Below are 44274 nucleotides of genomic sequence, written 5' to 3'. Positions count from 1 at the left end.
GTAAATAAAGTATCCGCGTCGGTCCTCGTGGTAAACCGCAACAGAAGCAGTAATATAAAAGTAACGCGGACCTCTGTTAAACGATAAACAGCGGCTTCGCGATGGGCTTTGTCTTGGCGGCTCGCCAATCCAGACCGTCAACGAGCAGCGACATCTGGGCACGGCTGATCGTCACGACGCCATCCGCCGGGCTCGGCCAGATGAACTTTCCCTCGGTCAGACGCTTTTGCATCAGCAGAAAGCCGGTGGTGTCGTACATCAAAACCTTGATCATGTGCGCCGAACGCCCCCGGAAAACGAAAAGATGGCCACTGAAGGGATCCTGGAGCAGTACCGTCTGGATCTGCGCGGCCAGGCCGTCGATGCCGCGGCGCAGATCGGTCCGGCCCGCTGCCAGGTAAACACGCACGCCATCCGGCAGCCCGATCACGACCGCCTCTCGACGACATCGATCAGCCGGTTCAAGGTCACGGCGTCGAAGCCGCGCCCAACCCGGAGGACGCTGCCCCCCTTCAGTACCAGTTCGATCCGGTCATCCCGCGGTTCCGAAACACTCCCCGCCGGTTCGGCGACATGGACCGCCAGAAACGTCGCCTCCGATCCGGCCGATGATGTCAGGGCATCGGCGGCCTGTGCCTTGAGCCGGGAGTTCCAGTAGCCCAGCGTGCCCGCCTTCAGCCCATGACGCTCGCTGTACAGCCGCAGCGACAGGCCGCTGCTCTTCCAGCCCGCCACGTGATCCCGCCAGAACTGCTGCCGGTCTTCGAAAACTCCGCCATCAGCCATCCAAGCCTCCATTGTATTCCCGTCTTCAGGAATACTCGACCTCAACAGTCCTGCGGAAAAGATGCCTTCGTCGCTGGTTTACGTAGTTGATGCGAAAAGTTGGTCAGGGTTTCCGTGGTGATTAGTCCCTTTCCTTAGAGAGGTTCATGAGAAAAGGAGAGTTATTCTGGGCGAATACCTGGTCGACAGCGGCCTAGACGCCCGCGTTTCAAAGCCCGAGCTTTCCGGCGGAGCTGCGCCGGAAGATATTGGCCTCACGGATGTAGCGGCGGGTCATTTCGGCGCTGGCATGGCCAAGCTGGGCCTGGATGGTGCGTTCGTCGCCGTCGTTCATCGCGACGGTGGTGGCGTGACCGCTGCGCAGGCTGTGGCCGGCGTAAGCAGCGGGGTCCAGTCCGGCGGCTTCGGCGGCACGCTTGACGATCAATGCTACCGAGCGGTCGGTCAGGCGGTCCAGCCGAATGGTGCCGGCCCGACCGATCGGGCGGAACAGCGGGCCGTGGACGATACCAGCGTGGTCAAGCCAGGCCCGGACCGCGGCTACCGGGCAGGTGTCGGGATGAACGCCGAATGGCACCCCGACCGAACGGCCCTCGCCCTGCTGGTCGGTCTTGGAGCGGGCGAGCCGGACCCGGATGCCCTCGTCGCAGAACTCAATCCAGCCGTAACCGGCAGGGTCGCCTGGCGTCTGGCCCGGCCCGGCATCGAGCCCGACCAGCTCCGAGCGGCGCAGCGCCGAGGCGAAGCCGAGCAGCAGCAGGGCGCGGTCGCGCCGGCCGGCGGTGTTATCGCCCAGAGTAGCGAGCATGGTCAGGATGTCGGTCCCGACTGCCGGGGCCTTCGGCGTCTTGGCCGTACCGATGACGCCGCGGATGCCGCGCCAGACCTCGCGGACGGCGGGGTGGCCGGTGTCCAGGGAATGCTGGGCGATCCGGTGGGCTTCCCGGATGGCGGAGAGGCGCCGCTGGAGGGTGGACGCCTTGTAGCCGGTCTCGGCCAGCTCGGTCAGGTAGAGGCCGAGGGTTTCCGGTGCTGCCGGCAGCGCGGTGAGGCCATGGCCGTCGCAGAAGGCGGCGAAGTGGCTCCAGTCCGCCTTGTAGGCCCGCCGGGTGTTGGTCGAGCGGGCGCGCTCGGCATACTGCTTCGCCTTCTCCGCTGTCGCGGTGAGACGATCGACAGCTCCACCGGTCCGGAGTGTAATGGGCTGCAGCGACAATTCCGAGAGGGGAGCGCTGTTCATGGTGCCGCTTCCACTCCCCAGTTGCTCCGGAAACATGGTTCATCGGCCAGGAGATCGGGGTTCAAGACCATCAGGTCGTACAGGTCCATGGTCCGTCTCCCCGGCGCTGTCGTGCGGGCGCTGCTTCCGGTCGAAGCAGGCTCGCCTGAGACGCCCACGATAGCAGCTTGTTTGGAACAGGGCAATTAACTTCCGATAAAGGGGGCGTTATCGGAAGTTATGGCGGACGATAGCGAAAATAAAGGCCTATCATTATAAGTGCATTTTAAGTTGATAAAACGGTTCAAAACATTGTATTTAAAAAGGAAGTGCTTGATCAAGGGGAGGTCTGACGGTGACGGCATGCCGGTGCGGAGTGAGCGATGGCTGACCTGTTCGTCGCCGGCGGGATCGTCACGGCGCTGGAAGATGCTGCCATCGCTGTCGGCCGCCTCGACGCTAGCCTGGCCGGCAATCCGCTCCGGCGCGCCTGGACTTTCTGGAGTGAGCTCGACACCGCCCGCCGCCATGCCGAGGCTGACGGCAGGAAGGTCGACCTGTTCCGTCTCGCCGCTCACCTCCACGGCCTGCCGCTCCGGCTCGGCGACACCGCTTCCGCGCCCGAGCGCGGCCGCGAAATCGCCGGCCTGAACTACGCGGTCTGGCTGCGCTCCTGGATGGCGGCCCCCGACCCCGAACAGCAACACCTGCGCGACATCGCCCTCGACAGCCTGCGGAACTGCGGCGGTGGCCAGTCGGCGCTGGTCGCCACCGCCCAGGGCATGCTCGCTTGGCTGGCGGGACAGGGCAGCCGGCCCGCCATCCGCGCCGCCGTGCCGCTCTACCTGCGCGACCGCGCGATTACGATCCACACCCTGGCCGCCATCACCGGCGGCGATGCCCTGCGGGCCGGACCGGACGATCCCGACGGCTTCACGGTGCGCTTCCTCGACGCTGTCCAGCGCGAGGCTGCCGATGGCCGCGACCTGCTGCTGACAATGGAGCGGGAGTGGCGCGGGGCCCGGCTCCGGGTCGATCATCGCGCCGGCGCCCGGTCGAACAGCCGGCTGCCGGCGGCGGTCGACCTCCTGGCAGCCTCGCCGCTGCTGTCGATCTCCGCCCTGGCCGAGGCGCTGAACTGCTCGGTCGAGGGTGCGTCGCGGATGCTGGAAACCCTGGTTCAGCTTGAGGTCGCCGCCGAGATTACCGGCCGGACCGGGCGGGGCGCCCGGCGGCTCTACGGCCTCAGGCGCCTGCTGCCGATCCGGGCCGAGACGACCGCTGTCCGGCGCCGGGCCAGGGGAGGCCAGCGGGGACGGCCGAAGCGGGTGCTGATCCCGCCCTTCGCTGGACTGGTCGACGAGCCCAGGGCGGCAGAAGTGACGCCGGATGCGGAACCGGCCGAGCCGGCGCGCCTGGCGGCGGTGAGTTTCGACTTCGACGCGCTCGACCGGCTGGTCGCGGCGGCCGACGAGCGGACCCGCGGCGTCCGCCGGCTGCTCGACCGAATCGCCCGCGGCGAAAAGCCTTTCCTGCCGGACGACGGGACAGACGAGCCGTGACCCGCCCGATCCCGGTCACAGCATCGGATCATGCCGGAATTTCCGATCCGGAACTGGCTGTCAAACCGATGCAGCGTCGGATGGCGGAGGCGTATCCGGTATTGCCTGCCGGCTCCAACGCCGTGATCATCGGTTCACGCGCTAATCAGGAAAGACGGAAACCGTGACGGCAGACCTTCCAGAACTTCCCCTGACAGTCGAGCATCTCCATCTGACCGAGCCGGAAGCGACACGGCTGCTCGAGGGGCACCGCCTCCGGCGCGGCGATCGGGTGATGGATCCCAAGGCCCAGATCGTGGGCGAGGTGATCAGGCAGCTGCGCCCTTCCGACAGTGTGCCGACGCCCGAGGAGGCACGCGGCCAGTTCCGGAAAATGGTCGAGCTGCTCGACGAGCCGCCGCCGGTATCCGTCCGGATTTCCGACCTGACCTGCCCCGGTCCGGCCGGACCGATCCCGCTGCGGCTCTACACGCCTGACGGCGGGGGCTCGCAGTCTCTGCTACTGTACTTCCACGGCGGCGGCTGGATGCAGGGCGGGCTGGAGACCCATCACGGCGCCTGCGGCAAGCTCGCCGCCTGGTCTAATTGCCTGGTTCTCGCCGTCGATTACCGTCTGGCGCCCGAGCACAAGTTTCCAGCCGGGCTCGAGGACTGCCTGGCCGCCTGGCGCTGGCTCGCGGCCAACGCCGCCACGCTCGGCGCCGACTCGGCGCGGCTGGCGGTCGGCGGCGACTCCGCAGGCGGCAATCTCGCCGCGGCGGTCTGCCAGGCTCTCGTGGCATGCGGCGAGCCGGCACCGGCGGCCCAGTTGCTGATCTACCCCTCGCTCGATCTGAGCTGGCAGCTGCCCTCGCACCGCGACCTGGCGGATGCTTACATCCTGCCGCGCGTCCGGGTCCAGTGGTACACCGACCTCTACCTGTCATCGCCGGAGCAGGCGGCCGATGTCCGCGCCTCACCGCTGTGGGCCGGTGACCTGCACGGCCAGCCCGCCGCGATGATCGTCACCGCCGGCTTCGATCCGCTGCTCGACGATGGCCGTCACTATGCCGAGCGCCTCGAGGCCGCGGGGACGCCGGTGGTCTACCGCGAGTTTCCCGGCCAGATCCACGCCTTCATTTCCCTCACGCGCGTCATCCCGCAGGGCAACCAGTGCCTGCGCGAGGCGGCGGGCTGGCTGCGATCGAGGCTCGGCTGACAGGGCGATCGGGCGCCATGACCACAGCCAGATCAGCCGGGCGGCGCCCCAGTCGCCACCGTAACGACAAACTACCCTGAGCGCGAGATCCACCCGGCTCGTCGTCCCGCAAAAACCTTGCTCGCTTTGATTTCTCTGACGCCTTTGTCGGGCGGCTTCGGGTTCGCTACTGTTTTACCCCATGACCAATCGGGAGGACGAGACATGCGGGTTTCCGCTCACGACAAGGCAATCGCCGCCATCATGAAGTGGGCGCAGCGGGAGGAATGGCGTGACCGTCTCGATGCCATCATCGCCGACCACCTCGAGCCGGCTTTCGAAGAGTTCGACCTCGAGCCGGACGAACTGCCGAACCTGCTCGGACCGGGCGGTTATACCCAGCTGATCGGCTGCGCCTTCGAGGACTTCGTGACCTGCGACTTCGAGCCCGACGGCCAAAACGTCATCGACGACTACCTCAAGCGCCGCAGCTGGAAGGAGCCGGCGCTGGTCAGGCACTACCTGGAAGCCCTGCGCCGCTCGGTCATGAGCATCTACGAAGTCGTCGGCACAACACCAGGCCGCCACTTCATGGCCCGGGATCTGATCCGCGGCGGCGAGCCGATCCAGGTCAGGGACAAGCTGGCCTCCCAGGGCCTCGCCCAGTGGGACCGCATCGCCGCCCGAATGCTGCCGGTCGGCTCCGAGATCCATATGGCCGGCGGCGTCGTGCCGCTGACGTTCGAGAACAGCGACACCCTGCTCGACGAGTTCACCCAGGCCCGGCAAAGCTTCGCCCGCAGCGTCAAACGGCAGGCCAGGCAGCAGGGCGTCCCGATCGGCGACATCGATCAGTATCCGGTGGCGGACGCCATTCTCGGCGAGATGGCGCCGCTGTTCACCCAGGCGTGGCTGACCCGTTCCCTGCGCAGCGTCCTGGGTCAGTCGATGCCCAACCTTGTCAACTTCGACGGTGACAAGCTGATCTTCTCGGAAACGCGGTTTCCGATCCAGGATCCCGCCCGGTCCGGCGAGATCGAGAGCCATCTCGACAGCCTGCCGGGTCTGGTCCGGGACGAGCCCGGTCAGCCGGCCTGGACATGGCTGACCGACGCGCCTCCGGGCGGCGCTGTGCCGGGCGCCTCATCCGGTGCGGTGATGATCAAGACCTACGATGACCAGGGCGGGCGGGTTCTCGGCTCGGTCCGGCTGGATCCGACCGCCGTGGTGCTGCAGACGAACTCGGTAGAGCGCGCCGAGCGCGGCCGAGGCTGGCTGGCCGGGGTACTCGGCTCCTTGGTGAAGGCGCCGCTGACCGCGCTGCAGACGCCCGAGCAGGCGTTGGCGGAGCACGCGGCCGTGGGAGATGATCTCGCTCCGCCGGAGCCGCCGCTGCCGCCGGAGGAAATGGCGGCGCTGCTGCACGAGGTCGAGGACCGTCACTACCGCGAGATCCTGTCCCAGCCGATCCCGATGCTGGACGGCAAGAGCCCGAAGCAGGCGGCCCGGTCGAAGGCAGGGCGCCGCAAGGTGGTGGAGTGGCTGAAATACCTGGAAAACGGTGCCGCGCGCCGCAGCCTGGCTCAGGGCCATCCAGCCTATGATTTCGGCTGGATGTGGGAAGCGCTCAAGGTCACCGACCTGCGCCACTGACGACGGCAATGTCCCGGTCATCACCGGTGCGTGAAGCCGAGGTGCGAAGGATCAGGTCGTCGCTTTTGGACGGCCGCGCTTTTTCGGGACGGGAACCGGTTCGGGTTCCGGTCGGCGCCTGCCCAGGCCGCTTGCCTTGGCAAGGTCGCTGCGCCTCCCGGCATAAGCGGGTGCCACCATCGGGTAGTCCACCGGCAGGTTCCATCTGGCCCGGTACTGGTCCGGCGTCATGCCGTAGGTCGCCATCAGATGACGCTTGAGCATTTTCAGCTTTCTGCCGTCCTCCAGGCAGACGATGTACTCGGCCGTGACGGATTTACGGATCAGCACCGCCGGCTTCAGGATTTCCTGCTGCTGCGGCGGCGGCGCCGGTTGAACGAGCTGCAGGAGCGAACCGTGAGCGATGCCGATCACGCTTGGGATGTCGGCAGCCGGCAGGATGTTGCCCCGCAGGTAGGCGGCAGTGATTCGGCTGGTCAAGGCGACCATCTCTTCGGAAGAAACGGTGGAGCTGCTGGGGTTCATCGAACTTTCTCCAACTGTCGGGTAAGGCGCTGGCCCGGCGCCAGCGCCGGGACAGAATGCCGGCCCGGCAGCGGCACTTCAAACCGGGCCATCGAGAGCGTTTCTGTGCCGTGTCAATCAGCTTCGAACATTGGGCACAGCACAATAGGCGTTATCACTATGATAAAGCTGCGAAATCTGTCAAAAAGGCGGGGTCACGATCGGCGCTGATTCAATGCCGTTCAGTTAAGGGCGTAAAAGCCATCGCCGTGCCTCCTGCTGTGAGCAGATCCTTCTGCTCGTCAACAGCCTGAAGCCCTTAACTGAACGGCATTGGGCGCTGATTGTGACCCCGCTCCAGATATAGATTTCCAAAGTCAATCAATGCAGCAGTATTGGACGGAACGGATACAAGGTTGGAAGCCGAATCACAGTCGCAGGCTCGTTACCGGAAAGCTTTGATGTCCATGCAGAACGATTGCGCGATCGGATGATCGCTGATACGCCGGAAAAAATTTACCCCGGGCGCATGCTTTCGCAGAGACGCTACCGGGGTGTACGTAGAGATATGTAAACTAAAGAAGGTGTCGTTGCAAGTGCCTGATCCCTTCCGGAAAGCCTCCGAGAACCAGCTGGACGAGCTGCTGTCCACCGAACGCTTCGGCCGCTATCTGGCGTGGGCGGGCGGCGACCGGGAGAAGGCCTTTGAACTCTATGCGCTCAACACCGCGCTGTCAGAAGCGCTCTATACGCCCATGCAGATGCTGGAAGTGGCGCTGCGGAACCGGTTTCATGCCGTACTGAGCGACGAGCGGGGGGAATACTGGTTCGACGATCCGGGCCTGATCTCAGTGGAGCACCAGCGGGAGCAGCTGGCCAAAGCCAGGGCCGGCCTGCAGGCCGAGGGCAAGCCCATCACCCCCGGTCGTGTCGTGGCGTCGCTCACCTTCGGGTTCTGGACGGCCATGCTCAACAAGCCGTATGAAAATCTTTGGCAAACCGTCCTGCACAAAGCGGCGCGGCGGGAAGATGGCAAGGGATTGACGCGCAAAGCGCTGGCAGGTCCGCTGACTCCGATCCGGGTGATCCGCAACCGGGTGGCGCACCATGAACCGATCATCAACTGGAACCTGCCCAGGCATTACACAAACATCGAGCAGATGACCACCTGGCTCTCACCCGTGGCGGCCGATTGGCTGCGTCATCACAGCCGGTTTCCGGTGGTTTATCCCTCCACTCCCATCCAGCTTGCGGGTTCCTGAAAACCCGGAGTCTGATCAGCGCCGTGTCATTCTCCCGGTTCCCTCATCCGTGAAATCAGCTGGAAAATCCGTCGTGGGTTCCACTCGCACCTCGCCCGGATGACCCAGGTATCTGCAGCGTTTATGAGAAAAGCCGGAGGCATCGCTCGTAAAACTGTGCGCGTTTACCGGGGAGGCACTGCGGCAACGGGACAGTCTAACCATGTGGTTCACGGATGATGCGATCGCCGCCTGGAAAGCAGCGCTACGCACCACGCCGGGCGGTCAGCAGCACTACTCCGACCTCGCCATTACGACAGCTCTGGCGCTGCGTCAGACCGAGGAGCTGATCGGCTCGATCCTCCAGTTGCTCGGCCTGGAACTGCCGGCGCAGCCCCGCCCGACCGGTGGTCCGATCCACCTGATGGTCGATAGTTCGGGCCTGAAGCTGGGCGGCCCGGGCGAATGGCTGGCCGGGAAACACGGTACCAGCAGGCGGCGCTTGTGGCGCAAGCTGAACATCGGCTTCGACGCGGTGACCGGCCGGATCGTCGCGTCCATCCTGACCGAACATGACGTCGATGACGCCTCTCAGGTCGAGCCCCTGCTCGACCGGATCGCCGAACCGGTCGATCTCTTCCTGGGCGACGGCGGCTATGACAGAACCGGCGTGTACACCGCCCTGGACGAGCGTCATCCGGACGCGAAGGTGATCGTTCCACCCCACGCCGATGCCGTGCTAAGCGCCACGGCCGACACCAACCCCACTCAGCGCGACCGCCACATCCAGGCAATCGCCGACAGGGGGCGGATGGCCTGGCAGCGGGACAGCGGCTATAATCAGAGGGCCAAAGTCGAGGGACTGTTCGCGCGCTGGAAGCAGGTCATCGGTGACGGGCTGTGCTTCCATAGCGACGAGGCCAGGGCCACCGAGGTCACCATCGCCGCCCAGGTCCTCAACCGAATGCTCGACCTTGGACGCCCGGACTCCGTCCGCGTCGCCTGATCATCAGCGGGGAATGGGGCCTCCTCTACCTCTTCCTCCTCCCTGCAACACGCTGACCACTGCACCAGCCAGTATAAAAACAACGTGATCGAACAAAATCACCGGGGCATAAAAGGACGCCACCGGCTAATGCGCGGCTTCAAGAATTTTGATGCGGCTCATCGCCTCTGCCGCGCATTCGACGAAATCCGCGACTTCCTGCACCCGGCTACCTACATCAACCAAACGGTTTCGCTTGCCAGTCGACGGGTCATCCACGTCCAGCGCGTGGCTGCGCTGCGGGACCTGATCTCTGCCGCATAAAACAGCTTCTGGTAATTAGATGCCTGCCTGCTGCGCAACTGGCCCCAAAACCTGACAGAACCCTCTAGCAGGCTGCGGAAAAACGTCATCTTTGGGGTGATGTGTGGATTATAGTTAACGCGTTGTCCTTTTCGGAGGTGACGATGCGTGGGTATGACGATCATGGTGAAGCTGCGTTCGCTTACGTCAGTTGCGAGACGCGCGTCCCGCCCGACCATCCACTGCGAACCATCCGAGCGATCGTGGATGAAGCGTTGAAGGGCTTGTCCAGGGAGTTCGACGTCTTGTATGCGGCGACCGGGCGTCCTTCGGTGCCGCCCGAGAAGCTGTTGCGGGCGCTGCTGTTGCAAGCGTTCTATTCGGTGCGCTCGGAGCGCCAGCTCATGGAGCAGCTTGGCTACAACTTGCTGTTCCGCTGGTTCGTCGGACTGGCGATCGACGCGCCGGTTTGGGATGTCACGGTCTTCACCAAGAACCGCGAGCGGCTGCTGAGGGGCGAGATTTCTGCCAAGTTCATGGACCGCGTGCTGAACCTGCCGCAGGTTCGGGCCCTGCTGTCGCAGGATCACTTCACCGTGGACGGCACCATGGTCGAGGCCTGGGCGTCGATAAAGAGCTTCAAGCGCAAGCCGGATGAGGAGGCCCAGCCAGGTTCCGGTGGCGATGCCCCGCCCCCCGTCGAGGGCGACCGCAACGCCGAAGTTGATTTTCATGGGGAAGTCCGATCAAACGCCACTCATGCCTCGACCATTGATCCGGAGGCCCGGCTTTACCGGAAAGGCAAGGGCAAGGAGGCCAAGCTCTGCTTCCTGGGGCATACCCGGATGGAAAACCGCCATGGCCTGTTCGTCGATACCCGGCTGACGCTGGCTACCGGCACCGCCGAACGGGACGCGGCGGGCGACATGATCGGAGCCATGACCGGCCGGCACCGGATCACGGTTGGCGCCGACAAGAACTACGACACGGCCGCCTTCGTCGCCGAACTGCGCAGCCTCAACGCAACGCCCCACGTCGCCCGGAACATCAGCAACCGGCGCTCCGCCATCGATGGCCGCGTCACTCGCCACCCTGGTTATGCCATCAGCCAGGTCATCCGCAAACGCATCGAGGAGGGCTTCGGCTGGATCAAGACGGTCGGCCTGATGGCCAAGACCAAGCTGCGTGGCACCGCGCGGGTCGGGTGGCGGTTCCAGTTGACCGCAACAGCCTACGATTTGATCCGATTGCCCAAACTGCTCAACTCGGATCCACTCCAGAGTGTTGACCTTCAGATGCCCCTGTTAAACATCTCGAACACTTGCGGCGTCAATCCGCGTTTTTCCGCAGCCTGCTAGAGCAGACAGCCTCTGATCAGCCTCCATCATGCAACGTTGCATGAACGATCATGTCAACAGAGCATTGATCTCATCGCGCAAACGTAACAGCAACTCTCGCTGATCCTGCTCAAGAGCCCCCCCTTGCTCTCTTATGAGAACCAGATCCTTGGTGAAGCGCATTGTCGCCTTGGTGAACCGGTTCGTCTTGTCGACGGCAGGCGCCCTGCCCTGCTTCATCTCCCGGACCCCTGCAACCGAAAGGCCGGATTTAGCCTTTTCCCAAAGACGAAGCTGTTCGTCCGGATCCTCAATGGAAGCCAGTTCGGCCAGCATCGTCATCGCGACATGGCGGTTGTTCTGATACTCTACTAGAATCGTTTTATGAAGATCCAGGATGTGAAGCGTCCGTGTCACATAGGTCTGACTTTTGCCAAGTAATCTCCCCAGGCTTTCATGCGTGGATTTGTAGCTTTTGATAAGCGTTGCTAATGCCTGAGCAGTCTCGACCGCGTCCAAGTCTTCGCGCTGCAGGTTCTCCAGAACAGCAAGCAAGGTGGCGTCATCTGTCTTGACGACAAGCGAGGGGATCTGAGTTTTTCCAGCTATCTTGGATGCGCGCCACCGGCGTTCACCCGCGATGATCTCAAAGACACCGCGCTCTATTTCCTTGACCAGGATTGGTTGAAGAACGCCGCGCTCGGCAATTGAGCTTGCCAGTCCGTTCAGGCTATCCTCATCGAAGTACTTGCGAGGCTGGTTCGGGTTGGTTTGAACCTGATCTAGATCAAGCATCAGGTACTCGCTGTCCTCGGATGTTCCGAACAACGCAACTCGTCCTGTTTCCCGCGTCAGCGCACCACGGTTATTGGTAAGGTCAGACTTAGACCGGCTCATGCGCATACTCCTTCGCACGGGTCTCGGCGATTTCAACCAGTCGATCAGCAATGCGCCGAAAGCTTTCATTGCCAGCCACGTCCGGTGTTCTCTCCAGGGCCGGCTTACCGGCAAGAACGGACTCTTTATACGCAACCGCGCGACTGATGGGTTCGAACAGTTCAACGCCATGCCGCTCGGCAATCGTCCGGAGTTCAGCCAACATTGCCTTGTCGACGACCGTGCGTGGGTCGTAATGCGTCGGCAAGATTCCAAGCACTTGAAGATTGCGGTTGATACGGCGCTTGGTGCGGTCGATCGCGCGCAACAGCAGCGGAATACCCATCAAGCTCAACTGTTCGGTCTGACTTGGGATAAGAACAAGATCTGCGGCCCCAAGAGCACTGGCAGTCAAGAGGCCCAAGTTTGGTGGTGTGTCAATCACGATGAAATCGTAATCGCTGGACACTTCTGACAGTTTCTCTCGGAGAGCCAGGCTCGATGTCGGATCAGACATCAGGCTGACCTCGATTTCTGACAAAGCAATGCTGGACGCGATCAGATCAAACAAACCCTCGCAGACAGGCGTGATCGCTTCCCTGGTCGGCAAGTCTGACCGGGAGTCGAGCAAGGTTGTCAGCGTCTTCTTTTTCAGTTCCAAACCATGCGCGTCCTCTCCAAGATTCGTTGTTGCCGAACCCTGGGGATCTCCGTCTACTAGGAGTACCCGAAATCCTTTCTTAGCCAGCAGGTATGCGACGTTGACGGATGTGGTCGTTTTGGCAACGCCGCCTTTTTGTAAACTGACAGCCAATGTTAGGGCAGGGGCTAAGTTTCGAGCAGTGGGAATGCCTCCCCCTGCGGGAGGTTGTTCCGCCCGGATAGCCTGTGCTACGATTTGAGGAATACGTTCGGCGCCACTTTCCCACCTGCTAATACGAGCTTTATCGTAGCGTCGCCCTAGAACCTCGTTGAGGTGGGCCGCGAGTTGCGGCTGCTCCCATCCTCGGCTCGCCCGGTACTGGCGTAGGTCATCGCCAGGTATGGTGTCAGCCATCATGTCCCCTAATCAGTCATGTACATGGAATGATGCACATACACGCCATACTGTCAACGGGTTGACGGTTTCGTATTGGTTAGTGATGCAATCATGCAACGTTGCATGGGCTTGGTATCCTGCTTTGGCAATTAGGCTTAATAAGGCGTCCGTAATGGGCCGTCGGACGTCAAGCCCTCGAGTGACTGTCTCATCGCCGGCCTCACGCTTCCGTCCGTGGTCAGCACTGCGGCTGCCACACCATGTAGTCAGATAAGGGAAGCCAGCGGGACAATCTAAGGCGCGTAGTTCACCTCAACCAGGACTTCCACAGCATTACTCCCGACCTCATTGGTTTCCGCGTCCCGGCGACGGGGCCTCACCGAGGCAAGCCCCTTCCGGCCTCAAACTGTTACCTAGTGGTCCGCTTATGCGGCCACCGGCGTCTCCTTACCCCAGCGGAACTCGCTGCCATCGACCCACATGCGGTGCAACACGGTCGCGAGCTTCCTCGCCAGGGCGACCTTCGCCCGCTTCACGCCGTGGCGCCTAGCGACGTCCAGGAGCCAACGCTTCAGTGTCGAAAAGCGTGGCGTCCGGCTCAGTAGCACGTTGGTTGCCTCGTACAGGACGGTCCGAATCATGGCGTCACCGACTTTACTGACACCACCCGTCACATCGGTTTCGCCGGACTAATACTTTTTGGGTGTCAGCCCGAAGTGCGCCCCCACTGCCTTGGATGAGGTGAAGCGCGCCGGATCGTCCACGGTCGCGTTTGAAAGTCACCGCGACCAGCGGTCCGACACCGGGCACCGTCATCAGTCGCCGGCAGACGTCATCGGTCCCCACGATTGCCAGCACCTGTCAGTGCAGACGCATGCCCGGCGATCAGCTCCTCGACCCGCGCCGCAAAGCGCCCCTTGCTCACCTCGCCGACCTTCTGCCCGAAGCCGCGCAGAATGCCGCAGATGCTGGACTCGACATCGCCCAACTTGCTCTGCAGGAGCTTGCGCCCGACCACCAGGGCGCGCAGCTCTTGGGCATCGGCCGATTTGCGATGGACCGGCCGGAACCAGCTCATGCGCAGCAGGTGGGCGATGTCGCGGGCATCTTTGCGGTCGGTCTTGCCGATCATTGCCGACGGCGCCGCCTTGACGTGCCGGGTCTCCAGCAGCACCGTTTCCAAACCCGCTCCGCTCAGCCTGGCATGCAGTCATTGTGATAGGGGACCAGCCTCCAGCCCGATGCGCGTTACCCGCATGCTGAGCTGGCCGAAGAAGCAGACCAGCGCCTCCAGCTCGCTTGCCACCTTGGCTTCGCACACGATCCTGCCCGTGGGATCCACCACGCACACGCTGCTCTGTTCCAACGAAACGTCGTTCCAGGCATAGTAATCCATGGCTGTCCTCCGATGATGCTTGGGGCCGATCAACTTGGATCCCGCTTCTCATACCATCACTCTGAGGGGCAGCCGCCCAACCAGCCAACTCCCGCTGGAGGCCCATCACGGCATCTAGAAGGTGAGGCAAACGACGAGCTGTCGGTGACTAGAGGGGACAGAGCTTCTATAAGTGCTGTCCGTAATATGGGTCCCCGTCGTTTGCCTCACCTTGGAACGTCGTTTAAATCACCTTCTGCGGATCGCACTTGCCATAGGTTGCCTCCTTGATCAAGGATGTAGTCTAGGAGGACTTATGGAGCGAGCAGTTACAAAATCTGAGATTACTGGAGACTTTCAGATGGACCTCTTCGACTCGCCAATGGGTGGCCGAGTAAAGAACGACCGTACTCTGATGGTCTGGTCCTTTTTTGGCCTTGGCCGACAAAAGACCCAGCGTCTCCCTACCTACGATGATGGTACGGTCCGCATAGAAGTTTACGGCACACCCGAGCATGGTGTTGCTAACATGTGGGACAAGGAAATTCTTATCTATCTTGTGAGCCTTATGCAGGATAAAGCTAATCGAGGGGAAGTTGTCGGGACTGAGATGACGTTCACGGCCGCCGACCTGTTCCGCGTGGTCAAGCGGGAGCCTGGGGGTAGTGCCTATGAGCGCCTCGAAGAATCTCTGATGCGGCTGAAGTCTACACAGGTCAAAACGAACATCGAGACCGGCGGCGAGGGTGAAGACTCAGGGTTTTCTTGGATCTCCGAGTACAAGATGCGCTACGCTCGCAACCGTAAGGGCGAGAAGGTATTGCGGGCTGTCAAGGTTACAGTGTGCAGTTGGCTGTATCGAGCTGTGGTAAAGGACGGCCGTATCCTCACTTACGACAGCAGGTACTTCGATCTCGGTCCCCTCGAAAAGCGCCTTTACGAGATTGCCCGGGCGCATTGCGGCAAGCAGCGGGGCTTTAAGATGGGCCTGGAGAAGCTGCGGCGGCGCGTCGGTTACGGCCAAGGACCGGAAGACCTGAAATATTTCAAGCGGGATATCCTCGCTCTTGCCAAGAAAAAGTCGCCACTGCCCGAGTACGGTGTCATGCTCGTTGACCCGAGGGACCCGCGTCGCCTTGGCGTTTTGGTGGATCCAAAAGCACCGACGCCGAGAGGACGCACGGCGCTACGTGACTGGCGCGTCTTCTTCTTCAACGCTTTGGAACTTAGCCGCATTCCCGCCTATGCGGCAGTTCCTGAACTAGATGACGGGGGTTTCCCGGAATCCGAAACTCCTTGAGCCGCTTGGCGTCCGCACTACTCAAGCTGCCTCCTCATCTTCCTCCGCTAAGCCTTCCTCGCTCGAGGGTAGCTATAACTGTTACACAGTTATTCTAGTTATCCAGTTAAGGAGTTACGGGTCCGAATCAGCCTTTAATATCAATTGCTTGAAGTGCTTTTGGTGAGGCAAACGGCGAGGTTCAGTGATCGAAACGACGAGTCGAGGTGATCTAAAGGACATGCCTGAGTGAGGCAAACGACGAGTTTAGGTGATGAAAAGGCTCCACAGAAAATTGCGGTGATCGTAACGACGAGCATAAAAACCGCAGAAATATGTGAATGGTGATCAAAACGACGACTGAGGTGAGGCAAAGGCGGATCAAGGTGATCCAAACGACGAACTCCGTCACCGCTATCCTGCGGCTTTCGGCAGTCCCGATTTCTTGGACGCAAGTCAAGCCCTATGCGCGATCATGATTGATCGATTACCTGCCTGACCCCATGGCGGGAGGCGCATGGACGCTTGGAGAGTTTCCGCTTCTGCTGGTCAAGACTTCCTGTGCGAAAGGCGGAAGGGCAGGGCAGTACCATACCAAGATGCGGGAGCGCTACGGTTCTGTCATGGCGATACCGGATCTGCGGCACCTCCGGGCCGAGTGTCCAGGGCGTCATTATGCCTCCGACCGGTGTCGGTGCCAGGAGACAAGGCGGGACGCATTGGGCCGATCTGGGATCCGGTCCCGAAGAGACGTCCATGTGTTCCTGTGGAGTACGGGACTTTGGCGACATAAGACATCGCCTCGCCGGGAACATGCCGATAGGGTATTCGGTTTGCGGGCGTCAAGACAATTAGCAGCTCGGCTTCGCCATGCTCGGGATGGAAAGCCGCGCCCGTCACCCGGCCCGACACCCTGCGCGTGGCTCCAGGCGGGCCGCGAATTGTCTTGACGTTCGGGCGTGCTGAAGCGGTCGGCCGCTCGGTGGCGGCCTCGCCTGTCGAGCGTCTTGGCCTATAGTCTCTGGAACTTCAAGGCGTGGAGCCTCCCCCACTCGAAATGCCGCCGCTGCGTTTCTTGACCGTCCCATCGGTCAGGAATTCGACACCCGCCTCTTCGAGCGTCTCAACTATTTTCATAATGGTTCCATACGCGGTACGCTCCATCAGGTCTTGATCGTATTCAATGCGCTGCAAAGTGCGGCGACCGATACCAACCATCGCGCAGAATTCTTCTCCGGCGATGCGGAGAAGATTGCGGGCATCTCTGATTTGTTCGCTAGATACTTTCTGCATCAGCAGTATATGGCTACCTCCTAGCCTTTTGGCATTGAACTCTAGCATTGTAAAACTAGCCGTATGTTGCTAACCTATGTGCATTAGCGGCGCCCGGGGAGCCGCTAAACGCTAAGAAGGAGCAACAATGAACAGCCTCGATGTCGTAATCCAGCACTTTCCTGGAATCATTATCGCTACCATCGGGACAGACAACGTCTTCGTCAGCTTCAAAATGCGCCGCCTGGGAGAAACGTTCGAGCTGGTCGCAGATTCGACGGTCTACTACGCGGCGAGCGGTCATTACGAATACGAAGAATTGGTTCGCGGGATCGCAGACGATGAAGATGAAGCCATTTCGATCGCCACAGATCTGGAGTGGAATGCGCAAGGTAAGCTGAAGATCCTCGACGTTGAAAACTGCTCGAAGGAGCCGGGTGGCTTCCCTGAAAGTCTCGAAAAGTTTCTTGATGCGATGCGACGCGTCGTTGCTCCCGCTGCTGCGGAGTAACCGGCCATGCCACAAGGTGAAATCACCATCGGACGTACCGGCAGCGCCGTCTACACCGTTCGCGGAGCATGGGTCTACCGCAATCCAGGTGCCAATCCTTACCGCTACGACACACTGGAAGGTTTCGTCACCGAAATGCTGACCGGCGTGCTGGGCGGCTCGTGGCGCGAAACGCCCGTCGGCACCTGCATCATCAATCGCTTCGTTCCCTGACCAGCCGCCCGGTGCCGGGGGATGTGTCAGCATCCTCCCGGCTCCGGCTCTCACCGGAGTTCCATCAAGTGCGAACCCTCAGGAACATCACGACGAATACCACCGGCCATGCCGCCCTGTCTATCACGGCCGACTGGATCGCACCTCTGAAAACCGGCCTCAGTGTGCAGAACCGCTGGGAGATCGCCGCCGCCGCGGACATCCTGGCCTGGGACCGGGTGGCGGACGCCCGCATGGGGGCGCTCGACGACATCAGCGCGCTGATCGGGGAGGGCGAGTGATGGCCCGGCGCATCGAACTGGTGGAGGCCGGCGCTGCCGCCGGCCGCACCACCTACCGCGTCCTGGCGGACGGCCTGCGTGTCGGCACCGCCACCGAGCTGGCCACCGACCAGGACACTCCGTGGCGGCTGACCGTCCCTGGCCACTGCGCCAACCTGTGCCGGAGCTCGCGCGAAACCGTGCTCGCGACCGTCGCGTGGCTGCTGGACCCCGCTTCCCGACGAACCGTCATCCACGTCCCGGCCGATCCCGGCGGTCGCTGGGATGAGGTCGCCGCCGAGCTGCGCGCCGCCGGTTTCGAGGTCCGGCCGGCGCCGATGCCGGAGAGCGGACACGCCATCCCCGTCCCCGTGATCCTGTGCATCCGGGAGGTCTGAGCCATGGCCGCCACTCATCAGCCCGCCTCCGATCCAGCCATCCCCGATCCCGGCGAGCCTCACCGGCAGCGAACCCGCACCTGCCTGAGCTGCGGCAGGCCCTTCGCCTCCGCCCACATCGGCCACCGCGTCTGCCGGCGGTGCAAGACGCTCGACGCCTGGAAATCAGGCACCGCCGATTTCGACAGTCATGACGGGTTCCAGGGGAGGACGACGCTATGCCGTACCGTCTGACCTCCGCCCAGCGCTGCGTGCTGGCCGACTGCGTCCGGACCGGCCTCGTGGGCTGGCTCATCACCTGCCCGGTGGCGGGCCAGCGCTGCCGCATCCTCCAGGCCCGGGCGACCAGCCTGCTGGGCTTCGGCTTCTCGCGCTTCACCACAATGGCGGCCAATCACTTCGGCTCCGAGTACCGGCCCCGCCGTCCCGGTTCGACAGCCACATTCCCGCTGTCGATTGCCGAGGCGGCGGCCCTGGCCAACGATGTCGAACTGGAGATGGCAGGCGACGACCAGATCTACGCCGCCGCTCTAATCGCCACCCACAGCCCCTACGCCCAGCCCGAGATCAAGGGCCGGGACTGGCGCGCCTATGTGACCATGCTTGGGGAGATCGGCATCGATCCCTGGACCGGTGACCCGACCTGGAGCCATGAGGTTCGTGACCTCCTGCGCCCGTTCCGGCGCGCCGTCGCAGCGTCCCGTGCCATCGCGGCGGAGTGACCGGCCATGGAGAACAACCTTCCCCTGCTCAACGTCGGTGGCAAGGCCCGGATGGGCTGCTACGCGGCGTTCCCCGGCACCGGCCCGCTAGACGCCCGCTGTTCCGGCTGCGCCCACCAGTCGCCCGATGGGTCCCGTTTCGTCTGCGGAAAGTACAAGACCTTGACCGGTCGCAAGGGCAGCCCGATCGATCCCGGCTCGCCAGCCTGCCGCTACTTCGCCACCCGGCCGGCGTTCAATGCCCGGCGATGAGGCCGCGCCTCCCCTTCGGGCGGCGCGGCAGTTCCCATACCGCATGAAGGTCATCACCATGCCGACCACCGACCCCGATACCCACGGCGGCAACCACCGCCGGGCACCCCGGAACAGACTGGGAGGAAGTGTTCCACCGAACCCCTTTTAGTCCAAGATCGGCTTTCAGGTCGCTGCGAAGGCCGTGCCTGGACCTGACCTCAGAGCGCTCTGCCGTTTGGAAACCGACACCACGGCATTGCGGGAAATACGCTACTAGGGGTTCCAAGCTCAAACCCTCGAAATTTTTGAAATCAATGAATTTCAGGTGTTTAGCTAGCGTGACGGCTATCAGCAAGGCTTCAAGGCCCATGTGCAATCGGCGTGCACCGGTCAGATTGGCACGTCATCGCTCCATTCTGGTAACAGCGGCTGGCAACATTCCCGAAAAGACCTCTTTTCGGGAATGTAATTTGCTCCGACACTAGGCCGTGTCTGGCGAACGGGCAGCTAGAGTTTGACCAGATCGGCGATCTTACTGCCCGTTTCGAAAGTACGGCGCAGGCGTGTGAGCGCCGGCGATGGGGCCGCGGTCCGACTGTTCACAAGGGCAATCCTGATGATGGAGGCTGCCGATGTGGACACCCGAAGATCGCGCGCTGGTTGGGGATTATGGTTCCGGCCAAGCCTTGAGCAGCGACCAGTATCGCCTGCTTGAGGCGTTCATTCCGCCTGCGAAGCCGGGAGGACGGCCTCGAACGACCGACATGCGGCAGTTACTGGACGGCCTGTTCTACGTCGTGCGGACCGGCTGCCAGTGGCGTCACCTGCCACCGCCGCCCAGTTTTCCGCCTTGGCCTACGGTGTATCGCTATTTCCGCACTTTCCTGCAGGCCGGCGTCTGGGAGACCATGCGCCATCATCTGCTGACACTGCTGCGGGAGCAGGAGGGGCGGGAGCCAAGCCCGACGGTGGCCATCATCGATACACAAACCGTCAAGACGACAGAAAAAGGGGGCCGCGCGGCTACGATGCGGCCAAGAGGATCAAGGGCCGCAAGCGTCACATCGCGGTCGATACCTCCGGCTTCCTGCTCGGTGTTCTCGTCCACGCCGCCAATATCCAGGACGCCGACAGCGCCGGCGATCTGCTGACGCGGATCAAAGGTCTGTACTGCTGGCTCAAGGCGATCTTCGCCGACAGCATCTATAACCGACTGCCGGCTCTGCTCGCCTGTTTCCTGCTCGGCCTGACACTGATCATCGTCCGCCGGATCGCCGGCACCTCGGGCTTCGTCGTCGTCCCGCGCCGGTGGGTCGTCGAAAGAACACTCGGTTGGCTTGGGCGATGGCGGCGCCTGTCAAAGGATTACGAGGAACTGCCGGAGGTCTCCGAGGCCATGGTCACCCTCGCCGCCATCCGCATCATGCTGCACCGCCTCGTTCACCCAAACCGAAAGCGACTGCCCGCTCCCTGACTTTCGAAACGGGCAGTTAGCCGCCACCTCTGCCATCGTATCTTCTGCAGTGCTCAGGCCGTTTCGAGACGCGAGCAGAGGGCTTTCTTCGCGGAGAGCTTCAAACGTCGTTTCGTGCACGACGGGAACGAGCCGCTCACCCGCGAGAAGTGCCGAAAGTTCTTTGTCGGCGATGCCTTCTTTTGGGAGGCGGCGCAGCAGAGCAGGTGTCACCAGCACGATTCCAATCCGCGATTTCGCCAAGCCTTTGTCGATGGCGCGGAGCAACGGCACGCCGAGGCCAACGTCCTTCTCGCTAAACCAGACCTTGACACCAAGTGACTCGAGCAGATCGTGCAGCTTCTTGGCAGCCCCTTGCCGGTCATCCCATGCATGGCAGAGAAAAACGTCCCGAAGATCAAGGGACGCTTGTTTTTCGACGCTCTCGCGGATCGGCGTGAGTGCCCGTACCTCGGCAGGCGTGTACACCACGGACGAACCGGCTCGGGACCATCTCGGCTTTGCGCTGCCGCCGGATCTGCCGCCTGACCCACCGCCGCCGCTGCTGCTCACTGACGGGGAGTAGGAGGAGTAAGACGGGGATGAGTACGACCCGCTGCTGTAGCCGCTGTAGCGCCCACGGCATGCAGGGCAGTTCGCCGCAGCGCTCGCTGAGCGGTGACCTTCTCTTGGTGCTGTGCATCTAGCCATGTGGTTGATGATACCAAGTTACCAAAACGTCAGCCATTCTGTTCCCCAAATGCTACATTTAGGCATTAAAAACTGATGATGGCCGATATCTGGTATAGCTCTATCGAAAGTGCAACATCTCTTCCGAAAAAATCTTTCCTGCAGGTTCATACCTGAACGGCCGACTGAAACACTATTGGCACTTCTGTTCCATGGTCACGGTCCGGGGCTGGATCTACGGCACGGCGAAGCAAGCATTTAGCCGAGCGTGCCAGTCCATTCTGGCCGGCTTTTGGAACAGAAGTGATGCAATCTGTTCCGCACCATGAAGCTCCATGACACCCAGGGCAGGCGCCTCTACCTGACCGCCGACGAACGTTGCGACCAGCTGGCATCCCTGGCAGCTTCGGCCTGACCGAAGCCGGCGAGGAATGTCCCCGGCTGAATGCCGTCATCCCCTCCAGGCAAGCATAGCGGCCCGTCGTCATCCCGACGCTGGGCCGCTGTCATATCCGCCGATCAGCGCTCGACCCGGTCGGTGAAGACGATCATGCAGGGATCGCTGAACGTGCGTCGCCTGGGGCATTGAGCCAGCACATGCCGAAGTTCCGGCATCACCATATCGGCGCCATGTTCCTGGATCAGCTGGTGGGTGTGGTACTGCCTTGCCCTGCCGCATTTCGCACAGGCTACCCGCACCATCGGCAACGGCCACTCTCCAAGGCTCCAGGCTCCGTTGGGCATGTTGATCTCTCCCAGGTCAACCAAATGCCAGCACGTATTATGGTCGAGGCATCCCAACGAGGTGCCGACCAATTCGCCTGCGGTCGAGGTCAAGGGGCAAAGCATGGGACCTGTTCGCAGACCGGTCATCATGCCCCCGGTAGCGTCATCGTTGAACCGGGCGAGAAGGGGGTTTGCCTCTTGACCCCCACATCCATAATGAACCTATCGGGTTCTCCTGGGCGATCTTTCTTCAAGATCGGCCAGGGAATGCCCCTCGGCGAGGGACCCTTCCCTTCCTCCCTTCAGCATTACGGCCCTCCTGGCGGGATGCACGGCCCGAGATAGGGGGCATGTGCGGTCAGCCATGGTATTGGGTCGCTGGGGCTGCCTCCCCGCCAGTAGCCTGCGACGGTGATCGGCGGCCTGGGTGCGAACCAGTAACGAGGTTCCGGCCAGCCGGCATTAGTCGATCCAGTGCCAGCCGTCGCAGTCTGGATGGTCCGGGATTCCGTCCCAGCCGGTCATTTCAACGCTTCTTCCGAGTGGCAGCCCACTCCTGGAGCACCGCCCCCGCCACGGTCGCGGCAGTCGTGCCATATTGATTGGCTTCAACCCAAAGTGCGTCGCTTGTCGTCGGGTCCAGCCCGACCGTTATTTGATCCATGGTCGGATCAGTCACGCTGCTTTACCCGGCTTTTCCGTCGGGAACTTGACCGATCCGTCGTCGCGGTCGAGTGTGCAGGCCACGGCCGGCGGCTCGACCGGCGTCTGCTCCAGATTCATGAAGTTGGCATCGGTGTACCAGCAGTTCCGCTTGAGGCGGAACGCGGGCGCCCCCCTGCGGAACATGATCTGCTCGTCGTCGGGAAGCTCGTTGACCTCCTGGGGGAGGATGAGCGCGCGCTTCGCCTGACCGGTGTTTTCGTTCTGCTCCCTGGCACGGAACCACCCGAAGAAGCGCGGCGCCGACCGGCTGATGTTCTCGACGGTGCCGTACCCGGTGCGCTCGCTGACCTCCTTCGTCAGCAGTTCGTCATTGGTGCCGAAGACGATTTCCGCGCCGAGGTTCCCCAATAGTGACGCCAGTCCGTCTTCCTTGTATTCGTCTCTCAGATCGGTCTTGGTCTGGACGACGAAGCTGAAGTGCAGCCCGAAGCCCCGCGCGAAGCCGTTGGCCCTGGCGATCGGTCGCATCGGGGGGAGGGCGGTCAACTCGTCCATCAGGACGTGGCACCGGTGGGTGATGGTGCTGTCGTGATCCGGGTGGGAGTCCATGCAGGCGTCGAAGAGCTGGAGGAAGAACAGGCGCAGCAGGAAGCCCAGTTGCTCCAAGTCGGATGGCATGACGCCGATATAAATGGTCATCTTGCGCCGGCGCAGGTCGCGCAGGTCGAAGTCGCTACGGGATGTTGCCGCCACGACCTTCGGATTGAACCAGATCCCCATGGTGCTGGTGACCTGCTTGCGGATGCCCTGAACCATGTCCTCGTTGCCGCGTAGATAATCGGACAGCAGGTTGACGCAGTCCTGGGTGTAGGGCCGGTCCGTGGCCCGGCGCTCCTCGACCATGCGGGCGATCGTCTCGACGCTGTCGCCGCGGGTGAAGAAGCGGAAGATCGAGGCCGGGGTCAGGTCCATTCCCGGCGTCTCGCAGATCAGGGTCGCGATGCCGGTCCATGCGGTCCGCGCGCTGTCCTGCCAGAACTTGTTCCTGCTGGCCGTGCCGACTTCGGGAAACAGGTTGAAGGCCCGGCGCTGGATCCTGGACAGGTAATCCGGCTGTGACTCATCGATCCCACCGACCGGATTCCAGCAGTGGGTGGCGCCGTTTTCGGCCAGGGGCGAGAACAGGAAGACGTCCTGGCCGAGGGTGTTCTCCCGATGCGCCGCCGTTCTCGTGTAGTTTTCCCGCTTGATGTCGAGCACGACCAAGCTGTCGGCGTAGTTGAAGCAATTCGGGACAACGTAGGCGACGCCCTTGCCGCTGCCGGTCCTGGCATAGAGCAGGGCGTGCTCCGGACCGGGAAGGCAGACGTAACGTTTGCCCATCCCCAGGACCCCGGCGGTGCGGCCGAGCAGGATGCAATCGGGCCGGGGGCGGAATGAGTAGATCAGCCCCGATTTCCTGCCCTGCCGCGGCGTTGCGTATTTCGCGGAGCCGAACAGGGCGCGGCCGTCACGACCGAGAGGAACACCGTCTTCGCCCAGGATACGGTAGACGGCCAAGCAGGCGGTGATAAGGCCTGCGGCGGCTCCGTAGAGCAGCCATTCGTTGACCCATGACTGAGTGTAGGCGTCCGGCATGGTGGCGAAGAGATAGCCCCACCATTCGGCGGTGGGAATACCGGCTTGCCGGATCGTGCCAAGGCCGAAGAGGGTGACAGTGGAGGCGGTGAAGGTGAAGCCCGCCAGGGCGATGACGGGGGACAGAACCAGTTTCAGCCTTCTCATGCTGCGGCCTCCGCATACCGGAACCATACTTCGGAAACGGCGAAGCGTCCCTCGGGCCGGTGGAAGTGAACCACGACGTCGATCAGGCTCTTCAGTGACGCCTCGATGTCGGGCAGCTCGACGCTGGAGGCGGCCGGTGCCTGCTTGACCATCAGCGCCAGCGTTGGGAAGACCTCGCGCGTGCTGGAGGCGTGGCAGGTGGTCAGGCCGGGATGTCCGGAGCGGCGGGCCCGCAGGAACGAGAAGGCTTCAGCGCCGCGCAGCTCCTGGAGCAGCAACCACCGCATGGCCAGCCGCAGCGATGCCTCAACCAGATCATTCGGTGTGACGTTGGCGGCTCCCTGACCGCCTTTGCTGTAGAACAGATCGGTACGGTTCCGGTGGGGTAGGGCGCTCCATTCGTCGCTGTCCTGAACCGTGACCAGCCGGTCGTCCAGCGGGATCTCGTTGGCCAGCCCCATGCCGAAGAAGGTCTTGCCGGACCCGACCTCGCCGCACAGGACATGCGTCATGCGGGCTTTCATGGTGGCACGCAGGAAGGCGGTCCAGGCGTGATGGCGTTCATCGGGCCCGGTGGCGCGGCATGCCTCGTGGTAGAGGGCGACCAGGGCTTCCGTGTCGCGGGAGAGGCCATCCCGCAGCGGCTCGACACCGGAGAAGATACCGCCGGCGGCGAGCTGGTCGAGCGTCGGTGACGTCTTCTTCGCCCGCCTGATGGCCAGCGCCACGGTGCCGTCGTTGACGCAGGGCGGCAGCACGGCCTGCAGGCGGGTACCGCCGGGCAGATCACAGGACAGCAGCGGCGTCGCCTTGCCCACGTTCTGGCCCTTGATGGCGGCGGCCAGGATGGCGATACCCTGCTGATCGACGAAGTCAACCGCGACCTCGTGGCGCGTGGTCGTCGCCCCGCGCCGGACGAACACTTCATTGGGCCGATTCATGATGATGTCCTCGACCATGTCGTCGGCCATGAACTCGGCGAACGGTGTGAGGGCGAAGTCGAGCAGGGGAAGGGCCGCGTGTTGGTGGTTCATGTCCGTGTCCTTTGGTGATCGGGTTAGCGGGCCATCGTCAGCGAGAAGCACGGCCGCATGTCGATGTCGTCCATCGCCATGATCAGCACCTGCGCCGCCTGGGCCCGGCGGAGAGTCGGGGGGATGTCGATGTCGTCGCCGTAGCTGCCCTGGGCGAGGTTCTTGCTGCCGCTCTGGAACTGGTTGAACGAGATGCCGCTGTCGGCGCCAATGGCGTTAGACGCGCCGATCGCGGCGGCCTGACCGGCGGCATCGAGCAGGGCGATCATGGCGACGCCGCGGAACCGCTCGAAGAAGTGGGTGTCGACCTCACCGTCGATGCCGGGGGTTCCAAGCTGGTCGCCCAGTGAGGCCCGCAACTTGATCAGACAGCCCTGCGGTGTCTCCAGCCGGGTGACCACGGCGAACGCGCGATCCATCCCGCGCTCCAGGTGCTGAGCGACGCGCCCGAACGCCCAGGTGCCATCGTCCAGCAGCGGCACCGCGCCGGACGTGCTGTAGACCGGTCCGCGAACCTTGCACCGGAAGGGGCCGGGAACCTGCGTGTTGATCGGCTGCTCCAGAATGCAGGGGATCGGCGTCCCCATTGTCATGAACAGGTTGCGGTCCGGCAGCATCGTTGCGGAAACCGTACCGCCGTCGCGTCCTGCCTCGAGGCCTTCGTCCAGCCGATCACTACCGCCGCCGCCGTTCATGGCGGAGATGCTTTCGACGCCGCCTGCGGTAGACGACGTCGGTGCAGTGGGATTCGCGGCGGCGGTCTTGAGTCCTCCACTCGTCTGCAGTGCCGAGATCGGCGGCCGAACGACAGGTCGAGCCAGGATGGTGGGCACGCTCGGCATGCCCGTGCCTGTCGGCCTTGCCGGCGGCAGGGGCGGCTTCGTGGTGGTCGGCGTTGCCGATGGAGCTGATGGCGGGATCGGCGCGAAGGCGCTGCCGATCTCACCGTTGCGGGCGACGGTGCTGCGGTCGGCTTCGACCGGCGGCGGCGGGCTGTCGGTCAGGATGAACCAGCCGGCGGCGATGATGGTGATGGTGCCGAGCAGCGCCTTGCCGAGTTTCTTCTTCCTGCTCTCCCTGGGTCCGGCGATCTGCGACGTCGTGGCGTCGGTCTGCGGAGTGATGGTGTTCCCGAGCATTACGACCCACTCCTGACTTGGCGCAAGACGCCGGGGTCGACAGTACCGGTTCCGGTCCGGTGTCCCACCGGGTCATAGGCGTTGTTCGTGATGCAGAGCACGGAGTTGCCGTCGCGCAGCCGGAGCATCGGCACGACGCCGTGGATGATCAGCAGGCTGCCCTTGGTCGCTGAGTCGACCACGGTGCTCTGACCGATAACGGATTCCGAACTATCGGGCATGACCTGGTAGGCCAGGGGCACGGGGCGGTTTCCGGGATAGCGCAGATACGTGCGCTGGCCATCGTCCCACATCGCATCCAGCCCGACCGGCGCCGTCGGCGCCAGGGCGATGCGGTCGGCGTCGGTGCCCTGGCCGTCATAGGCTACGTTGTGGGCGAGGACGGACTGCTGAACCTGCGTCAGCCGGTCGGCCACGGCCTGTGCCTGGAGCTTCTCCTGCTTTTCCTGCCAGAGCTTCTGGCGCTCCTTCCGCTCGGCTTCCTTGAGGATCTTCGCAGCGACGGGGTCGGAGAAGACGACGGAGAAGAAGGTGTCAGGCGTCTGCGGACCGCCGGGGATGGTGCTGAGTTCGAAGGAATGGCGACGATGGTCCTGCTTGCCGGTGACCGGGTTCGTCCACACGCCGATGACGGTGAACGGCTGCGGCTCGAGGTGGCGCAGCGCCTTGACCATCAGGAACTTTGACGGGTTGGCGTCGGAGCCCGGCATATGAATCTGAAGATTGTCGTCGGCGGTGGCGGACTGGCCGGTGGCGACCCGTTCGACCGGCGGCCTGCCGCTGATGATCTCGTTATCCGATGTGCCGACGCTGTAGACGACTTCATTGTCAGGCAACTGAAGAGTGGTCGTGGCGCCGGGCACCAGGAACAGGCTGATGATCTGGCTCGGATCGTAGGCGATGCAGCGCTCACGCGGATCGGGCCCGCACGGCTGCGGCACTTCGGCGGCGGTGGCGGCCGAGGACATCAGTGCCAGTGCCACGGCTGCCATCGAGCCGATCCGGGGTGCTTTGTTCATCACCTGCTGACTCCTTCGCGCTGGGCGCCTGCGTACTCGATGACCTGGATCTGCGGGGCGTTGAAGGTCCAGCGCTGCCAGATCCTGTCCTGTGGAAGTTCGACGTTCCGCTTGATCGCGACTGTCGCGGCATAGCGAACCGGTGGCATCGGCTTGCCGTCCGGCAGCGTCTCGACCCGGTCGAACCAGACGCGATAGGCGGGAGGGCCGTCGGCGATGCAGGCTTTCTCGACCGGGCAGATCGGCTCCCATCGGACGAAATTTGTCTCGACCGTCATATCCTTGTAGATCTGCGCCGGGCTTTGCGGATTGTCGGCGCGATACCAGTTCTGGAAGCTCTCGCGGACGCGTGGCGCCGACAAGGCCGAGACCATCGTCCAAGCCCATCCGGCGTTCCCAGCCGACCAGCTCTCGCGGGATCTGTCAGCTTTCGGGGCAAGTTGAGCATTGAACAAGCGTCTGACTACCAGAAGCTGTATTATGCGACGGAGATCAGATCCCGCAACGCGGCCACCCGCTGCACGTGGATGGTCCGGCGGCGGGCGAGGGAGACGTTCTGGTTGATGTAGCTGGCCGATCGCAGGAAGTTGTGGACCTCGTCGAAGGCGCGGCAGAAGCGATGAGCCGCATCAAAATTCTTGAAGCCGCGCATCGGTCGATAGCGTGCTTTTATGCTCCGGTGATTCTGCTCGATCACGTTGTTTTTGTACTGACTGGTGCGGTGATCGACGTCCGTGCCGAGTTCGTCGGTTATGGCCTTAGGGTAGCTGGTATGGCCGTCGGTTGTGACCTGCTCGGGCTCGACCTGGGTGACCGACCTGGCGGAACGAAGGAAAGCCTTGGCCGCTGCCATGTCGCGGCTTTTGCTGAGGTAGACGTCGACCAGGTTACCGTCGCGATCGATCGCCCGGTAGAGATAGCACCATTTGCCGGCGACTTTGAGATACGTCTCGTCGACGTGCCAGCAGCGGCCGGCTTTGCCAGCCCGCCGCTTACGTAGGCCCTCACTGAGCAGTGGCGCCAGTTTGGCTTCCCAATCTCGCACCGCCTCGTGGGTGAACACGATGCCCCGGATCAGGAACATCTCCGCCAGATCACGCAGGCTCAGCTTGTAGCGCAATCTCCAGAAGACCACGAGAAACACGATGTCCGTCGGGACCTGGACCCGGTTCAGCGCCGTGCCGGTCCGCTCGTTGAACCGCCGCCCACAATCCCGGCACCGAAACCGCCGGAAGCCATGAACCGTTCGCCCCTCCCGCTCCGTAGTCGCCGACGAGCGGCAGTGCGGGCAGTCCATGGCGGCTCTCTTGATCTCTCAAAATGGGCTCGGGAACCTATCCGCTGCAAGCGCTCTCGGCAAGCTGCCCTGAGATCTGACAAAACCCTCGGCGCCGGTCAATTCGACAACGCCCTGACCATCGAGGCGAACGAGATAATCGCTGCCCTTCTCGATTTCCTCAAAGATGGTCAGGCAGCCCAGCCACGGCTTCAGCGCGAAAACGCTGAGGTCACTGCGCCAAGGGATGTCGTCCGGCCCGCACCTCAGCTGCCACAGTTCAACAAGCGACCGAATTCGGGGATGAACCTCATCCATGCTCGCCACCTCTCAAAAGTTGTCGATCTATAAAACGAACAATCACGGCAGATAGGCAAGTAATTTACATAAAAGATAAGATATTTTTCAGCATTATTTTTTGTTTTAGTTTCATCTATTGTAAAGCTTATACGATTTTTCCATCATGATCATATCGTATGATTAGAGATGAGGCAGCACATTGATTGTTTGATTTGCTCAACTTCAAGAAAATTTGTCACAAGCTGTAATAACGATGTATTTAAGTCCTGCCGATATTTATCTCATGAATGCCGTTTCTTTTACCTCCTGATCATCATTAAAGTTCCGTAACCCCAATAGACGCCTGATTTCTAAAAATTAAGATGTGGGTGCCTTAGTGGTACATCCGCTCAATCAGTGAGATTGCTGGGAAGGTGGCAACACCGAGACGGCGGGCTTGGCGGTGGTGCCGTCAGCGTCTCCAGATGGAGGAATGCTTGTGCTCATTCCAGTAGGCGGTGGCGCGTTCAACGGCCTGCTCGATCTCGGTCCAGGTTTCGAACCGGCGACCTTTCAAAGCTAGATGTTTAATCCCGGCATTTGGTGGAGCGGATTGAGGTTGAACCGTTGTGGCTCCTTTGTCCATGCATGGGAGATGTGTTCATAGAGGGTGAAGGCCGTCAGGAGATCGTCGATTGTGTCGGGCTGGCGAAACCGGACAATGCTGCTATCCTCGTTCATGGCGTATCGCCCCTCTGGAGGTTCAGGCAGGCTTCAAGCACCTATCTCGATACGCCGCCTCCCTCATCTCCTCATCACCCAGTTTCCGCCATAGCCCGTGCGTCATACACCACGCACGGATGCCTTAATCGTCCATAAATCTATCTTTATCAGTATTCATGGAAAGTGCGCCGGGACTGGAGTTCAGGATGACTTGCAGGCCCTGATGTCAACACTGCCGCTGAAGCCGAGATCGCTCCCTTTCTCCACCATAAACATAACTGCCTTCAAAAAATATAGCTGAGTAAATGATGCGCCTTCACCAGAACAAACGCTCCCGGGATGGCCTGTGCGCTTCGAGGCCGGCCTTTTCTCGATCCATAGTACTGGGTGCGGAACGGCGACGCGTTCTGCTGCCGCCGCTGGTCCTGTTTCTGCTGTTCGCTGCGGTGCTGGCCTACAGCCTGATCCACACGGCGCGGGAAGCCAACCGGATCGATCAGGAGCGGGCGGTGCAGGCCGTCGGTGCAAGCCTCGAGCTGACCTTCCGGCGCATCGCCGCCCAGGCCGGCGACAACGGCTACTGGGATGACGCGGTGCGGGCCATCTACGGGCCGCTGGACCTCGACTTCGTCGAACGCACCTGGGGCATCCTGACCGGCGAGGGCCACAACTACGACAGCATGTTCATCCTCAATGCCGGGGATGCCACGATCAGCGGTTTTGCCGGAGGACAGCCGACAATGCAGTCGGCGGCGTCGCTCTACGGCCCCGCTCTCGATGCGCTGCTCGCCACCCTCGATCCCCGGGGTACCGAGCCGGTCGGCGGCCTGGTCCGGACCGATGCCGGACCGGCCATCATCGGCATCGCCAACATCGTTCCAACCTCGCCGGCCCTGGCGCAGCGGATTGCCGGCGATCACCCGCACCGGCTGGTGTTCTCCCAGCAGCTGTCCCAGCCGATGCTCGACGAAATGGCGAACACGCTGCTGGTCGAGGATCTCAGGCCCGGTCCTCCGGCTTCGGATCGCAGCGCCCTGACCCTGCGGGACAGCCTCGGGGAGGCGATCGGGACGCTGTCGTGGCGGCGCGCCGAGCCCGGCCTCGAGGCGCTGCGCACGGCCCTGCCGTCGGTGCTCGGCGCGCTCACGATCACCGCCGGTCTGCTGTGGTTTGTTGCCGCACAGGGGCTGGGCTCGCTCGTCTCGCTGGCCCGGCAGGCCCTGGTCGACGGGCTCAGCGGCCTGCCTAACCGACGCTCCCTGCTCGTCGAGCTCGACCAGGCCAAAGACGCGACCGTGCTGCTGCTGCTCGATCTCGATGGCTTCAAGGGCGTCAACGACTGCTACGGCCACGGCGTCGGCGACGAGCTGATCCTGGCGGTGGCCCGCCTGCTGCGCGAGCTCGCCGGGCCGGCCGGGTTCATCGCCCGGCTGGGCGGCGACGAGTTCGCCCTGGTCTTCACCGGCGGCGAGGCGCCGGCACGCGCCCGGGCGGTGGCCGCCCTCCTGCTCGATCGTCTCGCCGCTCCCTTCCATCTGGGCGAGCGCACCGTTCTGATCGGCGCCAGCATCGGTTTCGCCGACCGCCGGCGCGGCGAGCTGAGCACGGAGGAGCTGATCCGCCGGGCCGACGTCGCGATGTACGCCGCCAAGCACGCCGGCAGGATGCGCCTGTGCGTCTTCGACGCCGCACTTGACCAGGCCCGGCAGAAGGCTCACCGGATTGAGACCGAGCTGCGGGCCAGCCTGCTGACCGATCAGGGCCTGACAGTGGTCTATCAGCCGCTGGTGCGGGCGCGCGACCGGGCGGTGTCGAGCGTCGAGGCGCTGCTGCGCTGGACCAGCCCGGTGCTGGGCGTGGTCAGTCCGGCCGAGTTCGTGCCGATCGCCGAGGAGAGCGGGCTGATCGACGCGCTCGGCCTGTTTGTCCTCCAGCGCGCCTGCGCCGAGGCGCTGACCTGGCCGGATCTGAAGGTAGCTGTCAACGTTTCGGCGGCGCAGCTGCGCAATCCTGGTTTCCCCGCTTCGCTGGCCGGCATCCTGGCCGAGACCGGCTTCCCGCCAGCGCGTTTGGAGCTGGAGATCACGGAAACCTACCTGGTCGGTTCGCCCGATGTCGCGGAGCGGGTGCTGGACCAGCTGAAGCGGCTCGGCGTCACGGTGGCGCTCGACGATTTCGGCACCGGCTACGCCAGCATCGGGTTTTTGCGCCAGTTCCGCTTCGACAAGCTGAAGCTCGACCGCTCGATGATCGTCGATGCCGTCGACAGCGCCACCGCCCAGGCGCTGGTGCAGGCCAGCGTCGCCGTCGCCCGCGCCCTCGACATGCAGGTCGTGGCCGAAGGCGTCGAGACCGAAAGGCAGGCCGAGCTGATGCGCCGGGCCGGCTGCGATCACCTCCAGGGCTGGCTGTTCTCCCGCGCCGTCACCGCCGAGCAGATCAGCCGGCTCGCGCACTACCTGCCGGAAGACCTCGAGGCCGCTGGTCCGGTGGCTCAGCGGGAACACGCAACCTGAGCTTCGAATTCCGTCAGCCTCCGCAGGGTCCGTCGGTTCTCCGTGGAGCAACTATTCAAAAGAAGAACCGGAAGGTCACTCCACATGTTTGCATCGGCACTGTGAAAGCAGAGGCGATGCATGAAGCGGCTCCTCATATCCGATAAGCCAATTTAATGCGTCGCTCCTGTCACAGGAGGCCGATCCCTACCCAATCTATCGCGTGGGCTTTTTCACGGTCTAAATGATGTAGTGAAAAAAAGGTGTTGTCCCGCAACCAGCCAGAGAGTAACATACTTGACACGACTAAGGGCGACACCGCTACCACACAGTGCCGCCCTCAGTCATTTTTCGCCGCCATCGATCCCATGGTTTCAGCGCCCAGGATCAATGGACTTTGCTACTCCGTCAGCTAAGGACCGAATGCCTCAGCCAGCGTCTCCAGACACTATAATCGTTATAGTGTCCAATTTCAAGGTCGACTCGAATTTCGAGTCGAATCATGGACGACGCGACGTGGTTGATGCAAGCGGCTATCTGGCTGACCAAGGGAGATCCATCCCGATGGCTGTTGCCAACGTCGCCTTGCGCGCAATGATCGATCCGCGAATCACATCCGCCACCGCTCTCCATGCCATTGGCGTGATGAGCCATCACGCCGACGAAACCGGTGCTATCCACCCCGCAGATGACGGCCAGATTGTCACCGATCCGGATTACCTGTCGCGCCGGCTTGGCGTGACCAAGGCCGCGATCTTCCGGGTGTATAATCTGCTAGTCGAACTGGGCTATATCGACTGGCGCAAAGCTGCCCGTGGCGCAGAACGCACGGCCGGCATCACCGGACAGGTACGTCTCATCGTCTCCGCACAGTGACGCGGAATCTGACATGGGATACCCCAACCGCTCGATCAGGGCGGAAGGCGATCCTGCGCGCGTAACTGACGAACAACGCCGCCGCATTGCCGACCGTGCCCTTGAAATCGCCGCCGAGTACCACGGCAAGCCGACCAGCATTACCAGCACCCACGCCCGATTCGGTGCCAAAGGAAGCCTGAAGGTCAACTTCGCCAGCAAGCATGCCGGCACCTGGGTTGACTGGGAGGCTGGCACCAAGGGCGACATGATCGCCCTGATCCAGCATCAAACCGGCATGGGATTCATCGACGCCCTGGAACATGCCCTGAAAGAGCGTGTCCAATTTCCGGTGATCGCCCAGCGCAAGGCGAAGCCGACCCAGCACGAAGCTGATCCGTCCATCTTCGCCAGCCAGCAGTGGGCTGCTGCCAGGAGCATCACCGGCACCCTTGCCGAAACCTATCTGGTGAAGTTCCGTGGCATTCCGGCCGATGTAGTTGATACTCTCGAGCGTACCGGCCGCATTCGCTTCCACTCCGGCCATAAGGCAAAGCCGGATTCCTACACCACCGCACCCGCGCTTCTAATATCGGCAACCGATCTGACCGGCAAGGTTCACGGCTTCCAGGCTGTTCGCCTCAAGGCCGATGGCGACAAGCGCGATGGTGTCGCCAAGCTGTCAGCTGGCTCCCTCAGCCTCAACCATGCCATCGGTTGGCTGTCCGATGGCGACGGTGACGTGATCTGCGGCGAAGGTCCGGAGGATGGCATCACTTTGTATGCCGCCCGACCCGACGCCATGGTTGGCGTTGCCTTCGGTGGCTTGAAGCGCCTGGTCGACTCGGTACCGGCAGAGCGCCGCATCGTCATTGCCGCCCAGAACGATTCCCCGGACAGCAGGGCCGCGAAGTCTCTTGCCGAAACGTGCAAGGTGCTGGCCGCTGCCGGCTGTAACGTCTGGATCGCCCGTCCACCCGCCGACGTAAAGGACGCCAACGACCTGTTGCGCACCCAGGGCCTCGATGCCGTGCGCGCCATGCTGGACGGCGCCGTGCCGGTGCTGCCGCCCAGCAGCCCCACCCCCGATAAGTCGACCAACACCGATACCTCCCCCAAACCGGTGCCGCACTGGCCGGCAACGACGGTGGATGCCACCACCGCGTACGCCGAACTCCAGATCCTGCTGGAAGACTGGATGACACAGGCCGAACGCTGGCTGGAGGCTTGCGACTATACCAGGGATCAGTGCGATGCCTTCATTACCGATGGCATGTCCGCCCGTGACAAGCGGGATGCCAGGCGCACCATCGATCGGGCCGTTGCCCGCACTTATCCCGGCATCGACCTGAAGCGCCCGCCCCGGCTCCAGCTTGCCGCCGCTGCTGGTCTCGGCAAATCGTCAGGCGTGCGGGAAGCCTACCTGCGCCACCCGAAGCTCTGGAACCGCCAGTTTCACGGCTTCTTTCCAACCGTTGCCCTGGCGCGCGGCTTCGAAAGCGCCATGAAGGACCTGACCAGGGATGTCTGGCCAGCGCCACTGGTCGTGCTCCACCGTGGCCGCGACCACGAAGCGGAAATCGGCAATGCGCCCTGCGTCCGGCATCGGACCGCCCGCAAGCTGGCCGGCAAAGTGCCCTCCGTGTTCTCAGCCCTGTGCATGCGCGGCGACACCATGTGCCCCCACTTCAAGGGGTGCGAGTACATCAACAACTATCTGAACCAGGGTGCCGGCCTGCACCTGTTCGTCCATGACCACCTTACCCTGGGCAAGCCGCTCGGATTTCCGGCCGCAGATCTGGCCGTTATCGACGAGGATTCGACCCGGACGCTGCTGACCTCGGCAACGGTTGGCGCCGCCCTTCTGGCCGAACCGGCAACCTACCAGAGCGCAGCCCTGACCAACGAACAGGACGATGCCGCCGCGCTGGGTGCCCGCCTGCTGGTTGCTATTACCAGCGGTGCCCCCATGCTGGCTGCGATCCGGGACGCAAAACTCAACAGGAAGCAGCTCGACACCCTGGCACGCTGGGCCGAGCCAACCGATATCGGGCCGGATATTTCTCCGGCTATGTCGGACAAGGCCATCGAGGAAGTTACGGAAAAGCTTAAACTTCACCAGGGCAAAATCGTCGGCCGCATCGTTCGCCAGCTCGCCCGCGAGCTGCGCCACCCGCGCGACATCGCCCACGGCGTCAGCTACCGCGACGGTGACCTCCACCTGCATCGCCACTCAGCGCCCAAGGCCGTGCCGAAGGGCATTCCGCTCCTGATTATCGATGCCGACGCCGACCTCGCCACCAACCGCATCCTGTTCGGCTCCAATCTGGCCGGACGCGAGATCATGGCACGGCGCCTGGGTCGGGTTACCCAGATCAGGAACGCCACGCTGGCGAAATCCTACATCGCTCCGGAGGCGGTGTTCAGCACGCCGACTGACCGGCAGGTCGAGCACACCCAGGCCCTTCGCGCCCGCATCCTGGCCTGGATTTCACGCAAGGCCAAAGGCGGGAAGGTGCTGGTGGTGACCAACAAGCCGGTACGTACCGCATTTACCGGTGAAGGGTCCGGCAAGATCCCGGTGTCGGTCGAGTTCGGCGGCGCCACCTGGACACACTACGGCGCCATCCTGGGCATCGACGCGTGGAAGCACTACGATGCCGTGGTGCTGCTGGGCCGCGAGGAAATGTCGGCGAGTGCCGCCGAACAGCAGGCCCGCGCGATACACTGTGATGACCCTATCCCTCTGAACCTGACTGGCCGGTACCGGAGGGTAACCCGCTGTCACCGCATGCGCCACGGCCCGGCGGTGCCGGTGGGGGTGTACGAGCACGACGACCATCGTGTGCAGGTCTGCACCGAAGCCAAACGCGAGCGCGGCATGGCCCAGGCCCTCGATCGACTGCGCCTGATCCATGGCCGTGCCGACCGCGAGGTGTTCATCCTGAGCAACCTGCCGCTGCCGGGCATTGAGGTCGATACCCTGCTGACCCTGAACGAGCTGCTGGACGGCGGAACCGCCGTCGAACGGCTGATCGCCCATGCCAGGAACGAATGGGGAGTGCTGCCGCTGTCGGCTGCGTTCCTGGCCGAACAGGTGCCTCATATCGCCACGTCGCGGCGTACGGCTGAGCGGCTGGTGGCCGAAATCAAAACCGCCACTCGGCAAATAGGTACTTTTAGGTGTCGAGTTGCGGAAAAAGCGCACATGCGGAAAAACGTGCGATTCCAAAGACTTCGCCCCCTTGACGGCAGGAGCGGGTCCGGTGATCATACGGGCGTGGTTTGACTTGGGAATGCTGTCACATGGCGGGCAAGCAGGCGAAGATCCTGACCGACACCGCGGTCGCGGCCATGCTGCGCTGGTGCGATGAGCGCCGGCGCTACCCGCACCGCGACAAGGTCGTGGTCTTGCTTTCGGTCAAGGCCGGGCTGCGCGCCATGGAGATCGCCGGTCTGCGCCGCTGGCGGATCTGTCAGCTTTCGGGGCAAGTTGAGCATTGAACAAGCGTCTGACTACCAGAAGCTGTATTATGCGACGGAGATCAGATCCCGCAACGCGGCCACCCGCTGCACGTGGATGGTCCGGCGGCGGGCGAGGGAGACGTTCTGGTTGATGTAGCTGGCCGATCGCAGGAAGTTGTGGACCTCGTCGAAGGCGCGGCAGAAGCGATGAGCCGCATCAAAATTCTTGAAGCCGCGCATCGGTCGATAGCGTGCTTTTATGCTCCGGTGATTCTGCTCGATCACGTTGTTTTTGTACTGACTGGTGCGGTGATCGACGTCCGTGCCGAGTTCGTCGGTTATGGCCTTAGGGTAGCTGGTATGGCCGTCGGTTGTGACCTGCTCGGGCTCGACCTGGGTGACCGACCTGGCGGAACGAAGGAAAGCCTTGGCCGCTGCCATGTCGCGGCTTTTGCTGAGGTAGACGTCGACCAGGTTACCGTCGCGATCGATCGCCCGGTAGAGATAGCACCATTTGCCGGCGACTTTGAGATACGTCTCGTCGACGTGCCAGCAGCGGCCGGCTTTGCCAGCCCGCCGCTTACGTAGGCCCTCACTGAGCAGTGGCGCCAGTTTGGCTTCCCAATCTCGCACCGCCTCGTGGGTGAACACGATGCCCCGGATCAGGAACATCTCCGCCAGATCACGCAGGCTCAGCTTGTAGCGCAATCTCCAGAAGACCACGAGAAACACGATGTCCGTCGGGACCTGGACCCGGTTCAGCGCCGTGCCGGTCCGCTCGTTGAACCGCCGCCCACAATCCCGGCACCGAAACCGCCGGAAGCCATGAACCGTTCGCCCCTCCCGCTCCGTAGTCGCCGACGAGCGGCAGTGCGGGCAGTCCATGGCGGCTCTCTTGATCTCTCAAAATGGGCTCGGGAACCTATCCGCTGCAAGCGCTCTCGGCAAGCTGCCCTGAGATCTGACAAAACCCCTTTCTGGAGCGGCGCGGGGCGGCTTTCAGCACGCCGGGATCGGCCAGGCCGTCGGCGACCAGACGGCGCACCGCGCGGATCAGCGCATCGCGCGTCCACGGCGCCGGATTGTCGCCGGGGCGCTTCTTCACCGCCGTGTTGAGGACATCCACGACACGGTCCCAGGGGTGGCCGGGCCGAAGACGTTGCACAATGGGAAGGAACTCGTCGGCGCCGGCGATGACCCGCTCGGTCAGGCGATCATCCCGAGCCCGGGCGACGCGGCGCCGGGAGAGCGGGTCTTTGGCAATCAGGCCGGGGTTACCCGGTTTCTTGCCGATCGCCTTGGCGGCCCGCACGCCGGCCTTGGTGCGCTCGCGGATCAGGGAGCGTTCGAACTCCGCCACCGCGCCGAGGATCTGCAGGGTGAACTTGCCCTGCGGGCTGCCGGTGTCGATCGGGTCGCCCAGTGACTTGAAGGCCACGTCCCTGCGCTCCAGGGTGTCGATGACGTCCAGCAGATGGGCAAGCGAGCGGGCCAGGCGGTCGATGCGCACGACGACCAGGGTATCGCCCTTCCTGACCCGGCTCAGGACGGCCTTTAGCTGCGGGCGCTCGCGGTCAGCACCCGAGGCGTTTTCCCGGAAGATCTCGGTACAGCCGAACTTTCTGAGGTCGAGGATCTGCGCCTCGGTCGACTGGTCCTCGGTGGAGACGCGCGCATACCCGACGATGGCCATGATCCCTGCTCCTTTGTACTGTTTCGCCCTGGGTTCCGGCCGCAGCACGGCTCCACGGCTGTCACTGCTGGATAGTTGAGTTCAACAGGAGCTGAGGGCTCCCAAGGCTTACACACAATGCCCTGCTGGGCGGTTCGGTGGAACCGTGGGATGGATCTGTTCACTCCTGCTGGACAGATCCGGTGAGACGACGTGAAGCACCCGCCCGCCCCGGACCAAGCCGATGACGACCACTGGGCGGTGGCGCGAGCACGGGAAGCTGTCCTGCGGCGTCTCATCCAACAGGCCGAAAGGTCCGGCCCGAGCATCGAGCTGGCGTCCGCCGCGGCTGAGGAATTGGCGATCAGCCTCGGCTACCTGTATCGCCTGCTGCGTGTCTACAGGGCGGATCCGCGGACGCGGTCACTCCTGCCCCGTCGTCCGGGTCCAAGCCCAGGCGGCCGACATCTTGACCCGCAGGTCGAAGCGATCGTCGCCGACGAAATCCAGAACAACTATCTGCAGCAACTGCGCCCAAGCAAGGCCAAGCTCACCCGCGACATCCAGGCGCGCTGCCACGCCGCCGCGCTCCCCGCTCCCGACCGAGAGACCGTCACCAAGCGCCTGGCGAGCATCAGCCGCCGCGAGAGCACACGGCGGCGGCACGGCCCCAAAGCAGCCGCCGACGCCTTTGATCCGGTGCTGGGCGCCTGTCGGGCGGAGCGGCCGCTGGAATTGCTGCAGGTCGACCACACGCCGGCCGACGTTATCGCCGTCGAGCCGGAGACGCTGGAGCCTATCGGGCGCCCCTTCATCACGCTCGCCATCGACGTCTGCTCGCGGATGTATGCAGGCTTCCATCTCACCTTCGATCCTCCCTCGGCCACAAGTGTCGCCTGTTGCCTGCTGCACGCCGTCATGGACAAGGGAGCGTGGCTGGAGGACCGGAAGCTGCCAGCTGCTTGGCCGGTCTGCGGCCTGCCCGAGACCATCCATGTCGACAACGGCAAGGAATTCCACTCGCGCGCCTTTACCCGTGCCTGCGAGGATTACGGTATCGCCGTTCGGCACAGGCCGGTGCGGCGGCCGCACTTCGGCGGCCATGTCGAGCGGCGTCTCGGCCATCTCTCGCAGGAGCTGCACCTCCTGGACGGCTCGACCTTCTCCAATATCCAGGAGCGCGGCGCCTACGACGCCGAGGGCAACGCCTGCCTCACCATCACCGAGATCGAGTGGATGGTGGCGAGCATCATTCTCGAACACAACGCCAGCTTCCACAGCGCGATCGCCACGGCACCAATCGCCCGATGGCGGGAACTGACTGCCGGCGCGACCCCGCGCTTGCCGCCCGACCTGCGGGAGTTCCATTACGACTTCCTGCCCTGGCAGGAGCGGACGGTGCAGCGCGACGGCATCCACATGTTTGGAATCCGCTACTGGCATGACGCCCTGCTGCCGCTGCTGCACGACCGCCGAAAGGTCATGGTGCACTATGACCCGGCCAACCTGGCCCAGGTGCATGTCCGCGGGGCAGCCGGCGGCTATCTTCAAGTCGCGTACCGCAATCTGCGCCGTCCCGCCATTTCGCTGTGGGAGCACCGCGCCGCGGTCCGCGTCTTGCGGCGGCAGGGCCGTGCCGGCGTGGATGAGGGGATGGTGTTCGACATGATCCTCGCCCGGCGCAAAACGCTGGAGGAAGCGCGCGGCCGCAGTCGGAAAGCGAGACTGGCACTCGCTCGCAGTGGTGCGCGGCCGATGCGCGATCTGCTGTTCCCTGCCATCGGGTGCTCCGCGCCGGACGCCGATGTGGATGAGGATGCACCGCTCCTGCTGCCGTACTACGAGGCGGATTCTGGCGATGGCTGATGGCTACGGGCATCTGACGCCGGAGGCACACGATACGGCCCGGCTTCCGGACGTTGAGCGGATTGCGTGGATGCGACGGCGGTGGTTCATGGAATACCCACGCTGTCGGCAGGTGCTTGATCTCATGGAGGAGCAACTGGCCGGGGCCGGAGCCGTCGCTGCCCCTAACCTGCTGGTCTGGGGAGACCCCGGCCAAGGCAAGACCACGATCCTGCACCGGCATCTGCGGCAGCATCCTATCGTGGCCGACCTGGCGGCCGGCATCCGCCGGACACCGGTCGTCGCTGTGGAGATGCCCCCGGTCTGCGACGTGCGCTGGTTCTACGAGGCCCTGTTGGCTGCGATCGGGACGCCGCCGGCCGCGACCAGATCGCCGGTTCCACGCCTGGCAGACCGGGTGATCCAGCTTTACCGCATGATCGGCGTCCGGCAGATCCTGGTGGACGAGGCGCATAACATGCTGCTGGGCTCGGTGCGGCAGCAGCGGACGATGCTGGCCGTGATCCGGCATCTCTCCAATACGCTTCAAGTCCCACTGGCCTTGTTCGGCACGCGCGATGCCCGCGAGGCGCTGTTCCATGACCGCCAGCTGGCGCGCCGGTTCCGCTCGGTCGAGCTGCCGTGCTGGGACCCAGGACCGGAGTTCGACACGTTGGTTGGCAGCGTGCTGCGGTGGCTGCCCCTGCGCCGCCCCTCGGTGATGACCGTGCGCGCGGTCAAGGCGCTGGCCACCCACGGCGACGGCGTCGCCGCCACTGTGTTCGGCACCTTGGCGGAGCTGGGCATCCACGCAATCCGCTCCGGCGAGGAGCGCATCACCGCCGCGGATGTCCTGCAGCATTGCCAGGCTCCGGCGCCATCGTGAAGGCAGATCCGGCCGAGGACCGCGACGCACCTGGTCCCTGGCCGGTCGTTCCGCCGCCTCTGCCAGGAGAGATCCTGACGAGTTGGCTGCAGCGCATGGCCAGCGTCTATGGCTTGGTGATTGTGGAGCTTCTCGGACGTCACCACCGTCTGACCGGTGGGTGGCCGCTCGCCGGTGCCGCGCCACAGGCAGATGATCTGGCATGGTTGTCGGACAAAACAGGCTATTCGTTTGAGACGATCCGAGCCATGACGCCGGTGTCGCTGGTGCCGGTACTGCTGGACGGTTTCGCCTTTCCGCAAGCCAATCTTGCACACTGCATCGACCGGTTCGGGCTGCTGACAAGGCTCGGGCGGCCGGGTGCGCGCAAGGAGACTGCGCCCTGGATCGACACGCAATGGATCGGTCAATGGGGCTGCGTCGGGTGCCTCGAAGAGGATCCGCTCCCCTATCGGCGGTTCATCTGGGATCTCCCCTGGATGCTCACCTGCCCCCGGCATGGCACCTTCCTGCGCCGGGTCCTTGTCTGGCCGGGGCGCGGCTGGATGCCGACCGCGCCGGCAATCGCCCGGGGCCGCCCCGACGCCTCGCTTGTGCGGCTGGACACCTTGACCCTGGAGGCGGTCACGCGCGGCTCCGTCGCCTTGACGCATACCATGATCGAGGGCGGAACCTGGGTCCGGCTGCTGCGCGCCGCCCTGGAGGAGGTGTGCCGCTTCGCCCAGGACACCTCGGCGTTGGGAAACCGGGTTGCCGATCTCTGGACCGAGGCCGGGTTCCGCCAGCCCTGGGGAGCCGTGCGGGAACTTCCCTATGAGTTCCTGAGCCATGCCCATAAGGTGCAAGTGATGTTGGTCGCGGCGCTTGCCATCGATTATGCGCAATCGCTCGTCACGGATTGGATGGAAGGTCCGATGGCTCTGATGCTGACACCGGGGGCGGACTTAGGAGACGCGCATAAATAACTGGATCAGTTATGAGGTATGTGGCGCGGCGCGATGGTGTAGTTCCATTCCGGATGAAAGCCGTCGCGCTCAATGTTGAGGGTGGCCATTTCAGCGGCGGTGACCTTGACACCCTTCTGGTAAGTGTTGGTGTCCAGTTCGCACTCGACCGTCAGGCCGGTCGTTGTGGTGGTAGCGGCGATCAGTTCGATCACGGCCAGGCGGCTGGTCAAGGGATGGCCACGCCAGTTTTGCGTGATATGGCAGAAAAGGCGATGCTCGATCCTGTTCCACTTCGAGGTTCCGGGCGGGAAGTGGCACACCGAGATCGTCAGCCCGGTCTGGTCGGCCAGGTCCTGAAGCTCACGCTTCCACAGCCGCACGCGAGCTCCATTGGAGCCGCCGCAGTCGGCCGTGATCATCAGCCGGGAGGCCGCGGGATAGAGGTCGCGACCTTTGTTGTCGAACCAGGAGCGGATGGCGTTGACCGCGAACTCGGCGGTGTCGCTGGTCACGCCGAGGCTGACCCAGCCGCTGTTGTCGGCCAGATCGTAGACGCCGTAGGGCACGACCTTGCCGAGGTCCTTGTTCTCGAAGTCATGAACTTCGGTCCGCCGTGGCTGGCCTTCGGGGCGGTACTCGGTGCCCTTGTTGGTGTAGTTACCGACCAGCTCCTTCTTCTTGGTGTCGACCGAGATCACCGGCTGATCCTCGGCCTGAAAGGCCAGGACCCGGGCATTGATGTGCTCGAACTGAGCGTCACGGTCGGCATGCTGGCGTCCATCATTGGCCTTGCGATTGGCCCGGCGGCCATAGCCGAGCTGGTGCAACAGCTTGCGCACCGTATTCGGGCTGACCGCGTGACCCATCTTCTGCAGTGCTTTGGCCAGCTTGACGTGGCTCTTGGAGACCCACAGCAGCGGTCTCATCGGGTCTCCGAGCGTGACCGGCTCGACCAGGCGACGCAGGTCCTCCAGCAGCGTTGGATCCTTGGCTGTCAGGCGCCGCCGCCCGCTCCCGGCCCGGCGGACACGCCCGCCGGGCGGCGCTGGCTGGTCAAGATCCTTCAGCCCCCGCTCGACGGTGCCGCGCGCCAGACCGGTTGCCCGCGACACGGCCACCACCCCACCGCGTCCCGCAGACCTTGCCTCAGCCGCCGCAAACAGGCGTCGTCCACGCTCGTCCAACTGGTCCCGGATCGCCTCGTACCGCTCTCGTATCGCATGCTCATCAATCATGCCGCCCGATATGGCAATCACCAGCGAAGATCATAGCCTACACCGGAAACATCACACCAATATGTCTTAATTATTCCTGCGCGTCTCCTTACGGCCAGCAACCCTTGAGCACGGGCGCGATCCAGCAGGCTTTTGACCGACCCAGCCGCCCAGGTGCGGCCACCCCGCGGCGTGGTCTCGCGCATCGCCTCCAACTGGGCCCCAATGGCGCGCAGCGACAGCTTCGGATTCGCCCGGGCGATGCCGGCGACCAGCACCATAAGCCGATCGTCGCCGCGGACCGACGGCACCTTGTCCAACAGCATCCGCTCCGCCAGTCCTTCCGCGACGAAGGTGCGCACGGCGCGGCGCAGGCGCTCGACCGTCCAGTGGCGGGCGGGCGGCAGCTTGGCGTTCACGGCACGAGTCACCGCTGCCCAGGAGCGCACCGGCCGCAGCCGCCGTACGGTGGGCAACCACTCCTCGGCCGTGCGGGTCAAGTCCAGCAGATACAGCTGCCGCTGCCGGTCGGCCAGACGCCGCGCCGCTGCATTGTCGCCCCGTTTGAGCTTGGGGTTACCCCCGACCCTGCCCCGCGCCTTGGCCGCCTTAAGCCCGGCCCGTGTCCGCTCGCGGATGAGCGAGCGCTCGTACTCCGCTACGGCGCCCAGCATCTGGAGCACCAGCGTCCCGTGCGGGCTGGCGGTATCGATCGGGCTGGTCAGGCAGCGGAAGTGAGAGCCGCGGTCGCGCAGATCCTCGATCACCTCCAGCAGGTGCGACAGGGAGCGGCCAAGCCGGTCCAGCTTCCAGATAACCAGCGTGTCGCCGCGACCAATACGGGCTAGGGCTCGCGCCAGCTCCGGCCGGGCGCGGGAGGCGCCGGAAGCCTTCTCCTCGAAGACTTCCGTGCAGCCGGCGGCGCGCAGCGCGTCCATTTGGGCGGCAGTGGTCTGCTCGTCGGTCGAAACGCGGGCATAGCCGATGAGCGCCATAGTGTTTCCCCAAGCCGTAAGAGTGTCGTCCACCCCCTTTGTAAAGTTCAGGAACACGGAAGGAAACGGTCGTTTCGTTACACGCCACTTTCTTTACACCCCGCGTGCAGGGGGACGTTCTGACGATGCGGGCACGCACGGCTTCTGATGGGGAAGAGAGGATG

At 63.4% G+C, this 44274-nt stretch carries 42 protein-coding genes and 3 pseudogenes; 24 read left to right on the top strand and 21 right to left on the bottom strand.

Translation table 11 applies throughout. The features are described 5' to 3' along the window. Positions 1-76: 76 nt before the first annotated feature. From tnpB to IGS68_RS34665, 3 genes are all read right to left on the bottom strand, one after another. A complete protein-coding gene (gene tnpB, locus IGS68_RS34675) occupies positions 77-430 on the bottom strand; it encodes an IS66 family insertion sequence element accessory protein TnpB (protein ID WP_201083729.1) in 354 nt (117 codons plus the stop codon). Next, entirely contained in the window at positions 427-786 is a 360-nt protein-coding gene (gene tnpA, locus IGS68_RS34670) for an IS66 family insertion sequence element accessory protein TnpA (protein WP_201083725.1), read from the bottom strand. The genes tnpB and tnpA overlap by 4 nt, the downstream gene beginning before the upstream one ends. Positions 787-994: 208 nt before the next feature. Continuing rightward, a complete protein-coding gene (locus tag IGS68_RS34665) occupies positions 995-2026 on the bottom strand; it encodes a site-specific integrase (RefSeq protein ID WP_201083722.1) in 1032 nt (343 codons plus the stop codon). A 362-nt stretch (positions 2027-2388) separates the two neighbouring features. On the opposite strand from IGS68_RS34665, the gene IGS68_RS34660 reads away from it, so the two are divergent. The 4 genes from IGS68_RS34660 to IGS68_RS34645 all read left to right on the top strand — a co-directional run bounded on the left by IGS68_RS34660 (position 2389) and on the right by IGS68_RS34645 (position 6397). Beyond that, a complete protein-coding gene (locus tag IGS68_RS34660) occupies positions 2389-3567 on the top strand; it encodes a hypothetical protein (protein WP_201083719.1) in 1179 nt (392 codons plus the stop codon). Next, a complete protein-coding gene (locus IGS68_RS34655; protein ID WP_201083716.1) occupies positions 3564-3734 on the top strand; it encodes a hypothetical protein in 171 nt (56 codons plus the stop codon). The genes IGS68_RS34660 and IGS68_RS34655 overlap by 4 nt, the downstream gene beginning before the upstream one ends. After that, complete coding sequence (locus tag IGS68_RS34650; protein WP_201083714.1) at positions 3731-4765, top strand: alpha/beta hydrolase; 1035 nt, start codon at positions 3731-3733, stop codon at positions 4763-4765. The genes IGS68_RS34655 and IGS68_RS34650 overlap by 4 nt, the downstream gene beginning before the upstream one ends. A 204-nt stretch (positions 4766-4969) precedes the next feature. After that, positions 4970-6397: a hypothetical protein gene (locus IGS68_RS34645; RefSeq protein ID WP_201083711.1), complete on the top strand. Its 1428-nt coding sequence runs from the start codon at positions 4970-4972 to the stop codon at positions 6395-6397. Positions 6398-6448: 51 nt separating this feature from the next. Here IGS68_RS34645 and IGS68_RS34640 read toward each other — a convergent pair whose 3' ends face one another. Continuing rightward, positions 6449-6922 carry a Ros/MucR family transcriptional regulator gene (locus IGS68_RS34640; RefSeq protein WP_201083708.1) on the bottom strand — a complete coding sequence of 158 codons (474 nt, stop codon included), beginning with the start codon at positions 6920-6922 and terminating at the stop codon, positions 6449-6451. Positions 6923-7497: 575 nt separating this feature from the next. On the opposite strand from IGS68_RS34640, the gene IGS68_RS34635 reads away from it, so the two are divergent. The 4 genes and pseudogenes from IGS68_RS34635 to IGS68_RS34620 form a co-directional block, all read left to right on the top strand. Next, positions 7498-8163: an Abi family protein gene (locus tag IGS68_RS34635; RefSeq protein WP_201083705.1), complete on the top strand. Its 666-nt coding sequence runs from the start codon at positions 7498-7500 to the stop codon at positions 8161-8163. Positions 8164-8317: 154 nt separating this feature from the next. Then, positions 8318-9148 (top strand): IS5 family transposase, encoded by an 831-nt coding sequence (locus IGS68_RS34630; protein ID WP_371822013.1) that lies wholly within the window; start codon positions 8318-8320, stop codon positions 9146-9148. A gap of 42 nt (positions 9149-9190) precedes the next feature. After that, positions 9191-9451 (top strand): DDE-type integrase/transposase/recombinase, encoded by a 261-nt coding sequence (locus IGS68_RS34625; RefSeq protein ID WP_201083779.1) that lies wholly within the window; start codon positions 9191-9193, stop codon positions 9449-9451. 143 nt (positions 9452-9594) lie between these two features. Next, positions 9595-10692: pseudogene (locus tag IGS68_RS34620) on the top strand (IS5 family transposase); the annotation flags it as partial. 144 nt (positions 10693-10836) lie between these two features. On the opposite strand, the gene IGS68_RS34615 reads toward IGS68_RS34620, so the two are convergent. The 3 genes and pseudogenes from IGS68_RS34615 to IGS68_RS34605 all read right to left on the bottom strand — a co-directional run bounded on the left by IGS68_RS34615 (position 10837) and on the right by IGS68_RS34605 (position 14078). Then, entirely contained in the window at positions 10837-11664 is an 828-nt protein-coding gene (locus tag IGS68_RS34615; RefSeq protein WP_201083702.1) for a ParB/RepB/Spo0J family partition protein, read from the bottom strand. Further along, positions 11651-12703 (bottom strand): AAA family ATPase, encoded by a 1053-nt coding sequence (locus IGS68_RS34610; protein WP_247881526.1) that lies wholly within the window; start codon positions 12701-12703, stop codon positions 11651-11653. Before IGS68_RS34610 ends, IGS68_RS34615 begins: the two co-directional genes overlap by 14 nt. 404 nt (positions 12704-13107) lie before the next feature. Next, positions 13108-14078: pseudogene (locus tag IGS68_RS34605) on the bottom strand (IS110 family RNA-guided transposase). Positions 14079-14418: 340 nt separating this feature from the next. Between IGS68_RS34605 and IGS68_RS34600 the strand changes: the two are divergent. Beyond that, positions 14419-15357, top strand: a complete 939-nt coding sequence (locus IGS68_RS34600; RefSeq protein ID WP_201083699.1) for a replication initiator protein A — start codon at positions 14419-14421, stop codon at positions 15355-15357. A 1008-nt stretch (positions 15358-16365) separates the two neighbouring features. On the opposite strand, the gene IGS68_RS34595 is transcribed toward IGS68_RS34600, so the two are convergent. Further along, a complete protein-coding gene (locus tag IGS68_RS34595) occupies positions 16366-16629 on the bottom strand; it encodes a hypothetical protein (protein ID WP_206379364.1) in 264 nt (87 codons plus the stop codon). Between the two features lie 127 nt (positions 16630-16756). Here IGS68_RS34595 and IGS68_RS34590 point away from each other — a divergent pair, with 127 nt between their 5' ends. From IGS68_RS34590 to IGS68_RS34555, 8 genes are all read left to right on the top strand, one after another. Next, positions 16757-17119, top strand: a complete 363-nt coding sequence (locus IGS68_RS34590; RefSeq protein ID WP_201083693.1) for a hypothetical protein — start codon at positions 16757-16759, stop codon at positions 17117-17119. A 6-nt stretch (positions 17120-17125) separates the two neighbouring features. Next, positions 17126-17332 (top strand): hypothetical protein, encoded by a 207-nt coding sequence (locus tag IGS68_RS34585; RefSeq protein WP_201083690.1) that lies wholly within the window; start codon positions 17126-17128, stop codon positions 17330-17332. Between the two features lie 68 nt (positions 17333-17400). Further along, entirely contained in the window at positions 17401-17613 is a 213-nt protein-coding gene (locus tag IGS68_RS34580; RefSeq protein WP_201083687.1) for a hypothetical protein, read from the top strand. Then, positions 17613-17990, top strand: coding sequence for a hypothetical protein (locus IGS68_RS34575; protein WP_201083684.1), 378 nt, complete (start codon positions 17613-17615; stop codon positions 17988-17990). The genes IGS68_RS34580 and IGS68_RS34575 overlap by 1 nt, the downstream gene beginning before the upstream one ends. Before the next feature lie 3 nt (positions 17991-17993). Then, the gene (locus tag IGS68_RS34570) at positions 17994-18224 is read left to right on the top strand and encodes a hypothetical protein (RefSeq protein ID WP_201083681.1); all 231 of its coding nucleotides are present in this window, start codon (positions 17994-17996) and stop codon (positions 18222-18224) included. Then, positions 18209-18712, top strand: coding sequence for a hypothetical protein (locus IGS68_RS34565; RefSeq protein WP_201083678.1), 504 nt, complete (start codon positions 18209-18211; stop codon positions 18710-18712). Before IGS68_RS34570 ends, IGS68_RS34565 begins: the two co-directional genes overlap by 16 nt. 6 nt (positions 18713-18718) lie before the next feature. Further along, on the top strand, positions 18719-18964 hold the full coding sequence (locus IGS68_RS34560) for a hypothetical protein (RefSeq protein WP_201083675.1): 246 nt from the start codon (positions 18719-18721) through the stop codon (positions 18962-18964). Between the two features lie 614 nt (positions 18965-19578). After that, positions 19579-20420, top strand: a protein-coding gene (locus IGS68_RS34555) for an IS5 family transposase (protein WP_201083673.1) whose coding sequence is annotated in 2 segments (ribosomal slippage) — positions 19579-19954 and positions 19954-20420 — 843 coding nt in all. Because the reading frame shifts where the segments join, the coding sequence is not laid out codon by codon here. Between the two features lie 18 nt (positions 20421-20438). On the opposite strand, the pseudogene IGS68_RS34550 reads toward IGS68_RS34555, so the two are convergent. From IGS68_RS34550 to IGS68_RS34510, 9 genes and pseudogenes are all read right to left on the bottom strand, one after another. Further along, positions 20439-21110 (bottom strand): annotated as a pseudogene (locus IGS68_RS34550) (toll/interleukin-1 receptor domain-containing protein); the annotation flags it as partial. 498 nt (positions 21111-21608) lie between these two features. Then, positions 21609-21833 carry a hypothetical protein gene (locus IGS68_RS34545; RefSeq protein ID WP_201083668.1) on the bottom strand — a complete coding sequence of 75 codons (225 nt, stop codon included), beginning with the start codon at positions 21831-21833 and terminating at the stop codon, positions 21609-21611. A 657-nt stretch (positions 21834-22490) separates the two neighbouring features. After that, positions 22491-24266, bottom strand: coding sequence for a type IV secretory system conjugative DNA transfer family protein (locus tag IGS68_RS34540; protein ID WP_201083665.1), 1776 nt, complete (start codon positions 24264-24266; stop codon positions 22491-22493). Next, on the bottom strand, positions 24263-25300 hold the full coding sequence (gene virB11, locus IGS68_RS34535; protein ID WP_201083662.1) for a P-type DNA transfer ATPase VirB11: 1038 nt from the start codon (positions 25298-25300) through the stop codon (positions 24263-24265). Before virB11 ends, IGS68_RS34540 begins: the two co-directional genes overlap by 4 nt. 23 nt (positions 25301-25323) lie before the next feature. Further along, positions 25324-26439, bottom strand: a complete 1116-nt coding sequence (locus IGS68_RS34530) for a TraB/TrbI/VirB10 family type IV secretion system protein (RefSeq protein ID WP_201083659.1) — start codon at positions 26437-26439, stop codon at positions 25324-25326. Further along, positions 26439-27431 (bottom strand): TrbG/VirB9 family P-type conjugative transfer protein, encoded by a 993-nt coding sequence (locus IGS68_RS34525; protein ID WP_201083656.1) that lies wholly within the window; start codon positions 27429-27431, stop codon positions 26439-26441. Before IGS68_RS34525 ends, IGS68_RS34530 begins: the two co-directional genes overlap by 1 nt. A gap of 26 nt (positions 27432-27457) precedes the next feature. Then, a complete protein-coding gene (locus IGS68_RS34520) occupies positions 27458-27832 on the bottom strand; it encodes a VirB8/TrbF family protein (RefSeq protein ID WP_371822009.1) in 375 nt (124 codons plus the stop codon). Between the two features lie 104 nt (positions 27833-27936). Then, complete coding sequence (locus tag IGS68_RS34515; protein WP_201083639.1) at positions 27937-28755, bottom strand: IS6 family transposase; 819 nt, start codon at positions 28753-28755, stop codon at positions 27937-27939. An 18-nt stretch (positions 28756-28773) separates the two neighbouring features. Next, positions 28774-29052, bottom strand: coding sequence for a PAS domain-containing protein (locus IGS68_RS34510; protein ID WP_201083651.1), 279 nt, complete (start codon positions 29050-29052; stop codon positions 28774-28776). A 1130-nt stretch (positions 29053-30182) separates the two neighbouring features. On the opposite strand from IGS68_RS34510, the gene IGS68_RS34505 reads away from it, so the two are divergent. The 4 genes from IGS68_RS34505 (at position 30183) to IGS68_RS34490 (ending at position 36590) form a co-directional block, all read left to right on the top strand. Continuing rightward, positions 30183-32252 (top strand): putative bifunctional diguanylate cyclase/phosphodiesterase, encoded by a 2070-nt coding sequence (locus IGS68_RS34505; RefSeq protein WP_201083648.1) that lies wholly within the window; start codon positions 30183-30185, stop codon positions 32250-32252. Positions 32253-32693: 441 nt separating this feature from the next. Beyond that, positions 32694-33107: a hypothetical protein gene (locus IGS68_RS34500; RefSeq protein WP_201083646.1), complete on the top strand. Its 414-nt coding sequence runs from the start codon at positions 32694-32696 to the stop codon at positions 33105-33107. A 13-nt stretch (positions 33108-33120) separates the two neighbouring features. Next, a complete protein-coding gene (locus IGS68_RS34495) occupies positions 33121-36375 on the top strand; it encodes a DUF7146 domain-containing protein (protein ID WP_201083643.1) in 3255 nt (1084 codons plus the stop codon). A gap of 17 nt (positions 36376-36392) precedes the next feature. Beyond that, positions 36393-36590 (top strand): hypothetical protein, encoded by a 198-nt coding sequence (locus IGS68_RS34490; RefSeq protein ID WP_201083641.1) that lies wholly within the window; start codon positions 36393-36395, stop codon positions 36588-36590. Positions 36591-36617: 27 nt separating this feature from the next. Here the strand turns inward: IGS68_RS34490 and IGS68_RS34485 are convergent, their stop codons facing one another. After that, positions 36618-37436: an IS6 family transposase gene (locus IGS68_RS34485; RefSeq protein ID WP_201083639.1), complete on the bottom strand. Its 819-nt coding sequence runs from the start codon at positions 37434-37436 to the stop codon at positions 36618-36620. 37 nt (positions 37437-37473) lie between these two features. Further along, positions 37474-38244, bottom strand: a complete 771-nt coding sequence (locus tag IGS68_RS34480) for a recombinase family protein (protein ID WP_247881524.1) — start codon at positions 38242-38244, stop codon at positions 37474-37476. A 192-nt stretch (positions 38245-38436) separates the two neighbouring features. On the opposite strand from IGS68_RS34480, the gene IGS68_RS34475 reads away from it, so the two are divergent. The 3 genes from IGS68_RS34475 to IGS68_RS34465 are packed head-to-tail and all read left to right on the top strand — an operon-like array spanning position 38437 to position 41919. Continuing rightward, positions 38437-40089 carry a Mu transposase C-terminal domain-containing protein gene (locus IGS68_RS34475; protein ID WP_201083637.1) on the top strand — a complete coding sequence of 551 codons (1653 nt, stop codon included), beginning with the start codon at positions 38437-38439 and terminating at the stop codon, positions 40087-40089. Further along, entirely contained in the window at positions 40028-40954 is a 927-nt protein-coding gene (locus IGS68_RS34470; RefSeq protein WP_371822008.1) for a TniB family NTP-binding protein, read from the top strand. The genes IGS68_RS34475 and IGS68_RS34470 overlap by 62 nt, the downstream gene beginning before the upstream one ends. Next, positions 40951-41919, top strand: a complete 969-nt coding sequence (locus IGS68_RS34465; RefSeq protein ID WP_201083633.1) for a TniQ family protein — start codon at positions 40951-40953, stop codon at positions 41917-41919. Before IGS68_RS34470 ends, IGS68_RS34465 begins: the two co-directional genes overlap by 4 nt. 5 nt (positions 41920-41924) lie before the next feature. Here IGS68_RS34465 and IGS68_RS34460 read toward each other — a convergent pair whose 3' ends face one another. Both IGS68_RS34460 and IGS68_RS34455 read right to left on the bottom strand, forming a co-directional pair. Further along, complete coding sequence (locus IGS68_RS34460) at positions 41925-43136, bottom strand: ISAzo13 family transposase (RefSeq protein WP_201083775.1); 1212 nt, start codon at positions 43134-43136, stop codon at positions 41925-41927. A gap of 17 nt (positions 43137-43153) precedes the next feature. Then, positions 43154-44110 carry a recombinase family protein gene (locus IGS68_RS34455; RefSeq protein WP_201083774.1) on the bottom strand — a complete coding sequence of 319 codons (957 nt, stop codon included), beginning with the start codon at positions 44108-44110 and terminating at the stop codon, positions 43154-43156. Positions 44111-44274: the final 164 nt, after the last annotated feature.

This window comes from Skermanella sp. TT6, from assembly GCF_016653635.2.
In the GTDB taxonomy this organism is placed as follows: Bacteria; Pseudomonadota; Alphaproteobacteria; order Azospirillales; family Azospirillaceae; genus Skermanella; species Skermanella cutis.
Note: the sequence above shows the minus strand (reverse complement) of the source record. Positions and strands in the feature narration are given on the sequence as shown.

Coding starts and splice junctions, on each gene's coding strand:
- IGS68_RS34560 (WP_201083675.1), top strand. CDS start 18,719: ATGGAGAACAACCTTCCCCTGCTCAACGTCGGTGGCAAGGCCCGGATG.
- IGS68_RS34460 (WP_201083775.1), bottom strand. CDS start 43,136: ATGATTGATGAGCATGCGATACGAGAGCGGTACGAGGCGATCCGGGAC.
- tnpA (WP_201083725.1), bottom strand. CDS start 786: ATGGCTGATGGCGGAGTTTTCGAAGACCGGCAGCAGTTCTGGCGGGAT.
- IGS68_RS34545 (WP_201083668.1), bottom strand. CDS start 21,833: ATGCCCAACGGAGCCTGGAGCCTTGGAGAGTGGCCGTTGCCGATGGTG.
- IGS68_RS34525 (WP_201083656.1), bottom strand. CDS start 27,431: ATGGCAGCCGTGGCACTGGCACTGATGTCCTCGGCCGCCACCGCCGCC.
- IGS68_RS34615 (WP_201083702.1), bottom strand. CDS start 11,664: ATGAGCCGGTCTAAGTCTGACCTTACCAATAACCGTGGTGCGCTGACG.
- IGS68_RS34590 (WP_201083693.1), top strand. CDS start 16,757: ATGAACAGCCTCGATGTCGTAATCCAGCACTTTCCTGGAATCATTATC.
- IGS68_RS34645 (WP_201083711.1), top strand. CDS start 4,970: ATGCGGGTTTCCGCTCACGACAAGGCAATCGCCGCCATCATGAAGTGG.
- IGS68_RS34495 (WP_201083643.1), top strand. CDS start 33,121: ATGGGATACCCCAACCGCTCGATCAGGGCGGAAGGCGATCCTGCGCGC.
- IGS68_RS34490 (WP_201083641.1), top strand. CDS start 36,393: ATGGCGGGCAAGCAGGCGAAGATCCTGACCGACACCGCGGTCGCGGCC.
- IGS68_RS34515 (WP_201083639.1), bottom strand. CDS start 28,755: ATGGACTGCCCGCACTGCCGCTCGTCGGCGACTACGGAGCGGGAGGGG.
- IGS68_RS34530 (WP_201083659.1), bottom strand. CDS start 26,439: ATGCTCGGGAACACCATCACTCCGCAGACCGACGCCACGACGTCGCAG.
- IGS68_RS34600 (WP_201083699.1), top strand. CDS start 14,419: ATGGACCTCTTCGACTCGCCAATGGGTGGCCGAGTAAAGAACGACCGT.
- IGS68_RS34480 (WP_247881524.1), bottom strand. CDS start 38,244: ATGGCCATCGTCGGGTATGCGCGCGTCTCCACCGAGGACCAGTCGACC.
- IGS68_RS34610 (WP_247881526.1), bottom strand. CDS start 12,703: ATGATGGCTGACACCATACCTGGCGATGACCTACGCCAGTACCGGGCG.
- IGS68_RS34570 (WP_201083681.1), top strand. CDS start 17,994: ATGGCCGCCACTCATCAGCCCGCCTCCGATCCAGCCATCCCCGATCCC.
- IGS68_RS34510 (WP_201083651.1), bottom strand. CDS start 29,052: ATGGATGAGGTTCATCCCCGAATTCGGTCGCTTGTTGAACTGTGGCAG.
- IGS68_RS34485 (WP_201083639.1), bottom strand. CDS start 37,436: ATGGACTGCCCGCACTGCCGCTCGTCGGCGACTACGGAGCGGGAGGGG.
- IGS68_RS34640 (WP_201083708.1), bottom strand. CDS start 6,922: ATGAACCCCAGCAGCTCCACCGTTTCTTCCGAAGAGATGGTCGCCTTG.
- IGS68_RS34520 (WP_371822009.1), bottom strand. CDS start 27,832: ATGGTCTCGGCCTTGTCGGCGCCACGCGTCCGCGAGAGCTTCCAGAAC.
- IGS68_RS34540 (WP_201083665.1), bottom strand. CDS start 24,266: ATGAGAAGGCTGAAACTGGTTCTGTCCCCCGTCATCGCCCTGGCGGGC.
- IGS68_RS34660 (WP_201083719.1), top strand. CDS start 2,389: ATGGCTGACCTGTTCGTCGCCGGCGGGATCGTCACGGCGCTGGAAGAT.
- virB11 (WP_201083662.1), bottom strand. CDS start 25,300: ATGAACCACCAACACGCGGCCCTTCCCCTGCTCGACTTCGCCCTCACA.
- IGS68_RS34470 (WP_371822008.1), top strand. CDS start 40,028: ATGTGGATGAGGATGCACCGCTCCTGCTGCCGTACTACGAGGCGGATT.
- IGS68_RS34455 (WP_201083774.1), bottom strand. CDS start 44,110: ATGGCGCTCATCGGCTATGCCCGCGTTTCGACCGACGAGCAGACCACT.
- IGS68_RS34575 (WP_201083684.1), top strand. CDS start 17,613: ATGGCCCGGCGCATCGAACTGGTGGAGGCCGGCGCTGCCGCCGGCCGC.
- IGS68_RS34585 (WP_201083690.1), top strand. CDS start 17,126: ATGCCACAAGGTGAAATCACCATCGGACGTACCGGCAGCGCCGTCTAC.
- IGS68_RS34565 (WP_201083678.1), top strand. CDS start 18,209: ATGCCGTACCGTCTGACCTCCGCCCAGCGCTGCGTGCTGGCCGACTGC.
- IGS68_RS34665 (WP_201083722.1), bottom strand. CDS start 2,026: ATGAACAGCGCTCCCCTCTCGGAATTGTCGCTGCAGCCCATTACACTC.
- IGS68_RS34595 (WP_206379364.1), bottom strand. CDS start 16,629: ATGCAGAAAGTATCTAGCGAACAAATCAGAGATGCCCGCAATCTTCTC.